Annotated in this window: 55 protein-coding genes (2 of these 55 running past the window's edge); 44 read left to right on the top strand and 11 right to left on the bottom strand. The window is 55.6% G+C overall.

Annotated elements, in window-relative coordinates:
* The 3 genes in view from ACA073_RS08070 to ACA073_RS08080 are tightly spaced (at most 55 nt apart) and all read left to right on the top strand, a layout consistent with a single transcriptional unit that may run on beyond the window.
* Positions 1-37 carry the end of an MFS transporter gene (locus tag ACA073_RS08070; RefSeq protein ID WP_497402821.1) on the top strand. Its footprint begins 1172 nt before the window's first position, so 37 of the gene's 1209 nt are visible here — the last part of the coding sequence; its start codon lies off the left edge, out of view; it ends in the stop codon at positions 35-37.
* Complete coding sequence (locus ACA073_RS08075) at positions 34-156, top strand: hypothetical protein (protein ID WP_263596738.1); 123 nt, start codon at positions 34-36, stop codon at positions 154-156. The genes ACA073_RS08070 and ACA073_RS08075 overlap by 4 nt, the downstream gene beginning before the upstream one ends.
* 55 nt (positions 157-211) lie before the next feature.
* Positions 212-763 carry a glutathione peroxidase gene (locus ACA073_RS08080; protein ID WP_497402822.1) on the top strand — a complete coding sequence of 184 codons (552 nt, stop codon included), beginning with the start codon at positions 212-214 and terminating at the stop codon, positions 761-763.
* Between the two features lie 253 nt (positions 764-1016).
* On the opposite strand, the gene ACA073_RS08085 is transcribed toward ACA073_RS08080, so the two are convergent.
* The 3 genes from ACA073_RS08085 to ACA073_RS08095 all read right to left on the bottom strand — a co-directional run bounded on the left by ACA073_RS08085 (position 1017) and on the right by ACA073_RS08095 (position 3415).
* A complete protein-coding gene (locus tag ACA073_RS08085) occupies positions 1017-2288 on the bottom strand; it encodes an OmpP1/FadL family transporter (protein WP_497402823.1) in 1272 nt (423 codons plus the stop codon).
* Between the two features lie 145 nt (positions 2289-2433).
* Complete coding sequence (locus ACA073_RS08090) at positions 2434-2916, bottom strand: hypothetical protein (protein WP_008033583.1); 483 nt, start codon at positions 2914-2916, stop codon at positions 2434-2436.
* Positions 2917-3190: 274 nt separating this feature from the next.
* Positions 3191-3415: a hypothetical protein gene (locus ACA073_RS08095; protein ID WP_008031832.1), complete on the bottom strand. Its 225-nt coding sequence runs from the start codon at positions 3413-3415 to the stop codon at positions 3191-3193.
* Between the two features lie 986 nt (positions 3416-4401).
* On the opposite strand from ACA073_RS08095, the gene ACA073_RS08100 reads away from it, so the two are divergent.
* Positions 4402-4725, top strand: coding sequence for a sel1 repeat family protein (locus ACA073_RS08100; RefSeq protein WP_497402824.1), 324 nt, complete (start codon positions 4402-4404; stop codon positions 4723-4725).
* A 175-nt stretch (positions 4726-4900) separates the two neighbouring features.
* Positions 4901-6265: a DNA recombination protein RmuC gene (locus tag ACA073_RS08105; RefSeq protein WP_497404007.1), complete on the top strand. Its 1365-nt coding sequence runs from the start codon at positions 4901-4903 to the stop codon at positions 6263-6265.
* Positions 6266-6416: 151 nt separating this feature from the next.
* On the opposite strand, the gene ACA073_RS08110 is transcribed toward ACA073_RS08105, so the two are convergent.
* Entirely contained in the window at positions 6417-9887 is a 3471-nt protein-coding gene (locus ACA073_RS08110; protein WP_497402825.1) for a hybrid sensor histidine kinase/response regulator, read from the bottom strand.
* A gap of 242 nt (positions 9888-10129) precedes the next feature.
* Entirely contained in the window at positions 10130-10669 is a 540-nt protein-coding gene (locus tag ACA073_RS08115) for a TetR/AcrR family transcriptional regulator (RefSeq protein ID WP_497402826.1), read from the bottom strand.
* A gap of 91 nt (positions 10670-10760) precedes the next feature.
* Here ACA073_RS08115 and ACA073_RS08120 point away from each other — a divergent pair, with 91 nt between their 5' ends.
* The 4 genes from ACA073_RS08120 to ACA073_RS08135 all read left to right on the top strand — a co-directional run bounded on the left by ACA073_RS08120 (position 10761) and on the right by ACA073_RS08135 (position 15552).
* On the top strand, positions 10761-11963 hold the full coding sequence (locus tag ACA073_RS08120) for an MFS transporter (RefSeq protein WP_497402827.1): 1203 nt from the start codon (positions 10761-10763) through the stop codon (positions 11961-11963).
* 44 nt (positions 11964-12007) lie between these two features.
* Entirely contained in the window at positions 12008-12319 is a 312-nt protein-coding gene (locus tag ACA073_RS08125; protein WP_497402828.1) for a cupin domain-containing protein, read from the top strand.
* Positions 12320-12425: 106 nt separating this feature from the next.
* A complete protein-coding gene (locus tag ACA073_RS08130) occupies positions 12426-13577 on the top strand; it encodes a TDT family transporter (RefSeq protein ID WP_497402829.1) in 1152 nt (383 codons plus the stop codon).
* Between the two features lie 100 nt (positions 13578-13677).
* Positions 13678-15552: an MFS transporter gene (locus ACA073_RS08135; RefSeq protein WP_497402830.1), complete on the top strand. Its 1875-nt coding sequence runs from the start codon at positions 13678-13680 to the stop codon at positions 15550-15552.
* Positions 15553-15677: 125 nt separating this feature from the next.
* On the opposite strand, the gene ACA073_RS08140 is transcribed toward ACA073_RS08135, so the two are convergent.
* The 5 genes from ACA073_RS08140 to ACA073_RS08160 form a co-directional block, all read right to left on the bottom strand.
* Positions 15678-16604, bottom strand: a complete 927-nt coding sequence (locus ACA073_RS08140) for a GGDEF domain-containing protein (RefSeq protein WP_497402831.1) — start codon at positions 16602-16604, stop codon at positions 15678-15680.
* A 373-nt stretch (positions 16605-16977) separates the two neighbouring features.
* Positions 16978-17718, bottom strand: a complete 741-nt coding sequence (locus tag ACA073_RS08145; protein ID WP_008031809.1) for a YciK family oxidoreductase — start codon at positions 17716-17718, stop codon at positions 16978-16980.
* Positions 17719-17908: 190 nt separating this feature from the next.
* Positions 17909-18580 carry an N-acetylmuramic acid 6-phosphate phosphatase MupP gene (gene mupP / locus ACA073_RS08150; protein WP_214381707.1) on the bottom strand — a complete coding sequence of 224 codons (672 nt, stop codon included), beginning with the start codon at positions 18578-18580 and terminating at the stop codon, positions 17909-17911.
* Between the two features lie 4 nt (positions 18581-18584).
* Positions 18585-19283, bottom strand: a complete 699-nt coding sequence (gene ubiG, locus ACA073_RS08155; protein ID WP_497402832.1) for a bifunctional 2-polyprenyl-6-hydroxyphenol methylase/3-demethylubiquinol 3-O-methyltransferase UbiG — start codon at positions 19281-19283, stop codon at positions 18585-18587.
* Between the two features lie 57 nt (positions 19284-19340).
* Positions 19341-20675 (bottom strand): TRZ/ATZ family hydrolase, encoded by a 1335-nt coding sequence (locus ACA073_RS08160; RefSeq protein ID WP_497402833.1) that lies wholly within the window; start codon positions 20673-20675, stop codon positions 19341-19343.
* 107 nt (positions 20676-20782) lie between these two features.
* Between ACA073_RS08160 and mtnA the strand changes: the two genes are divergently transcribed.
* The 12 genes from mtnA to ACA073_RS08220 all read left to right on the top strand — a co-directional run bounded on the left by mtnA (position 20783) and on the right by ACA073_RS08220 (position 35471).
* Positions 20783-21859, top strand: a complete 1077-nt coding sequence (gene mtnA / locus ACA073_RS08165; RefSeq protein ID WP_497402834.1) for an S-methyl-5-thioribose-1-phosphate isomerase — start codon at positions 20783-20785, stop codon at positions 21857-21859.
* A 436-nt stretch (positions 21860-22295) separates the two neighbouring features.
* Positions 22296-24950, top strand: coding sequence for a DNA gyrase subunit A (gyrA, locus tag ACA073_RS08170; RefSeq protein ID WP_497402835.1), 2655 nt, complete (start codon positions 22296-22298; stop codon positions 24948-24950).
* A gap of 228 nt (positions 24951-25178) precedes the next feature.
* Positions 25179-26264, top strand: coding sequence for a 3-phosphoserine/phosphohydroxythreonine transaminase (serC, locus tag ACA073_RS08175; RefSeq protein ID WP_497402836.1), 1086 nt, complete (start codon positions 25179-25181; stop codon positions 26262-26264).
* Positions 26264-27358, top strand: coding sequence for a prephenate dehydratase (gene pheA, locus ACA073_RS08180; protein ID WP_007899727.1), 1095 nt, complete (start codon positions 26264-26266; stop codon positions 27356-27358). Before serC ends, pheA begins: the two co-directional genes overlap by 1 nt.
* Positions 27359-27368: 10 nt before the next feature.
* Positions 27369-28481 carry a histidinol-phosphate transaminase gene (gene hisC / locus ACA073_RS08185; RefSeq protein WP_497402837.1) on the top strand — a complete coding sequence of 371 codons (1113 nt, stop codon included), beginning with the start codon at positions 27369-27371 and terminating at the stop codon, positions 28479-28481.
* 28 nt (positions 28482-28509) lie between these two features.
* A complete protein-coding gene (locus ACA073_RS08190; RefSeq protein WP_497404009.1) occupies positions 28510-30717 on the top strand; it encodes a bifunctional prephenate dehydrogenase/3-phosphoshikimate 1-carboxyvinyltransferase in 2208 nt (735 codons plus the stop codon).
* Positions 30714-31403, top strand: a complete 690-nt coding sequence (gene cmk / locus ACA073_RS08195; RefSeq protein ID WP_084322379.1) for a (d)CMP kinase — start codon at positions 30714-30716, stop codon at positions 31401-31403. Before ACA073_RS08190 ends, cmk begins: the two co-directional genes overlap by 4 nt.
* Positions 31404-31523: 120 nt before the next feature.
* Positions 31524-33218: a 30S ribosomal protein S1 gene (gene rpsA, locus ACA073_RS08200; protein WP_461951209.1), complete on the top strand. Its 1695-nt coding sequence runs from the start codon at positions 31524-31526 to the stop codon at positions 33216-33218.
* 137 nt (positions 33219-33355) lie between these two features.
* Positions 33356-33637: a hypothetical protein gene (locus ACA073_RS08205; protein ID WP_497402838.1), complete on the top strand. Its 282-nt coding sequence runs from the start codon at positions 33356-33358 to the stop codon at positions 33635-33637.
* Positions 33638-33783: 146 nt separating this feature from the next.
* Positions 33784-34086 carry an integration host factor subunit beta gene (ihfB, locus tag ACA073_RS08210; protein ID WP_497404011.1) on the top strand — a complete coding sequence of 101 codons (303 nt, stop codon included), beginning with the start codon at positions 33784-33786 and terminating at the stop codon, positions 34084-34086.
* A gap of 26 nt (positions 34087-34112) precedes the next feature.
* Positions 34113-34337 (top strand): lipopolysaccharide assembly protein LapA domain-containing protein, encoded by a 225-nt coding sequence (locus ACA073_RS08215; protein WP_497402839.1) that lies wholly within the window; start codon positions 34113-34115, stop codon positions 34335-34337.
* 45 nt (positions 34338-34382) lie between these two features.
* A complete protein-coding gene (locus ACA073_RS08220) occupies positions 34383-35471 on the top strand; it encodes a Wzz/FepE/Etk N-terminal domain-containing protein (protein ID WP_497402840.1) in 1089 nt (362 codons plus the stop codon).
* Between the two features lie 37 nt (positions 35472-35508).
* On the opposite strand, the gene ACA073_RS08225 is transcribed toward ACA073_RS08220, so the two are convergent.
* Entirely contained in the window at positions 35509-35853 is a 345-nt protein-coding gene (locus ACA073_RS08225; protein WP_497402841.1) for a hypothetical protein, read from the bottom strand.
* A 176-nt stretch (positions 35854-36029) separates the two neighbouring features.
* Between ACA073_RS08225 and rfaH the strand changes: the two genes are divergently transcribed.
* The 23 genes from rfaH to ACA073_RS08340 all read left to right on the top strand — a co-directional run.
* Positions 36030-36569, top strand: coding sequence for a transcription/translation regulatory transformer protein RfaH (gene rfaH / locus ACA073_RS08230; protein ID WP_497402842.1), 540 nt, complete (start codon positions 36030-36032; stop codon positions 36567-36569).
* A 297-nt stretch (positions 36570-36866) separates the two neighbouring features.
* Complete coding sequence (gene wbpA, locus ACA073_RS08235) at positions 36867-38180, top strand: UDP-N-acetyl-D-glucosamine 6-dehydrogenase (RefSeq protein ID WP_497402843.1); 1314 nt, start codon at positions 36867-36869, stop codon at positions 38178-38180.
* 19 nt (positions 38181-38199) lie between these two features.
* Positions 38200-39150: a UDP-N-acetyl-2-amino-2-deoxy-D-glucuronate oxidase gene (gene wbpB / locus ACA073_RS08240; RefSeq protein ID WP_497402844.1), complete on the top strand. Its 951-nt coding sequence runs from the start codon at positions 38200-38202 to the stop codon at positions 39148-39150.
* A gap of 7 nt (positions 39151-39157) precedes the next feature.
* On the top strand, positions 39158-39739 hold the full coding sequence (locus ACA073_RS08245) for an acyltransferase (RefSeq protein ID WP_497402845.1): 582 nt from the start codon (positions 39158-39160) through the stop codon (positions 39737-39739).
* Positions 39736-40866 carry a DegT/DnrJ/EryC1/StrS family aminotransferase gene (locus ACA073_RS08250; protein ID WP_497402846.1) on the top strand — a complete coding sequence of 377 codons (1131 nt, stop codon included), beginning with the start codon at positions 39736-39738 and terminating at the stop codon, positions 40864-40866. Before ACA073_RS08245 ends, ACA073_RS08250 begins: the two co-directional genes overlap by 4 nt.
* A complete protein-coding gene (locus ACA073_RS08255; protein WP_497402847.1) occupies positions 40863-42155 on the top strand; it encodes a lipopolysaccharide biosynthesis protein in 1293 nt (430 codons plus the stop codon). The genes ACA073_RS08250 and ACA073_RS08255 overlap by 4 nt, the downstream gene beginning before the upstream one ends.
* Positions 42152-42673, top strand: a complete 522-nt coding sequence (locus ACA073_RS08260; protein WP_497402848.1) for an acyltransferase — start codon at positions 42152-42154, stop codon at positions 42671-42673. The genes ACA073_RS08255 and ACA073_RS08260 overlap by 4 nt, the downstream gene beginning before the upstream one ends.
* Positions 42674-42721: 48 nt before the next feature.
* Complete coding sequence (gene hisF, locus ACA073_RS08265) at positions 42722-43471, top strand: imidazole glycerol phosphate synthase subunit HisF (RefSeq protein ID WP_497402849.1); 750 nt, start codon at positions 42722-42724, stop codon at positions 43469-43471.
* Positions 43468-44076, top strand: a complete 609-nt coding sequence (gene hisH / locus ACA073_RS08270; protein ID WP_497402850.1) for an imidazole glycerol phosphate synthase subunit HisH — start codon at positions 43468-43470, stop codon at positions 44074-44076. Before hisF ends, hisH (ACA073_RS08270) begins: the two co-directional genes overlap by 4 nt.
* 7 nt (positions 44077-44083) lie before the next feature.
* Complete coding sequence (locus ACA073_RS08275; RefSeq protein ID WP_497402851.1) at positions 44084-45301, top strand: N-acetyl sugar amidotransferase; 1218 nt, start codon at positions 44084-44086, stop codon at positions 45299-45301.
* A 26-nt stretch (positions 45302-45327) separates the two neighbouring features.
* Positions 45328-46305: an NAD-dependent 4,6-dehydratase LegB gene (locus ACA073_RS08280; protein WP_497402852.1), complete on the top strand. Its 978-nt coding sequence runs from the start codon at positions 45328-45330 to the stop codon at positions 46303-46305.
* Positions 46306-46314: 9 nt separating this feature from the next.
* Complete coding sequence (locus ACA073_RS08285; protein ID WP_497402853.1) at positions 46315-47466, top strand: LegC family aminotransferase; 1152 nt, start codon at positions 46315-46317, stop codon at positions 47464-47466.
* A complete protein-coding gene (neuC, locus tag ACA073_RS08290) occupies positions 47463-48617 on the top strand; it encodes a UDP-N-acetylglucosamine 2-epimerase (protein ID WP_497402854.1) in 1155 nt (384 codons plus the stop codon). Before ACA073_RS08285 ends, neuC begins: the two co-directional genes overlap by 4 nt.
* A gap of 3 nt (positions 48618-48620) precedes the next feature.
* Complete coding sequence (gene neuB, locus ACA073_RS08295; protein WP_497402855.1) at positions 48621-49709, top strand: N-acetylneuraminate synthase; 1089 nt, start codon at positions 48621-48623, stop codon at positions 49707-49709.
* Positions 49706-50368, top strand: a complete 663-nt coding sequence (locus ACA073_RS08300) for an acetyltransferase (protein ID WP_497402856.1) — start codon at positions 49706-49708, stop codon at positions 50366-50368. The genes neuB and ACA073_RS08300 overlap by 4 nt, the downstream gene beginning before the upstream one ends.
* 10 nt (positions 50369-50378) lie before the next feature.
* The gene (locus ACA073_RS08305; RefSeq protein WP_497402857.1) at positions 50379-51434 is read left to right on the top strand and encodes a nucleotidyltransferase family protein; all 1056 of its coding nucleotides are present in this window, start codon (positions 50379-50381) and stop codon (positions 51432-51434) included.
* The gene (locus ACA073_RS08310) at positions 51427-52137 is read left to right on the top strand and encodes an acylneuraminate cytidylyltransferase family protein (RefSeq protein WP_497402858.1); all 711 of its coding nucleotides are present in this window, start codon (positions 51427-51429) and stop codon (positions 52135-52137) included. Before ACA073_RS08305 ends, ACA073_RS08310 begins: the two co-directional genes overlap by 8 nt.
* Positions 52134-53414, top strand: coding sequence for a hypothetical protein (locus tag ACA073_RS08315; protein ID WP_497402859.1), 1281 nt, complete (start codon positions 52134-52136; stop codon positions 53412-53414). Before ACA073_RS08310 ends, ACA073_RS08315 begins: the two co-directional genes overlap by 4 nt.
* Positions 53407-54033, top strand: a complete 627-nt coding sequence (gene hisH, locus ACA073_RS08320; RefSeq protein WP_497402860.1) for an imidazole glycerol phosphate synthase subunit HisH — start codon at positions 53407-53409, stop codon at positions 54031-54033. Before ACA073_RS08315 ends, hisH (ACA073_RS08320) begins: the two co-directional genes overlap by 8 nt.
* Position 54034: 1 nt before the next feature.
* Entirely contained in the window at positions 54035-54805 is a 771-nt protein-coding gene (locus ACA073_RS08325) for an AglZ/HisF2 family acetamidino modification protein (protein ID WP_497402861.1), read from the top strand.
* Entirely contained in the window at positions 54798-55925 is a 1128-nt protein-coding gene (locus tag ACA073_RS08330; protein ID WP_497402862.1) for an N-acetyl sugar amidotransferase, read from the top strand. The genes ACA073_RS08325 and ACA073_RS08330 overlap by 8 nt, the downstream gene beginning before the upstream one ends.
* Positions 55926-56050: 125 nt before the next feature.
* Positions 56051-57106, top strand: coding sequence for a hypothetical protein (locus tag ACA073_RS08335; RefSeq protein ID WP_497402863.1), 1056 nt, complete (start codon positions 56051-56053; stop codon positions 57104-57106).
* 127 nt (positions 57107-57233) lie between these two features.
* A protein-coding gene (locus ACA073_RS08340) for a glycosyltransferase family protein (RefSeq protein ID WP_497402864.1) crosses the window boundary here: on the top strand, positions 57234-57671 show its beginning. It continues 705 nt past the right edge of the window; the window shows 438 of its 1143 coding nt (coding positions 1-438); it begins with the start codon at positions 57234-57236; its stop codon lies beyond the right edge, outside the window.

Consider the following 57671-nt stretch of genomic DNA (forward strand, 5'->3'; position numbering starts at 1 on the left):
GGTGGCGCGCCTGCAAACCCGGATGAGTGCGACATGAACAGCCTCTGGCCACGAATCGCCGTGGCAGCGGGTGGCGTCTTGTTGCTGGCCCTGGCGTGGTGGGGCTGGCATCAGGGCGGGCTGGCGTTGATGCAATTGGGCATGGGCGCTTGCTAGCACGATGTGAGGGCGAGTAAGTTCGTTGCAGACGACTTCTCAAGGAGGCATGGACATGCTGATGCGCTGGCTTGCCGTTCCCGCGTTACTGGTGGCGTTTACCGGATTGTCACAAGCCACGGAGTGCCCGGAGCTTTTGCAAGGCTCGTTGCCCAAGCTGCGTGCCAAGGAAACGATCGACCTGTGCCAGCGCTTCGCCGGTAAACCGCTGGTGGTGGTCAATACCGCGAGCTTTTGCGGTTTCGCCCCGCAATTCAAAAGCCTGGAGGCGCTGAATCAGCGTTACAAGGGGCAGGGTCTGGAGGTGATCGGTGTGCCTTCCAATGACTTCAAGCAGGAATCCAAGGACGGCGAGGAAACCGCCAAGGTTTGCTACGTGGATTACGGCGTGACCTTCACCATGACCGAGTCGCAGAAAGTGCGCGGTGATGATGCGACTCATCTGTTCCAGGTCCTCGCTGAGCAGAGCGATGAGCCGAAGTGGAACTTCTACAAATACGTGGTCGATCGCAAGGGCAAGGTGATCGCCAATTTTTCCAGCCTGACCACGCCTGATGACCCCGAGTTTATCGAGGCGGTGGAAAAAGCACTGGCCTCGCAACCCTGATCGATAGTCGAGTCCTGAAATAGGTTTACACCGCATTTCATTTTGTAGGAGCGAGCTTGCTCCGGGCGGCGTTCCGACGAAAAACCCAAGGTCGCCACGGGGCATCTGGTTTTACGCATTATCGTTCACGACCATCGCGAGCAAGCTCGCTCCTACAGTGTTTTCGAGACTCACTAAAAAAGCCCCGCTTCTGTACAAGAGAGCGGGGCTTTTTTGATTCAAGCGGCGAGTGGTTCAGACTCGCCGCGAATCATCAGAAGCGGTAAGTCGCACCGACACCGAAACCGTTCGCCGAGTTTTCGTACTTGGCGCTGTAGGTTTGGCGGCCGTTGTCGTCGTTGATCTTGACCGACTCTTCGACCAGGTACGAATACGCGACATCGATGGTCAGATCGTCGGTCGGGCTCCAGCCAGCGCCCAGGCTGAAAACCTTGCGATCGCCAGTCGGGATGCGTGGGGAACGATTTTCGTTGTTGGTCGGAGCCTGATCCACCGAGAAACCGGTGCGCAGAACCCACTGCTTGTTCAACTGGTAGGCAGCGCCGATGGCGTGAGCCCAGGTGTCGTGCCAGTTCTGTGGCTCGCCGATGGTGCCAAACCGGTTGGCCAGGGCGGCAGGAACGCCACTGTTCTCAACGCTGATTTCTTTCAGGCGGCTCCAGCGAGTCCAGGTGCTGCCTGCGTACAGAGTCCACTGGTCGTCCAGCTGGTGAGTGACCGAGAAATCGACCGACTCAGGGGTGGTGATGTCCAGCGACGCGTCGTACTTCTGGTTTGGGTTTTGACCCAGGCCGGCGAGCACGCTGTAGTTGACCTTGGTATCACCCTCGAGCGTGTACTTCACTTTCGAGTGGTAGGTCAGGCCGACGCGAGTGCTGTCGGTGGCTTGAACCAGGATGCCGACGTTGTAACCCAGTGCGGTGTCGTCACCCTTGATTTTGACTTGACCGTCCGGAGCGAGCGGACTTGGCGAAATGTTAAGGCTCGATTCCAGCTTGCCGTCAATGCGGTTGATGGTCGGACCGAAACCGATCGATACCTTGTCGTTGAAGGCGTAGCTGACGGTTGGCTGCAGGGTGACGATTTTGACTTCACTTTTGCTACCGAAATAACGGCCGGCAAAATTGTTCTCGTAGTCGGTCACCAGGCCGAATGGCGCGTATACACCGATACCGAATGCCCAATGGTCGTCGATTGGCTTGACGTAGTAGCCCATTGGAACGGCGATAAAGGGAACCATATCGCCGTCATTGCTGCCACCACGGCTGCCGCGGGCGTCGCTGATATCGGTATGTGCATCGAGAAATGCAGCACCGCCGGTGACTTGTTCGCGCTTGAGGCGCGCCATGCCGGCAGGGTTGCCAAAAACTGTGCTTGCATCATCGGCAGAAGAAGATCGCCCGGCAAAACCTGTACCCATCCCGCTGATGCTTTGTTCGTTGATGGCATAGCCACTTGCAAAGATCTGGGTGGATGCCAAGGCAGCGGCGAGAGTAAGGGTGGTGTTGAATATTACTTTTTTCATTATTAGAGTTCCTGATGATCACCGGGGCGGAAATTACCAACATTTTCGTCCCGGCGCCATAGGCTGTATGGCTTGATTTAGAGCGGTTTTGTAGGACAATCCAACCAAATTCGCGACGTGTTGCGCGGTCTTCCGAAAAGGCGGATCAGCAGGCGACCTGATTCAGCGGTGAAACACAGGTTTGCCAGGCATAGGTGAAGTCTCTCAGGCGTCCTTGGGGCTGGAAGGTCTGGCGCCAGATGCGGGCCATTCCCAGCAGGTCGTCTGCTTCGGGGAGCGGAGTGTTCTGTTCTTCGACCAGCAGCCAGGCGATGGCTGTGGCATAACGCAGGTTGACGGTCAGTTCGAGGTGCGGGCCACTCAGAAAAGCATGTTGGCTGGCCAGACCGCGGACCAGGCTGGCGCGTTCCGGATCAAGTGCCAGGTAATGATCCCAGAGTGCCTGGTGGCGGGGTTCGGCGATTCGGTACAAGCCGTGTCCACGGCGGTCATGCAGGGCGGAACCAAGGGCTGACTGACTGGCGGCGATGCCCAGCAGCAGGGATTCGGCGGTTGCGCTATGGCGTCCCAGGTAAATCAATGTCGGACGGATCACATAACGGCACAGTTCGCTGGCAGCGATACCCATAAAACCCTCGAACATGAAGTGGTCGGCGAGTCCTGAAGGTAGCGTTGGCAGCGGGTGGATCGAATCAGGCTCGCCGGAAGCGGAACAAGCCGCTTGAGTTGAAGTGTAGTGTCATATTCGCGCTGTAAAGGACTGTTTTTAAAATATTTCCGGCAGCCAGTTATAACCGTTATATCGGTTAGTGCTTACGCGGTGGTAGAAAAAAGAGAAATATCAGGCAATAAAAAGCCCCGCTTTTCAGCGAGGCTTCTGGGGTTTTCAGCCTTCTGGCGTATCAGGCAACCAGTGCCTGACGGGTACGCTCGATCACGGCCTGCAGCGGCTCGGCGCTGGAGTATTGATCGGGGTACAGACGTTCGCTGTGACGAGCGATGCCGTGTTCGTTGACCAGGGTGAAGCTGAAGCAGCCTTTGCGAGCGGCCATGATCAGGCAGTTCATTGGTGCAAAAGCGTTGGTTAGGGTGCGGATGGCATCCTGAGTGTGGATTTGAGTAGTCATTAATGGGTGTTCCTACAAGCGACACGGATAAGAACCGTGCAAAGTTAAAACGTTCCAGTGACGACGACCACCATTGGTCGAACGAAGAACCCGACTGGAACAAAGCAGCCAGTTTGAAGCGCTGATTAAATTGGCGCGCTTGGGCTGGCAGGTAGGTACTTAGGAGGGCAGGCAACACATCAAGGGCAAAGGTTCTGGGCCCGGGGTGAAGATCCTGATCAATTTGCAGGCTGGTTCGGTCAGAGTAAGTGAGCTTCGCAACACCCTTTGCTTTCGATTCAAAGGCAGTGTTGACGCAAGGTTTACCTGGAAACCATCGAGGTGGTCGATCCCGCTTGTTCGGTTGAAGCTTCCTGTTGGAAGGCAGACCGGGGGGATTTGTTCGACCAGAATTGACTTTCAGCTTGGTACTAACGCCGCGGATACTATCGGATTGAACTGCAGAAGGGAAGTGTGTTAGCCAAAAACATTTTCTGAACGCCGTCGCTCAGCTGCTAATTGGGGGGCTTCATCCGCCGTTTTGCCCTGCAATAGCACAAAATCCGACGGTCGGTCGGCCACGTTCATCGGACCAGAGTCTGCGTGGACCAAGGGTTTGCCAGGGTTTATCCCCAGACCGGGTAGCAAAATGCGCCGAAAAAGCGCATCGATATAACTGCCTCGAAGGGACTTGTGCACATAAGTTGCGCGAGTTGTCACCCCACTGTCATCTAGCCTTCAAGCGCAGTGGATGCCTGTAACCAAAATTTAAGTCAATGAAAAGCATCGCTTTTTTTTACTGGTGAAAAAATCGTCAGTTTGACTGCGAGCCCCATTCCACAGGGCTTTGCGAGAGTTCAGGGGCGGTTGTCCACTGAGTTATCCACAGCTTCTGTGGATTGTCCCGAGCGCTTGCTCTAGGACGGGTGTGCCGGTTTTTTTTAGACTTTACCTGTAAGAAAAAAAGAGTAGAGTGGCGCGCCTTCCGATCTGCCCCACAGTGTTTTATGAAGTTTCGCTCAGTACCCGTTTCCGTAACCTCTACACCTCCCCAAGTGACCCCGCCCAAGCGCTTTTCGATGCGTGTGGCCGAGTGGCTGCTGGACAGCCCGCGCCTGGGCGAAAACAGCAACGTCAAACACTTCGCCGGACGTTTGCTCAAGCAGCCGGCCCGCGAAGGTGTCGTGGCCGCGCAAAGCCGTCTCGGCCAGTTGATGTGCCGCGAATGCGGGAATGCCCGGGATCGTCGTATCGGCCAGGACCTTTTGCGTCAGGCCGCGCGCGCAGGGGATCGACGCGCCCAACGGGAACTGGGTCTGATCGAAGACTGAGCTGTCCAAGACCTGACACCTTGGTTAACCTTCAAGTTTTATCGAATGGGCAGGAATGGCAATGGCGATGGACTTGACCAGCATATTGCTCGGTCTGGCAGGGGCTGCACTGCCGTTGTTGGCATTGGCCTGGCAACTTCAGCGCCGGGCGAGCGCCACGCAGTCGGATGTTGCGCTGCTGGAAGAGCGTCTGGCCATGGCCCATCTGGCCCAGGATGGATTGAACGCCCAACTCGAAGCCTGTCGCGACGAAATCGCTGATCTGGGGCAGGCCAATGGCGCCAAACAGGCTGACCTCGCTGCGGTTCGTCGTGAAGTCGAACTGCTGCAGATCGAACGCGATGACGCCCGCGACGCCGCCCATGCCTGGAACATCGAGCGCGCCGGTAAAGAGGCTGAGTTGCGTCGTCTGGATGCCCAGGCCGCTTCCCTCAACGCCGAGCTGCGCGAGCAACAGGAAAGCCATCAGCAACGCCTCAACGACCTGCAAGGCTCGCGAGACGAATTGCGTGCCCAGTTCGCCGAACTGGCGGGCAAGATCTTCGACGAGCGCGAGCAGCGTTTTGCCGAAACCAGTCAGCAGCGTCTGGGACAGTTGCTCGATCCTTTGAAGGAACGCATCCAGTCGTTTGAAAAGCGCGTCGAGGAAAGTTATCAGGCCGAGGCGCGCGAGCGCTTCTCGCTGGCCAAGGAGCTGGAGCGTCTGCAACAGCTGAACCTGCGCCTGAGCGACGAAGCCACCAACCTGACCCGCGCCTTGAAAGGCCAGAAAACCCAGGGCAACTGGGGCGAGCTGATTCTTGAGCGGGTGCTTGAACACGCCGGCCTCGAGAAGGGCCGCGAGTATCAGACCCAGGTCAACCTCAAAGGCCCGGACGGTGAACGGTTCCAGCCAGACGTGATCATTTATTTGCCCGGCGACAAGCAGGTGGTGGTCGACTCCAAGGTCAGCCTGACGGCTTATCAGCAATACGTGGCGGCGGAAGACGATACCATCGGCCAGATCGCCATCAAACAGCACGTGCTGTCGCTACGCACTCACGTCAAAGGCCTGGCCGGCAAGGATTACAAGCGTCTCGACGGCTTGCACAGCCTGGATTTCGTCTTGCTGTTCGTGCCCATCGAAGCGGCATTTTCCGCGGCGTTGCAGGCGGAGCCGACCCTGTTTCAGGAGGCCTTCGACCGCAACATCGTGATCGTCAGCCCGACCACGTTGCTGGCCACCCTGCGTGTCATCGACAGCCTGTGGAAGCAGGAGCGCCAGAGTCAGAACGCCCGGGAAATCGCCGAGCGGGCAGGGTGGCTGTACGACAAGTTCGTGCTGTTCATTCAGGACCTGGATGAAGTCGGCAATCGCCTGCAGCAACTGGACAAGGCCTACAGCTCGGCGCGTAACAAGTTGACAGAGGGTCGCGGCAATCTGGTCAGCCGCAGTGAGCAGCTCAAGTTGCTGGGCGCGCGGGCGAGCAAGAGCTTGCCGGCGGACCTGCTGGAGCGGGCGATGACCGATGTGGATGGGTTGGCGGAATTACCGGAGTAGCCGAAAAGCGAAAAGCGAAAAGCTAAAAGCTTCGCGAGCAAGCCCGCTCCCACATTTGACCGCATTCTACTGAAGGAACTCGGTCAAATGTGGGAGCGGGCTTGCTCGCGAAGACGGCAGTGGCGGCCCCACAAGATTCAAGCCTGCCGTACTACAACGGCAAATGCCGACTCAACAACGCCCGCAACGCCGCCGGTTTCACCGGTTTGGCCAGGTAATCCAGCCCCGCCGCATGCACTCGGGCGATCGTTTCCGGGTGTCCATCGGCGCTGATCACCACGCCTGGCACCGGCTCGCCCAGGCGGGTTCGTAACCAGGCCATCAAGTCCGTCCCGGTCTCGCCATCGTCGAGGTGGTAATCCACCAACGCCAATTGCGGACGCATGCCATTGCTCAGCAGCGCCGCGCATTCGTCGCGGTTTCGCGCCGTCCAGACCTGACAACCCCAGCGGGTCAGCAGGCTGTTCATGCCGATCAGGATGCTGTCTTCGTTGTCGATGCACAGTACCTGCGCGCCGCTCAGAAGTTTGCCGTTGAGTTCGGTGACGTTGGCCGGCGCCGCGATTTGCGCCTTGGCCAACGGCACGCTGACGCTGAACACGCTGCCGCGACCCGGCCAGGAGCGCACTTGCAGGGTGTGGCCCAGAACGCGACACAGTCCGTCTGCAATCGCCAGGCCCAGGCCCAGGCCTTTCTCGGCACGGGTCTGGTGGCTGTCCAGGCGTTTGAATTCTTCGAAAATCACTTTCAGTTTATCTTTCGGGATCCCCGGCCCACGGTCCCAGACTTCCAGGCACAGTTCACCCTTGTGCCGACGAACCCCCAACAGCACCGGCCCCTTGGCGTAGCGGAAGGCGTTGGTCAGGAAGTTCTGCAGGATCCGTCGCAACAGTTTGATGTCGCTGTCGACCCGCAGCGTACTGCCTCGAACCCTGAATTTGAGCCCTTGGTCTCGGGCCAGCACCTTGAATTCTGCGCCAAGAATGTCGAACAGCTCGTTGAGCACGAATGGTTTCGGGGCCGGGTTGATCTTGCCGTTTTCCAGGCGGGAAATGTCCAGCAGATCGCTGATCAGGTCTTCGGCCGAGCGCAGTGACGAGTCCAGGTGATGAACCAGTTTCTGCGCTTCGCCGGACAAGCCATCGTCCTGATGGGACAGGGCCGCGGAAAACAGCCGCGCGGCGTTCAACGGCTGCATCAGATCGTGGCTGACCGCCGCGAGAAAACGGGTTTTCGACTGGTTGGCCGACTCGGCGGTGCCCTTGGCTTCGGTCAGGGCCACGTTGAGTTGCGACAGCTCGTGGGTGCGCTCGGTGACTCGCCGCTCCAGGCGTTCGTTGGCTTCGGTCAGCGCCTGTTCGGCTTCGCGGAACGCGGTGATGTCGGTAAAACTCATGACGAAACCGCCGCCCGGCATCGGGTTGCCGATCAACTCGATCACACGGCCATTGGGGAACAGTCGTTCAGAGGTGTGGGCGCGGCCCTGACGCATCCAGTGCAGGCGTCGGGCGACGTGCACTTCGGCTTCGCCGGGACCGCACAGACCGCGCTCGGCGTTGTAGCGAATGATGTCGGCAATCGGCCGCCCAACGCTGATCAAGCCGTCCGGGTAGTTGAACAGCTCCAGATAACGCCGGTTCCACGCCACCAGTCGCAACGATTGGTCGACCACGCTGATGCCTTGCGTAATGTTCTCGATCGCGCCTTGCAGCAGCGCGCGATTGAACTGCAGCACTTCAGAGGCTTCGTCGGCGATACGGACGACATCCTCGAGTTGCATTTCCCGACCTTCGATGGCGGCCTTTACCACCGCGCGTGTCGAAGAGGCGCCAAGCACACCGGCCAGCAAGCGTTCGGTGTGGGCGATCCATTCACCGTCGGCGTTCTGATTCGGGTTGAAGCCTTTGCCCTGGCGGTAGGCGAAACGGATAAAACTCTGACGGGCGCGTTCTTCCCCGACAAACCGTGCCGCCAGTTGCAGCAGATCGTCGATCTGCACCGACAGCATCGAGCGGGCGCTGGGGCGGGCACTGATTTCCTGGCCAATGAATCGACCGGCCTGCCAGTGTTCCGAAACCCGTGTGCGTGACAGCACCGATACCCAGGCGAACAGCGTGAAGTTGGCCGCGAGGGACAGCACCACGCCTTGGGTCAGCGGGGTGAGCGGCAGGTTCAGCGGGTTGCTGTGCAGCCACGCCAGGCCGGGGAAACTGCTCAACGACAAACCGAGGCTGTGGGCGGCAATCGGCAGAATCAGCGTGTAAAACCACAGGAATGTCCCGGCGGCGAGGCCGGCGAAGACGCCGCGGCGGTTGGCCTGTTTCCAGTACAGCGCGCCGAGCATGGCCGGTGCCAGTTGGGTCACGGCGGCGAAGGCGATCTGGCCGATGGTCGCCAGGCTCGCGGTGGAGCCCAGAAGGCGATAGCTGACGTAGGCCAACAGCAAAATCACCACGATGCTGACGCGACGCACCGAGAGCATCCACTGACGGAACACTTCGAACGGCCGCTCGGCGTTGTTGCGGCGCAGCAACCACGGCAACAGCATGTCGTTGGAGACCATGGTCGACAGCGCCACACTGGCGACAATCACCATGCCGGTCGCCGCCGAAGCGCCACCGATAAAGGCCAGCATCGCCAGCGCGGGGTGGGCTTGCGCCAGTGGCAGGCTGATGACAAACGAGTCCGGCAACACCGAACTGGGCAGCAGCATCTGACCGGCCAAAGCAATCGGGACGACGAACAATGCCGCCAACGCCAGGTACGCCGGGAAGACCCACTTGGCCAGGCGCAAATCCTGTGGGTCGATGTTTTCCACCACGGTCACGTGAAACTGTCGGGGCAGGCAAATGATCGCCATCATCGCCACACCGGTTTGCACCACCATCGACGGCCAGTTGATGGTTTCCTTCCAGTACTCTTCGAGGCGCGGTGCGAGCATCGCCTGATTGAACAGGTCGTCGAAACCGTCGTACAGGCCGTAGGTCACAAACGCGCCGACCGCAAGAAACGCGAACAGCTTGACCAGTGACTCGAACGCAATCGCCAGCACCATGCCGCGGTGGTGTTCGGTGGCGTCGAGGTTGCGGGTACCGAACACAATGGTAAACAACGCGAGCACCAGCGACACGATCAACGCCGTGTCCTGGGCGCGAGTACCCATGGCGTCGGCACCGGCACCGATCAGCAGGTTCACGCCGAGCACAATGCCTTTGAGCTGCAGCGCGATGTAAGGCAGGACGCCGACCAGACAGATCAACGCCACGACAATCGCCAGTGACTGGGATTTGCCATAACGGGCGGCGATGAAGTCGGCAATGGAGGTGATGTTCTCCTGCTTGCTGATCATCACCATTTTTTGCAGGACCCACGGCGCGCAGACGAGCAGCAGGATCGGCCCGAGGTAGATCGGGAGGAACGACCAGAGTTGTTCGGCGGCCTGGCCGACGGCGCCGAAGAATGTCCAACTGGTGCAATAGACCGCCAGCGACAGGCTGTACACCCAGGCGCGCATCCGCGGTGGCAACGGCGCACTGCGCCGGTCACCGTAGAAGGCGATGGCGAACATGACGGCCATATAGGCCAGGGCGACGGCGGCGATCAGCCCGCTGGACAGCGACATGGGAACTCCAGACAAAAGACACCACCCGGGACTTCCGCCCGGACAGACAGTCTCGCATGACCGTCTGCGTTAGTCAGTGTCGACCAAGGTCGTGGCGTGGCGGGGTGTCGCAGGGGGAGTGACAGTCAGATTTTTGGTGTTTGTGCTGGCCTCTTCGCGAGCAAGCCCGCTCCCACATTCGACCGCGTTCTTATGGGAGAAACCGGTTAAATGTGGGAGCGGGCTTGCTCGCGAAGGCGGCCTCACTGACTAAACGCAATCTCTATCAACCGATGCAATTCCTCCACCGCCAAAGGCGCTGGCGAGAACAGAATGCGAAACACCGTAGGCGCTGCCACCAGATTAATCAGTCGATCAACACTCGGTTTCTGCTGATCAGGATAACGATCCAGAATCGTCTGCAACTGCCCGCCAATGAGAGTCGCGCAAAAACCTGGCGTCGGGCTCGATTGCACATCACGGAGCATGTTGCGCCCGGGTTCGGAACTCATTTCGTCCAGATACTGTTCCGCCCACGCGTGCACATCCCCGCGCAGGCTGCCGGTGTTGGCCGGCTCACTGTCAGGCTGCATGCGTGCGAGGGCGACATCTGCCAGCAACACCGACAGATCCCCCCAGCGCCGGTAAATGGTCGACGGCGTAACCCCGGCGCGTGTGGCGATTTGCGGGACGGTCACGGTGGCGCGGTCCTGTTCTTCCAGGAGCGCGCGGACCGCCGAATGAATCGACTCTTGCACCCGGGCACTGCGGCCACCGGGGCGTAAACCTTCTTTAATAGCCATGGCGCGGACCTTAACACAAAGAATTTGCTTTAAGAGCTGGCGAGTAGCACACTCTGCAAAAGCAAAAAGTTAGCTTTTGTGGAGTGTACGCATGTCGAATTCAGCTTCCAACCGTTCAAGCCTGTGGTTTCTGGCGATCACTTTACTGAGTTTTCTCGCCGCTTCCACGGCGCCGACGCCGTTGTATCACTTGTATCAGGAGCAGCTGCAATTCTCGGCAGCGACCCTGACCGTGATTTTCGGCGTGTACGCCATCAGTTTGCTGGTGGCGCTGCTGACGGTCGGTTCGCTTTCGGATCATCTGGGGCGCAAGCCGGTTATTTTCACGGCCGTCATACTGAACCTGCTGGCGATGTTGCTGTTTATCAATGCTGACAGTGTGGCGTGGTTGATCAGTGCGCGAGTACTTCAGGGGTTTGCGACCGGGATGGCCACCGCCGTATTGAGTGCCGCGCTGCTGGACACCGATCGGCAGCAGGGGCCGCTGGTCAACAGCGTTGCACCGTTGCTCGGCATGGCGATTGGCGCCATGGGTTGCGGCTTGCGGGCCGAGTTTGCGCCGCTGCCGTTGCAGTTGACCTATTGGGTGCTGCTCGCGCTGTTTGTGATGCAGGCGCTGTACGTCTGGCGCCTGCCGGAAAGCGTCAGCCCGCAACCGGGGGCATGGGCCTCGTTGCGTCCGACCCTGCATGTACCGACCCAGGCACGCTCCACCTTGTGGCGGGTGTTGCCGTTGAACATCTCGACTTGGGCGCTCGGCGGTTTTTATGCCTCGCTCGCTCCCTCGCTGTTACGCACGGCCACCGGCTCAACCTCGAATCTGATGGGGGGAGCGGCAGTAGCGGCATTGACAGTGACCGGCGCGCTGATGATCTTCACCCTGCGTAACCAGCCCGCCGCCAAAGCGCTGATGTTCGGCGGCACATTCCTGCCAACGGGCGTCGTGTTGCTTTTACTGGGCGTGCACAGCGCCAGCCTGCCATTGTTTTTCCTTGGCACACTGGTGGCCGGTTGCGGATTTGGCGCCGGTTTCCTGGGGGCGGTGCGCAGTCTGGTCCCACTGGCGCTGCCCCATGAGCGGGCAGGGTTGATGTCGGCATATTATGTGCTGAGTTACCTGGCGTTCTGTTTGCCGTCGTTGCTGGCGGGGAGTCTGACGCGCACCTTCGGTCTGGTGGCAACTACCGACGGCTATGGCGCGGTGCTGATCATCCTGTCGGTTGGTGCGTTGCTGGGGTTGATGCGCCATTTGATGCGCCAGCAGTCCATCAAAGTCTGTAGCGCCGATGTTTAATGACCGCTAGCCTTGGCATCGCCTTTCATCCCGACGGACCGCCCATGAAAATCATCCGCAGCCAATCCTTTACCGCTGACCGTGCCTGGGGCGCGCTCGACATCGCCAACATGAATGGCATCACCACCCGTTTGCACTGGACCGATCAGCCCTATAAATGGCACATCAATGACGGCCAGGAAGTGTTCGTCGTGCTCGATGGCCAGGTGCGGATGCACTACCGCGAAGAGGGTCGAGAGAAAGAGGTGGTGTTGGGTGTAGGCGATATCTTTTACGCCTCCGTGGGCACCGAGCATGTGGCGCATCCGCTGGGTGTGGCGAGGATATTGGTGATCGAATCGGAAGGCAGCGTCTGATGCTATATCTGCAAAACAGATAACAGTTAGAGATATTACCCGTTATATCGATATTCGATTCGGATCTACCATGGACTCCACCTCAACAGAGGACAGGAGTTCGACCATGACATGCCCTAATACCGCCAGACCCGGCATCAAACCCTTCAGTCATTTGCAGCATCCACGCGAGGTGATCCGTCAGTTCACCCCGAACTGGTTTGCCGCGACCATGGGCACCGGCGTATTGGCGTTGGCGCTGGCGCAGTTGCCGGTCGCGAGCCCCGGTTTACACGCGATGGCTGAAGTCCTTTGGCTGTTCAATATCGTTCTGTTCGCTTTATTCACGGCGCTGTACGCGGCACGTTGGGTGCTGTTCTTCGACGAAGCGCGACGAATTTTCGGCCATTCCACGGTATCGATGTTTTTCGGCACGATCCCCATGGGTTTGGCGACGATCATCAACGGATTTCTGTTGTTCGGTCTGCCGCGCTGGGGCGAAGGCGTGATTCATGTTGCCGAAGTGCTGTGGTGGCTGGATGTGGCGATGTCGCTGGCGTGTGGTGTACTGATTCCTTACATGATGTTCACCCGTCAGGAACACAGCATCGATCAGATGACCGCCGTCTGGCTGCTGCCGGTGGTGGCTGCGGAAGTGGCGGCGGCCAGCGGTGGCCTGCTGGCGCCGCACCTGGCCGATGCCCATTCGCAACTGGTGGTTTTGGTCACCAGCTACGTGCTCTGGGCATTTTCCCTACCGGTAGCGTTCAGCATTCTGACGATCCTGTTGCTGCGCATGGCGCTGCACAAGCTGCCCCACGAAAACATGGCCGCTTCGAGCTGGCTGGCGCTCGGCCCGATTGGCACCGGGGCGCTGGGCATGTTGCTGCTGGGCGCCGATGCGCCGGCGATTTTTGCCGCCAATGGTTTGCCGGGCATCGGTGCGATCGCCGCCGGATTGGGGTTGGTGGCCGGGATCACGTTGTGGGGCTTTGGTCTATGGTGGATGTTGATCGCGTTGTTGATCACCGGTCGTTACCTGCGCGCTGGCATACCCTTCAATCTCGGCTGGTGGGGTTTCACCTTTCCGCTGGGCGTCTATTCTCTGGCAACGATGAAACTGGCCAGCACCTTGAATCTGACGTTTTTCAGTGCCTTTGGCTGTGTGCTGGTGGCGATGCTGGCGGTGATGTGGCTGATCGTCGCCAAACGCACGGTGCAGGGTGCATGGCGGGGCGAGTTGTTTGTCTCGCCGTGCATTGCAGGATTGAAGAAATAACCGGCAAAGATTAGGTAAGGTGTGGCCTGGATTGACGTGCGACATTCCAACAATAGTATCCACGCCATCATCAGGCTTTCCAACTTCAGGAACATGGAAGATGAGTCACCCCTCACAGTTCAGTTTGCTTCGCACTCGGCGTTTCCTGCCGTTTTTCGTGACCCAGTCCCTCGGGGCGTTCAACGACAATGTCTTCAAGCAGTCGCTGATCCTCGCCATTCTGTACAAGTTGACCCTCTCGGGTGATCGTTCGATCTGGGTCAATCTGTGTGCGCTGCTGTTTATCCTGCCGTTCTTTCTGTTTTCGGCGCTGGCCGGGCAGTTTGGCGAAAAGTTCGCCAAGGACGCGCTGATTCGTCTGATCAAACTTGGGGAAATCGCCATCATGGCGGTCGGCGCGGTCGGGTTTGTCTTCGATCACCTGTCGCTGATGCTGCTGGCGCTGTTCGCCATGGGGACACACTCGGCGCTGTTCGGGCCGGTGAAATACTCGATCCTGCCCCAGGCCTTGCACGAAGAAGAACTGGTGGGCGGCAACGGTCTGGTGGAAATGGGCACCTTCCTGGCGATCCTCGCCGGGACCATCGGCGCCGGGGTCATGATGTCGTCCGCGCATTACGCGCCCATCGTGTCCACGGCGATCATCGGCATTGCAGTGCTTGGTTATCTGGCCAGTCGCAGCATTCCACGGGCGGCGGCCTCATCGCCGGAAATGCGCCTGAACTGGAACATCTTCAGTCAATCCTGGGCCACTTTGAAACTGGGCCTGGGGCAAACCCCGGCGGTGTCGCGCTCGATTGTCGGCAACTCATGGTTCTGGTTTGTCGGGGCGATTTACCTGACGCAAATCCCGGCCTATGCCAAGGAATGGATGCACGGCGACGAAACCGTGGTGACGCTGATTCTTACCGTGTTCTCGGTGGGTATCGCACTGGGTTCACTGCTTTGCGAAAAACTGTCCGGACGCAAAGTCGAGATCGGTCTGGTGCCGTTCGGCTCGTTTGGGCTGACCGTGTTCGGCTTGCTGCTGTGGTGGCATTCCGGCGGAATTCCCGACAGTGTCAACGGCCATGGCTGGATCGAGATTCTCGGCTTTGGTCACACCTGGCTGGTGTTGATCGACATTCTCGGTCTCGGGGTTTTCGGCGGTTTCTACATTGTGCCGCTGTACGCCCTGATCCAGTCACGCACTCCGGAGAACGAGCGGGCGCGGGTGATTGCCGCCAACAACATTCTCAACGCGCTGTTCATGGTGGTCTCGGCGATTGTTTCGATCGTGTTGCTGAGCCTGGCCAAGTTGTCGATCCCGCAGTTGTTCCTGGTGGTGTCGCTGCTGAACATCGGCGTCAACGCCTACATTTTCAAAATCGTCCCCGAGTTCAGCATGCGCTTCATGATCTGGCTGCTCAGCCATTCCATGTACCGCGTGGAGCATCGCAACCTGGAGGCGATTCCGGATGAAGGCGCGGCGCTGCTGGTGTGCAATCACGTGTCTTTCGTCGACGCGTTGCTGATCGGCGGCGCTGTGCGTCGGCCGATTCGCTTTGTGATGTATTACAAGATCTACAACCTGCCGGTGCTGAACTTCATCTTCCGCACGGCCGGTACGATTCCGATCGCGGGACGTCAGGAAGACATTCAGATTTACGAAAAGGCCTTCACGCGCATCGCCCAATACCTGAAGGACGGTGAGCTGGTGTGCATCTTCCCTGAAGGCAAATTGACCGCCGATGGCGAGATCAACGAGTTCAAGGGCGGGCTGACGCGGATTCTCGAAGAGACGCCGGTGCCAGTGATTCCGTTGGCCTTGCAGGGGCTGTGGGGGAGTTTCTTCAGTCGCGATCCCGACAAAGGCGTATTCCGTCGGTTGTGGTCGCGGGTGACCCTGGTGGCGGGGTCGGCGGTGGCGGTCGAGGTGGCAGAGCCGGCCAGGTTGCAAGGGTTGGTCGGGGAGTTGCGTGGCGCTGTGCGCTGACTCCCGTAGGAGCGAGCTTGCTCGCGATGGACTCAAGAGCGCCGTGTTATAGCCAGTAAATACGCGTTATCGTTAACGACCATCGCGAGCAAGCTCGCTCCTACAATTCCCCCGCCGGCGAGCCTTCAGCCCGCCATTGCCAAGCGGTTGCGTCCTTCGCGCTTGGCCACATACAGCGCGCTGTCGGCCCGTCGCAACAGGCTTTCGACTGACTCGCCGGGCAGCAGGGTCGAACAGCCGAGGCTGACGGTCAGCCCGATACGTTTGCCGTCGGCCAGATAATCCTTGGCCTGCGCGGCAAACCGCAGCCGCTCGCCGACCATGGCCGCCGCCTCGCGGCCGGTGTTGGACAGCAGAATCAGGAACTCTTCGCCACCGAAGCGGAACACCATGTCGACGTTTCGCAGCTGGCTTTTGATCGAAGCTGCAACGGCTTTGAGCACATCATCGCCGGCGCTGTGGCCGTGGTTATCGTTGATCTGTTTGAAGTGGTCGATGTCCAGCATCAGCAGCGACAAGGGTTGCAGATGCCGACGCGACATGTCGATTTCCCGTTGCAGCGTCTGGTCCATGGCAATGCGGTTGCCGGTGTCCGTGAGGGGGTCGCGCAAGGCACTTTGGGTGGCGGCGCGGTAGAGCAGGGCATTGCGCATCGGGTACAGCAATGCGGACAGCAGCGACTCAAGGTTGCCCTGTTCCTGCTCGCTGAAACGCTGATTGCGGCGGAATACCAGTTCGCCCAGGTGCTCGCCTTCATGGCTGAGGGTGTAGCTGATCGAGTGGTGACCGCGCAGACCGAATTCCAGGCGCAAGTCGCTGGCCTTGTGCTGGTAGCTCAAGGCATCGAGCGGCACGAGTCGTTGAATTTCACGGAAGAAGAGCCCGAGAATGCGTTGTGGCTCAAGACTGGTTTGCAGTTGCAGGCTCAGTTGCTGGCGCAATTGCGCAAGACTGATCGGCCTCTTCATAAGGGGGGGCTGTTGACCAAAGCCCAGGCGTTGCAATTTGGCGCTATCGAAGTCAATTGCGTTGGTCTGGGAAGGTGATTTCATATGGCGTGCGCCCCTAAGCAGTAAGGCTGTCTTACAGGCTGGGTGAGAGCGGCTTTGGGCTGCGCGTCATACTGGTCCATCAGTCCCGTAGGACATTTGGCGCAAGTCTAATCTGCTTTGTCGAAGATTAGTAACCTAATGACGCGAGCGTCGGCCCATCTGCTTTCACACAGCGTGTCTAAGCAGATGTAGAGCGAAAGTCGTGCCATTCGGTTCATTCGGATTAAAAGGTTTGTAAATCAATATTTTGGGCAATGTTCGGACGGTTTTTGCCTCGTCCAGTGACATTTGTTTGACTGGGGTAAACGGTAGTTATGATGTTTTTTGAGTGCCGTGACGGAAATTCGCCACGGCACAAATGCGACGCACGGCGTTACTGGGCGTTGAACGCCTGGCCGTTGATGCCGGTGCTGTCCGGACCCATCAAGTAGAGGTAGACCGGCATGATCTCCTCGGGAGTCGGGTTGTTCAGCGGGTTTTCACCGGGGTAAGCCTGGGCGCGCATGCTGGTGCGGGTGGCACCGGGGTTGATGCTGTTGGAGCGCACCGGGGCCACGGTGTCGACTTCGTCGGCCAGGGTTTGCATCAGGCCTTCGGTGGCGAATTTCGAGACGCCGTAAGCGCCCCAGTACGCACGGCCCTTGCGCCCGACGCTGCTGGAGGTGAACACCACCGAAGCGTCCTGCGACAGCTTCAGCAGCGGCAACAGCGTGCTGGTGAGCATGAACATGGCGTTGACGTTGACTTGCATGACACGCATGAAGTTCTCGCCGGACAGTTGCTCGATCGGCGTGCGCGGACCAATGATCGATGCGTTGTGCAGCAAGCCGTCGAGGTGGCCGAATTCGGTTTCGATCATCGCCGCCAGCTCATCGTATTGATGGGGCAGGGCGGTTTCCAGATTGAACGGGATCACGGCCGGTTGTGGATGGCCGGCGGCCTCGATTTCGTCATAGACCTGAGTCAGGTTGGCTTCGGTCTTGCCCAGCAACAATACGGTGGCGCCATGGGCGGCATAGGTTTTCGCAGCGGCAGCGCCGATACCGCGACCAGCGCCGGTGACCAGAATGACCCGGTCCTTGAGCAATTCAGGGCGGGCGGAATAATCAAACATAAAAAACCTCAACACAATTCAACAATAAGGCGGACACCGGACCTGTGGCGAGGGAGCTTGCTCCCGCTGGGCTGCGGAGCGGCCCCTCTACCTGCCGCCGCATTCTGTCAGGCATCCTGCGTTTTTAGGTTTTACGACTGCTTCGCAGCCGAACGGGAGCAAGCTCCCTCGCCACAAAAAGTGGTTCGGCTCAGCAGCTGCAGAGGGCGCTATCCAAAACCTTGCGCAACTCCAGCGGATGATCAACCACCACATCCGCCCCCCAATGCCGCGGGTTATCGTCCGGATGAATATAGCCATAGGTCACGGCGGCCGTCCGGGTGCCGGCGTCGCGGCCAGACTCGATGTCACGCAGGTCATCACCCACAAACAGCACGCTGGCCGGATCCAGGTCGAGCATCTTGCACGCCAGGATCAATGGCTCCGGGTCCGGTTTGCTGTTCTTCACGTGATCCGGGCAGATCAACAGTGCCGATCGCTCGGCCAGCCCCAGTTGCTGCATGATCGGCTCGGCAAACCGCAACGGCTTGTTCGTGACCACGCCCCAGATCAGGTTGGCTTTCTCGATGTCGGCCAGCACTTCGGCCATGCCGTCGAACAACTTGCTGTGAACGGCGCAACCCGCGAGATAACGCTCAAGGAACTCCAAACGAAGTTCTTCGAAGCCCGGAGATTCCGGGTCCATGGAGAAGGTCACAGCAACCATCGCCTTGGCGCCGCCGGAGATCTCGTCGCGGATGTGCTTGTCATTCACCGGCGGCAAGCCACGGTCGGCACGCATCGCCTGGCAGATCGCAATGAAGTCCGGCGCGGTGTCGAGCAGGGTGCCGTCCATGTCGAAAAGAACTGCTCTGATACGCATCGGCTTACTCCTCGCGCAGGGTCTGGATCATGTAGTTGACGTCCACGTCGGAGGCCAGTTTGTAGTGCTTGGTCAGCGGGTTGTAGGTCAGGCCGATGATGTCCTTGACGGTCAGGCCAGCCATGCGGCTCCAGGCACCCAGCTCGGAAGGGCGGATGAATTTCTTGAAGTCGTGAGTGCCGCGCGGCAGCAGCTTCATGATGTATTCGGCGCCAACGATGGCGAACAGGTACGCCTTCGGGTTGCGGTTGATGGTCGAGAAGAACACCTGGCCACCCGGTTTGACCATTTTGAAGCAGGCGCGGATCACGGACGATGGGTCCGGCACGTGCTCAAGCATTTCCAGGCAAGTGACCACGTCGAACTGCTCTGGCATTTCTTCGGCCAGGGCTTCGGCGGTGATCTGGCGGTATTCGACGCTCACGCCGGATTCCAGCTGATGCAGTTGAGCGACGGCCAGCGGCGCTTCGCCCATGTCGATGCCCGTCACGGTCGCGCCGCGTTGGGCCATGGATTCGCTGAGGATGCCACCGCCGCAACCGACGTCGAGAACCTTCTTGCCAGCCAGATGGACGCGCTCGTCAATCCAGTTGACCCGCAGCGGGTTGATGTCGTGCAGCGGTTTGAACTCGCTTTCGCGGTCCCACCAGCGATGGGCCAAGGCTTCGAATTTGGCGATTTCGGCGTAGTCGACGTTACTCATGGTTCATCCTCTAAAACTTGAAAAATCCTGTTGCCCCGCCGGTTGGCTCCGGGGTGCTTACGATTCGTTGTGGCCGCTGATGCGCTGGCCCCAGGCTTTGGCTGTGGCGCAAAGCTGTTCTTCATCCAGGCGGGTCAGGCGACGGTCGTCGAGCAGTTGCTTGCCACCCACCCAAAGGTGTTTCACACAGTCGCGACCGGTGGCGTATATAAGCTGCGAAACCGGGTCGTAGACCGGTTGCTGTGCCAGGCCGGAAAGGTCGAACGCGACCATGTCCGCGGCTTTGCCGATTTCCAGCGAGCCGACCTCCGCCTCGATCCCCAGCGCCCGGGCGCCGTTGAGCGTGGCCATGCGCAGGGCGCGATGGGCGTCCAGTGCGGTGGCCGAGCCGGCGACGGCTTTGGCCAGCAGGGCGGCGGTGCGGGTTTCACCGAGCAGGTCGAGGTCATTGTTGCTGGCCGCGCCATCGGTGCCGACGGCCACGTTGACGCCCGCCTGCCACAAACGCTCCACCGGGCAGAAACCGCTGGCCAGTTTCAGGTTCGACTCCGGGCAATGAATCACATTAGTGTTGCTTTCTACCAGCAGCGCCAGGTCTTCATCGCTGATCTGAGTCATGTGGACCGCTTGGAAGCGCGGTCCCAACAGGCCAAGGCGCGCCAGTCGGGCCAGAGGGCGTTCGCCGCGCTGCTCGACCGCCTGCTGCACTTCGAAGGCGGTTTCGTGGACGTGCATGTGGATCGACGCGTCCAGCTCTTCGGCGATCACCCGGATTTTCTCCAGGTTTTCGTCGCCCACGGTGTAAGGCGCGTGGGGGCCGAAGGTGACTTTGATGCGCTCGTGGTGCTTGAGATCGTTGAACAGTTCGACGCCCTGACGAATGGCCTCGTCCGCCGTGCTGGCGCCCGGGATCGGGAAGTCGAGGATCGGAATCGCGATTTGCGCGCGAATGCCGCTGTTATGCACGCGTTCGCTGGCAACCTTCGGGAAGAAATACATGTCAGAGAAGCAGGTGATACCACCTTTGATCTGTTCGGCGATGGCAAGGTCGGTGCCGTCGCGTACAAAGGTTTCATCGACCCACTTGGCTTCGGCCGGCCAAATGTGGTTTTCCAGCCAGGTCATCAGCGGCAGATCGTCTGCCAGGCCGCGGAACAGCGTCATCGCCGCATGCCCGTGAGCATTGATCAGGCCGGGGCTGAGCAGCATGTCCGGCAGTTCGCGAACTTCGGTCGCGTCAAGCTTCAGCGCAGCCGCGCGCGGGCCGATAAAGACAATGCGCCCGTCGCGGATGCCCAGGCCATGCTCTTTGAGGACAACCCCAGCGGGTTCGACGGGTACCAGCCAGGTCGGCAGCAATAACAGGTCGAGCGCAGCGGCAGTGTTCGGCATCGAGAGTCGGTTCCAGTGCTTTTGTAAAGGATGGCGAAGTATACCCGAGCGTCTTCGCGGGGGGATCGCTATAATCGGCCGCTTTGTTACTGAGTACGGGGTGTGGAATGCGCGATCGACTGTTGGCTGCGGAGAAGGTGAAGGCCATCGATTGGTGTGATGGTGCCCTGTACTTGCTGGATCAGCGTATTTTGCCGTTCGAGGAAACCTGGATTGCCTACACCAGCGCTGCTGGCGTGGCCGAGGCCATTCGTTCGATGGTGGTGCGTGGCGCGCCGGCGATTGGCATCAGTGCCGCGTATGCCATGGTGCTGGCAGCCCGCGCCCGGATTGCCGAGGGCGGTGACTGGCAAGCAGCGTGGGAAGAGGATTACGCATTGCTGGCCGATTCCCGTCCAACGGCGGTGAATCTGTTCTGGGCCTTGAGTCGCATGCGTGACCGCCTTGATCGTCTCAAGGGCGATGCCGACCCTGTGGCGGCGCTGGAGGCGGAGGCCATCGCCATTCATGAAAGTGATCGCGAAGCCAACCTGACCATGGCGCAGTTGGGTGTGGACCTGATCCGCAAGCATCAGGGCAACGCGCAGGCGATCCTGACCCACTGCAACACCGGCGCGCTGGCAACCGGCGGTTTCGGTACGGCGCTGGGCGTCATTCGCGGGGCGTTCATCGAAGGCATGGTCGAGCGCGTTTATGCCGACGAAACCCGTCCATGGTTGCAAGGTTCGCGACTGACCGCGTGGGAGCTGGCCAACGAAGGCATCCCCGTGACGCTCAATGCCGACTCCGCCGCCGCCCATATCATGAAGACCAAAGGCATTACCTGGGTCATCGTCGGCGCCGACCGGATCACCGCCAATGGCGATGTGGCCAACAAGATCGGTACTTATCAACTGGCGGTGAACGCCATGCACCACGGCGTGCGCTTCATGGTGGTGGCGCCGAGTTCCACCATCGACATGAACCTGGCCAGTGGCGACGACATTCCGATTGAAGAGCGTGACGGTCGCGAGTTGCTGGAAGTGGGCGGCAAGCGGGTCGGGGCGGATGTCGATGCGTTCAACCCGGTGTTCGATGTGACGCCGGCGGATTTGATCGACGCGATCGTCACGGAAAAAGGCATCGTTGAGCGTCCGGATACGGCGAAGATGGCGCAGTTGATGTGCCGTAAGCGGTTGCATTAAAGATACTTGGCGCCTGCTAGATAGCCTTCGCGAGCAAGCCCGCTCCCACCTTCGACCGTATCTGGCTGGAGAGCTCGGTCAACTGTGGGAGAGGGCTTGCTCGCGAAGAGGCCCTGAAAGTCAATCCAAAAGGCCGATTCAGACTCGAATTCTCCATTCAACGCGGCTCTAAGCCTCTCTCGTCCCCTATCAGCCTGCCACCAGTCAACTAACTACACTCCATGCGCATCTGGGGGATAGGTGCGTGGCGGCTCTTGTGATAACATTCGGCGGTTTCCAAGGTAGCCCGATGTGGCTGCCTTCACTGCGCAGATCCATGGCATAACTCGTTGATTTGTCGTAAGTCGGTGCATTGGCACTCAGCCTGCACCGGCGAGCTTCGTTCGTCCCATATGGATGTGACGAAGTTTCACCAGAAAAAGGAATCAGGCTTCTCATGGGCGAACTGGCCAAAGAAATCCTCCCGGTCAATATCGAAGACGAGCTGAAGCAGTCCTACCTCGACTACGCGATGAGCGTAATTGTCGGGCGGGCACTGCCGGATGCGCGCGATGGCTTGAAGCCCGTGCACCGGCGTGTGCTGTTCGCGATGAGCGAGCTGGGCAACGACTTCAACAAGCCGTACAAGAAATCTGCCCGTGTTGTCGGTGACGTGATCGGTAAGTATCACCCGCACGGTGATACCGCGGTGTACGACACCATCGTTCGGATGGCGCAGCCATTCTCGCTGCGCTACCTGCTGGTAGACGGTCAGGGCAACTTCGGTTCGGTGGACGGCGACAACGCCGCGGCCATGCGATACACCGAAGTGCGCATGACCAAGCTGGCGCACGAGCTGCTGGCTGACCTGCACAAAGAAACCGTGGACTGGGTGCCGAACTACGACGGCACCGAAATGATCCCGGCGGTCATGCCGACCCGTATTCCCAACCTGCTGGTCAACGGCTCCAGCGGTATCGCCGTGGGCATGGCGACCAACATCCCGCCGCACAACCTCGGTGAAGTCATCGACGGTTGCCTGGCCCTCATCGACAACCCCGAGTTGACCATCGATGAGCTGATGCAATACATCCCCGGCCCGGACTTCCCGACCGCCGCGATCATCAACGGTCGCGCCGGCATCATCGAAGCCTACCGCACCGGTCGCGGCCGCATTTACATGCGCGCCCGCTCGATGATCGAAGACATCGACAAGGTCGGTGGCCGTCAGCAGATCGTCATCACCGAACTTCCTTACCAGCTGAACAAGGCCCGTCTGATCGAGAAGATCGCCGAGCTGGTCAAAGAGAAGAAGCTTGAAGGCATCACCGAACTGCGCGACGAGTCCGACAAGGACGGTATGCGCGTTGTGATCGAGCTGCGTCGTGGCGAAGTGCCTGAGGTGATCCTCAACAACCTCTACGCCCAGACCCAGCTGCAAGCGGTATTCGGTATCAACATCGTTGCGCTGATCGACGGCCGTCCGCGGATCCTCAACCTCAAGGACCTGCTGGAAGCCTTCGTTCGTCACCGTCGCGAAGTCGTTACCCGTCGTACCGTGTTCGAACTGCGTAAAGCCCGCGAACGTGGCCACATTCTGGAAGGCCAGGCGGTTGCCCTGTCGAACATCGACCCGGTGATCGCGCTGATCAAGGCCTCGCCAACCCCGTCGGAAGCCAAGGAAGCGCTGATCAGCACGCCGTGGGAATCTTCCGCCGTGGTCGCGATGGTCGAGCGTGCCGGTGCCGATTCGTGCCGTCCGGAAAACCTCGATCCGCAATACGGTCTGCGCGAAGGCAAGTACTTCCTGTCGCCGGAACAGGCGCAAGCCATTCTGGAGCTGCGTCTGCACCGTCTGACCGGTCTGGAACACGAAAAGCTGCTGGCCGAGTATCAAGAGATCCTCAACCAGATCGGCGAGCTGATCCGCATCCTCAACAGCGCCACGCGCCTGATGGAAGTGATCCGCGAAGAGCTGGAAGTGATCCGCGCCGAATACGGCGATGTGCGTCGCACCGAGATTCTCGATGCCCGTCTCGACCTGACCCTGGGTGACATGATCCCGGAAGAAGAGCGCGTCGTGACCATTTCCCACGGTGGCTACGCCAAGACCCAGCCATTGGCTGCGTACCAGGCCCAGCGTCGTGGCGGTAAAGGCAAATCGGCTACCGGCGTCAAGGATGAGGACTACATCGCTCACCTGCTGGTCGCCAACAGCCACACCACGCTGTTGCTGTTCTCCAGCAAAGGCAAAGTGTACTGGCTGAAAACCTACGAAATCCCGGAAGCGTCCCGCGCTGCCCGTGGTCGTCCGTTGGTCAACCTGCTGCCGCTGGACAGTGATGAATACATCACCACCATGCTGCCGGTCGAGGAATACACCGAAGGTCACTTCATCTTCATGGCCACTGCCAAAGGCACCGTGAAGAAGACCCCGCTGGAATCCTTCAGCCGTCAGCGCAGCGTCGGTTTGATCGCGCTGGAACTGGATGAAGGTGACGTCCTGATTTCTGCCGCCATTACCGATGGCGATCGCGAAGTCATGCTGTTCTCCGACGGTGGCAAGGTGACTCGCTTCAAGGAAACCGACGTTCGCGCCATGGGCCGTACCGCTCGCGGTGTCCGCGGTATGCGTCTGCCGGAAGGCCAGAAGCTGATTTCCATGCTGATCCCGGAAGAAGGCAGCCAGATCCTCACTGCTTCGGCCCGTGGTTTCGGCAAGCGTACGGCGATCACCGAGTTCCCTGAGTACAAGCGTGGCGGTCAGGGCGTTATCGCCATGGTCAGCAACGACCGTAACGGCCGTCTGGTCGGCGCGGTTCAGGTGCTCGACGGCGAGGAAATCATGCTGATTTCCGACCAGGGCACTTTGGTTCGTACCCGTGTCGACGAAGTCTCCAGTCTGGGTCGTAACACCCAGGGCGTGACCCTGATCAAGCTGGCCAGCGATGAAACGCTGGTAGGCCTGGAGCGGGTTCAGGAGCCATCGGAAGTCGAAGGTGAAGAGCTGGAAGGTGAAGAAGGTGCGGTGTTTGACGGCGAAGTCGTGATCGACGACGTTGCTGAAGACCAGCAGCTCGACGCCGCCGCTGACGAAGAACCGCAAGAGTAAGCGGGCAAACAGGGGGCGGATGAAAATTCGCCCCCTTGTTGTTTGTCCGAACGGAAATATCGACACCCACGAAGATCAAATGTGGGAGCGGGCTTGCTCGCGAAAGCGGAGTATCAGGCGACATATTTGCTGAATGTCAGCCCGTCTTCGCGAGCAAGCCCGCTCCCACATTGGCCGATGTGTTGAATCAAGATTTTATGTGGTCACTAAATCAGAGCGAGATTGGATGTGAGCAAGAGAGCCTATAACTTCTGTGCCGGTCCTGCGGCACTTCCCGAAGCTGTCCTGCAGCGCGCCCAGGGTGAACTCCTTGATTGGCACGGCAAGGGCCTCTCGGTCATGGAAATGAGCCATCGCAGTGATGAGTTCGTGTCCATCGCGACCAAGGCCGAGCAGGATCTGCGTGATCTGCTGAATATCCCGTCGAACTATAAAGTGCTGTTTCTGCAAGGTGGCGCGAGCCAGCAATTTGCTCAGATTCCTCTGAACCTGTTGCCGGAAAGCGGCACTGCCGACTATATCGACACCGGTATCTGGTCGCAAAAAGCCATCGAAGAAGCCTCGCGCTATGGTCACGTCAATGTGGCTGCCACCGCCAAGCCTTACGACTATTTCGCGATTCCCGGTCAGAACGAATGGAAGCTGTCGAAAGACGCGGCCTACGTTCACTACGCACCGAACGAAACCATCGGCGGCCTGGAATTCCAGTGGATTCCGGAAACCGGTGATGTTCCGCTGGTCGCCGACATGTCCTCGGACATTCTCTCGCGCCCGATCGATGTTTCGCGCTTCGGCATGATCTACGCCGGCGCCCAGAAAAACATCGGCCCGAGCGGCATCGTCGTCAACATCGTTCGCGAAGACTTGCTGGGCCATGCTCGCTCGCTGTGCCCGACCATGCTCAACTACAAGGTCGCGGCCGATAACGACTCGATGTACAACACTCCGCCAACCCTGGCCTGGTACCTGTCCGGCCTGGTGTTCGAGTGGCTGAAGGAGCAGGGCGGTGTCGAAGCCATCGGCAAGCTCAACGAAGTGAAACAGCGCACGCTGTACGACTTCATCGATGCCAGCGGCCTCTACAGCAACCCGATCAACAAGTCCGATCGCTCGTGGATGAACGTGCCGTTCCGTCTGGCTGACGACCGTCTGGACAAGCCATTCCTGGCCGGTGCTGACGAGCGTGGCCTGCTGAACCTCAAGGGTCACCGTTCCGTGGGCGGCATGCGCGCCTCCATCTATAACGCCGTCGACATCGTTGCGGTCAACGCACTGATTTCGTACATGGCAGAGTTCGAGAAGGAACACGGCTAATGTCTGAGCAAGAACTCAAGGCACTGCGCCTGCGCATTGATGCCCTGGACGAAAAAGTCCTGGAGCTGATCAGTGAGCGCGCACGCTGCGCCCAGGAAGTTGCGCGAGTAAAGATGGCCTCGCTGGCCGAAGGCGAAGTGCCGGTGTTCTATCGTCCTGAACGCGAAGCTCAGGTGCTCAAACGCGTGATGGAGCGCAACCAGGGCCCGCTGGGCAACGAAGAGATGGCGCGGTTGTTCCGCGAAATCATGTCGTCGTGCCTGGCCCTCGAGCAGCCGCTTAAAGTGGCTTACCTCGGCCCTGAAGGCACCTTCACCCAAGCGGCGGCCATGAAACACTTCGGTCACGCCGTGATCAGCAAGCCGATGGCGGCGATCGACGAAGTGTTCCGCGAAGTGGCGGCCGGTGCGGTGAACTTTGGCGTGGTTCCGGTGGAAAACTCCACCGAGGGCGCGGTCAACCATACCCTCGACAGCTTCCTTGAACACGACATGGTCATCTGTGGCGAAGTCGAGTTGCGGATCCACCATCACCTGCTGGTCGGTGAAAACACCAAGACCGACAGCATCAGCCGCATTTATTCCCACGCCCAGTCGCTGGCCCAGTGCCGCAAATGGCTGGATGCACACTACCCGAATGTCGAGCGCGTGGCGGTTTCGAGCAACGCCGAAGCGGCGAAGCGGGTCAAGGGTGAGTGGAACTCGGCGGCAATTGCCGGTGACATGGCCGCAGGTTTGTACGGGCTGACCCGTCTGGCCGAGAAAATCGAGGATCGCCCGGACAACTCCACGCGATTCCTGATGATCGGTAGCCAGGAAGTGCCGCCGACCGGCGACGACAAGACCTCGATCATCGTGTCGATGAGCAACAAGCCTGGTGCGCTTCACGAGTTGCTGGTGCCGTTCCACGACAATGGCATCGACCTGACGCGAATCGAGACGCGTCCTTCGCGCAGCGGTAAATGGACCTACGTGTTCTTCATCGATTTCGTCGGCCACCACCGCGATCCGCTGGTAAAAGGTGTGCTGGAAAAAATCAGTCAGGAAGCAGTGGCACTTAAAGTGTTGGGTTCCTACCCGAAAGCCGTTCTCTAAGGGGTAGCAAATGAGTGGCAACTTCCTCGCTCTGGCACAGCCGGGCGTGCAACAACTTTCGCCTTACGTGCCGGGCAAGCCCGTGGACGAACTGGCACGCGAGCTGAATATCGATCCGGCCAGCATCGTCAAACTGGCGAGCAACGAAAACCCGTTGGGCGCCAGTCCGAAGGCGCTGGCGGCGATTCGTGAAGAGCTGGCCGAACTGACCCGTTATCCGGATGGCAACGGTTTTGCGCTCAAGACCCTGCTGGCCGATCAATGCCGCGTCGAGCTGAATCAGGTGACGCTGGGCAATGGCTCCAACGACATTCTGGAACTGGTCGCTCGCGCTTACCTGGCGCCGGGCCTGAGCGCGGTGTTCAGCGAGCATGCGTTTGCGGTCTATCCGATCGTCACTCAAGCCGTCGGCGCTACGGCCAAAGTGATTCCGGCCAAAGACTGGGGCCATGATCTGTCGGCCATGCTGGCTGCAATCGACGCCGATACCCGCGTGGTCTTCATCGCCAACCCGAACAACCCGACCGGGACCTGGTTTAGCGCCGAAGCGCTCGACGAATTCCTGCAGGACGTTCCGGAACACGTGCTGGTGGTGCTGGACGAGGCCTACATCGAGTACGCCGAAGGCAGCGACTTGCCGGATGGCCTCGACTTTTTGGCCGCGTACCCGAACCTGCTGGTCTCGCGCACCTTCTCCAAGGCCTACGGTCTGGCGGCGCTGCGGGTCGGTTATGGCTTGTCCACCGCTGTAGTTGCCGATGTGCTGAATCGCGTGCGTCAGCCGTTCAACGTCAACAGCCTGGCTCTGGCCGCTGCCTGCGCCGCGTTACAGGACACCGAGTACCTGGCTGAAAGCCGTCGCCTGAACGAAGCCGGCATGCAGCAGCTCGAAGCGGGTTTCCGTGAGCTGGGGCTGAGCTGGATTCCGTCCAAGGGCAACTTCATCTGCGTCGATCTCGGTCGTGTTGCTTTGCCGGTCTTCCAGGGCTTGCTTCGCGAAGGCGTGATCGTGCGTCCGGTGGCCAACTACGGCATGCCGAACCACCTGCGCATCACCATCGGCCTGCCGACGGAAAACAGCCGCTTCCTTGAGGCGCTGACCAAGGTTCTGGCTCGTGGTTGATGTCACTGCTCTGCAATCTGCTGAACCTATGATCGGTCGCCTGGTGGTGGTCGGTCTGGGGTTGATCGGCGGTTCGTTCGCCAAGGGTTTGCGTGAAAGCGGCCTGTGCCGCGAAGTGGTCGGTGTCGATCTCGACCCGCAGTCGCGCAAGCTCGCGGTTGAGTTGGGTGTAGTCGATCGCTGCGAAGAAGACCTGACGGTCGCTTGTCAGGGCGCGGACGTGATTCAGCTGGCCGTGCCGATCCTTGCCATGGAAAAAATGCTCGGCCGCTTGGCCGGCATGGACCTTGGGAAAGCGATTCTCACCGACGTCGGCAGCGCCAAGGGCAACGTCGTGCGCGCCGCGACCGAAGCGTTTGGCGGCATGCCAGCGCGTTTCGTGCCGGGCCATCCGATTGCCGGTTCCGAACAGAGCGGGGTGGAGGCTTCCAATGCCGAGCTGTTCCGTCGCCATAAAGTGATTCTTACACCGCTGGATCAAACCGATCCGGCTGCGCTGGCAGTGGTCGACCGTTTGTGGCGCGAATTGGGCGCCGATGTCGAGCACATGCAGGTCGAGCGCCACGACGAAGTGTTGGCGGCGACCAGCCATTTACCGCACTTGCTGGCGTTCGGATTGGTCGATTCACTGGCCAAGCGCAATGAAAACCTTGAGATCTTCCGTTACGCTGCCGGCGGTTTTCGCGATTTCACAAGAATCGCGGGGAGCGACCCGGTCATGTGGCACGACATCTTCCTCGCCAACCGCGAAGCTGTCCTGCGCACACTCGATACATTTCGCAGCGACCTCGACGCCTTGCGCGACGCGGTCGATGCAGGGGATGGGCATCAATTGCTGGGCGTGTTCACACGCGCCCGGGTTGCCCGCGAGCATTTCAGTAAAATCCTGGCCCGCCGGGCCTATGTGGACGCTATGAACTCCAACGACCTGATTTTCCTGGCACAACCTGGTGGCCGCCTGACTGGGCGGATTCGTGTACCGGGCGATAAATCGATTTCCCACCGTTCGATCATGCTCGGCTCCCTGGCTGAAGGCGTCACCGAAGTCGAAGGCTTCCTCGAAGGCGAAGATGCTCTGGCGACCTTGCAGGCCTTCCGTGACATGGGTGTCGTGATCGAAGGTCCGCACCATGGGCGCGTGACCATCCACGGCGTCGGCCTGCATGGCCTGAAGCCTGCACCGGGCCCGATCTATCTGGGTAACTCCGGCACCTCGATGCGTCTGCTGTCCGGCTTGTTGGCTGCGCAGAACTTCGACAGCACCCTGACGGGTGACGCCTCGCTGTCCAAGCGTCCAATGAATCGCGTGGCCAATCCGCTGCGTGAAATGGGCGCCGTGATCGAGACCGCTGCAGAAGGCCGTCCGCCGATGACCATTCGTGGCGGCAACAAGCTCAAGGGCCTGACCTACACCATGCCAATGGCCAGCGCCCAGGTTAAATCCTGCCTGCTGCTGGCGGGTCTGTACGCCGATGGCAAGACCACCGTCACCGAGCCTGCGCCAACCCGCGACCACACCGAGCGCATGCTGCGAGGCTTCGGCTACCCGGTCAGCGTCAACGGCGCAACGGCGTCGGTTGAGTCCGGGCACAAGCTGACCGCGACCCACATTGAAGTACCGGGCGATATTTCGTCTTCCGCGTTCTTCCTGGTGGCGGCGTCGATCGCCGAAGGTTCGGAGCTGGTGCTCGAACACGTCGGCATCAATCCGACCCGTACCGGCGTAATCGACATCCTGCGTCTGATGGGGGCTGACATCACCCTGGAAAACCAGCGCGAAGTCGGCGGCGAGCCGGTAGCGGACCTGCGCGTACGTGCCGCTAAACTCAAGGGCATCGAGATTCCCGAAGCGCTGGTGCCGCTGGCCATCGACGAATTCCCGGTGCTGTTCGTGGCGGCGGCGTGTGCCGAAGGGCGCACCATCCTGCGCGGTGCAGAAGAGCTGCGAGTCAAAGAGTCGGACCGAATCCAGGTCATGGCCGATGGCTTGCTGGCACTGGGCGTCAAATGCGAACCGACCCCGGATGGCATCATCATCGACGGCGGCCAGATCGGCGGCGGCGAAGTGCACGGTCACGGCGATCACCGGATTGCCATGGCCTTCAGCGTTGCTTCGCTGCGCGCCACTGCACCGATCCGCATCCATGATTGCGCCAACGTCGCGACTTCGTTCCCGAACTTCCTGGCGCTGTGCGCTCAGGTCGGTATCCGTGTTGCACAAGAGGCTCAGTCGTGAATATCAAGCCACCGGTCATTACCATCGACGGCCCGAGCGGATCGGGCAAAGGCACTATCGCCGGGATTCTGGCCAAGCGCCTGGGCTGGTGCCTGCTGGATTCCGGTGCGCTGTACCGTCTGCTGGCATTTGCCGCGCGCAACCACGGCGTGGATCTGACTAATGAAGAGTCGCTGAAACTGCTCGCGGCTCATCTGGACGTGCAGTTCGTCGGAGCGACCGAAGGTCATCCGCAGCGCATCATCCTCGAAGGTGACGATGTCACTGATGATTTGCGCAACGAGCAAGTGGGCGCGTGGGCCTCGCAAGTGGCCGCCTTGCCGGCCGTGCGCGACGCTCTGCTGCAGCGTCAGCGGGCATTTCAGGAAGCGCCGGGCCTGGTCGCCGATGGCCGCGACATGGGCACCGTGGTTTTCCCCGACGCGCCGCTGAAGATATTCCTCACAGCCAGTGCCGAGGAGCGTGCGCGCCGTCGATACTTGCAGTTGAAGGGCAAAGTCGATGGTGTTAGTCTGTCGAGTCTGCTAGATGAGATACGTGTCCGCGACGAGCGTGACACCCAGCGAGCGGTAGCCCCGCTCAAACCGGCGGCTGACGCCATCCAGCTGGATTCCACGGAATTATCCATCGATCAGGTGCTGGAACGCATCATGAGCGAGATCGCCATTCGCGATATCGCCGGGTGACCAAGAAGCTTCGCAGGGGACCAGTCATAGTCCTGTGGCGCTTCTTTTAATTGAAACTAACCCACATCGTCTGGGATGTGGAGATGGGCGTATTCTTCGCCCTCATCAACAGGAATTAAAATGAGCGAAAGCTTTGCGGAACTCTTTGAAGAAAGCCTAAAAACCCTGAACCTTCAGGCAGGCTCCATCATCACCGGTGTTATCGTTGATATCGATTACCAGGCTCGCTGGGTAACCGTTCACGCTGGCCTGAAGTCTGAAGCACTCATCCCGCTTGAGCAGTTCTACAACGACGCTGGCGAGCTGAACATCAACGTTGGTGACGAAGTTCACGTAGCGCTGGATTCGGTTGAAGACGGCTTTGGTGAAACCAAGCTGTCCCGTGAAAAAGCCAAGCGCGCTGAATGCTGGATTGTTCTGGAAGCTGCCTTCGCAGCCGAGGAAGTGGTCAAGGGCGTTATCAACGGTAAGGTTAAAGGCGGCTTCACTGTCGACGTTAACGGCATCCGTGCGTTCCTGCCAGGTTCCCTGGTTGACGTCCGTCCTGTGCGCGATACTACGCACCTGGAAGGCAAAGAGCTGGAATTCAAGGTCATCAAACTCGACCAGAAACGCAACAACGTTGTCGTTTCCCGTCGCAGCGTCCTCGAAGCCGAGAACTCCGCCGAGCGTGAAGCTCTGTTGGAATCCCTGCAGGAAGGTCAACAAGTCAAAGGTATCGTCAAAAACCTCACCGATTACGGCGCATTCGTCGATCTGGGTGGCGTCGATGGCCTGTTGCACATTACCGACATGGCTTGGAAGCGTATCAAGCATCCTTCCGAAATCGTCAACGTTGGCGACGAGATCGATGTCAAGGTTCTGAAGTACGATCGCGAACGCAATCGTGTTTCCCTGGGCCTCAAGCAACTGGGCGAAGATCCATGGGTTGCTATCAAAGCCCGTTACCCAGAAAGCACTCGCGTTACCGCTCGTGTAACCAACCTGACCGACTACGGCTGCTTCGCTGAGCTGGAAGAAGGCGTTGAAGGTCTGGTACACGTTTCCGAAATGGACTGGACCAACAAGAACATCCACCCTTCGAAAGTCGTACAAGTCGGCGACGAAGTGGAAGTTATGGTTCTGGACATCGACGAAGAGCGTCGTCGTATCTCCCTCGGCATCAAGCAGTGCAAATCTAACCCATGGGAAGATTTCTCTGGCCAGTTCAACAAGGGCGATAAAATCTCCGGCACCATCAAGTCGATCACCGATTTCGGTATCTTCATTGGTCTGGACGGCGGCATCGACGGTCTGGTTCACCTGTCCGACATCTCCTGGAACGAAGTGGGCGAAGAAGCCGTTCGCCGCTTCAAGAAGGGCGACGAGCTGGACACCGTTATCCTGTCGGTTGACCCAGAGCGCGAGCGCATCTCCCTGGGTATCAAGCAACTGGAAAGCGATCCGTTCTCCGAGTACGTTCAAGAGAACGACAAAGGCGCAATCGTTAAAGGCATCGTGAAAGAAGTTGACGCTAAAGGCGCCATCATCACTCTGGCCGACGATATCGAAGCGACTCTGAAAGCCTCCGAAATCAGCCGTGACCGCGTTGAAGACGCGCGTAACGTTCTGAAAGAAGGCGAAGAAGTAGAAGCCAAGATCATCAGCGTTGACCGTAAGAGCCGTGTAATCCAGCTCTCCATCAAGTCGAAAGACGTTGAAGAAGAGAAAGAAGCAATCCAAAGCCTGCGCGACAAGCCAGCTTCGGATGCTCCTGCTGCTGGTCCTACCACTCTGGGCGACCTGTTGCGTGCACAAATGGAAAAGCAGAACTAAGTTCTGTCAGACCATAGAAAAAGGGCGACTTCGGTCGCCCTTTTTTGTGCCTGCGATTTGGCGGGTCGTATGGCAAATGCGTTGAAACCAATCGTGGTAATAAGCTGTCACTTTCTTTAACAGGATCAATCGCTTATTTGCAGCTAGTCTTTAGGCGTAAGCGCACGACAGTCGGGCATGGCGCTCGGAATGCCAGCGCAAAGATCCACGCGGTGCGTGGAGTGAGTGATATCGAGGTGGATTGTTCCGGGCTGTGGTCGGGATGGGAGAAATGTAAAAAGCGCGCCGCCAAAGAATGCAAGGACGCAGGCTGCAAGGTGGTGACGAGAGCCGACAAAGCCAAAGACGAAGATAAATATCCTTTTGGCTTCAACCCTGCAGGCTGTCTGGCGCGCACCATGTTGGTGATCTGCAGGTGAGTACTTCAAGGCGCAGTTTATGCGGGCCTTTAACTGGGAGGTTGTTGAGGAGCTGATTTGTCAAAACTCGGGCTGTTCAAATTTCTTCGGGCATGCTAAAACCTTTGAAGCGCTTTTCCTAGATGCTTGAAAAAGAAGGGAAAAATATGACGAAGTCGGAGTTGATCGAACGAATTGTCACCCATCAAGGCCTGCTCTCATCGAAGGATGTGGAACTGGCAATCAAGACTATGCTTGAACAGATGTCCCAGTGTTTGGCTACCGGGGATCGGATTGAGATACGTGGGTTTGGGAGTTTCTCGCTGCACTATCGTGCGCCGCGGGTGGGACGTAATCCGAAAACCGGTCAGTCGGTGAGCCTGGATGGGAAGTTTGTTCCGCATTTCAAACCAGGGAAGGAGTTGCGGGATCGGGTGAACGAAGATGAGGAAGCTCATGATGAGCTTTAGCGTCTTTGTTGGACTGGAGGTCTCCTTTGCGTAATTTCAAGCGTACGATCCTTGCTACGTTGTTCTTGTTCGCTGGGCTTATCGTTGTTCTGTTTTTGCTTGAAAATCGGCAAGCTGTATCTTTGTATTTCTTGGGTTGGGCTGCTCCCGAGCTACCAGTATCGGCTCTTGTAGTGCTGGCACTATTGCTAGGTATGCTAATCAGTCCGTTATTGGTGTGGTTTGCAAGGGCTCGCGGTCGTCACGGTTAAGTGTCTGACTCTTCGGCTAGACTGATTGAAGACAAGAGTGCTTATATGTTGAAAACTCGTTCTGATTTGCGAAGCGAAGACGAAATTGATCTTGTTGTCCTTGTCAAGGATTTGTGGTCGCAGAAGTTTGTAATCATCGCTGTGGCAATGTTGGTGGCGGCGTTGGCTTATGCATACGCTTACGTATCCATAGCCGAACCGACTTATGAGGCAAAACTTTATATTCTGCCACCTACTCAATACGGAATAGCCGGGTTTAACGCAGGGCGAAGTGAGCGTGAGTCTGGCTTTAAGCCCTTTACGGTTAATGATGTATACACTGCATTCAAATGGAATCTGGAGGGAGACTCCTTCCGTCAAGAGTTTTTTAAAGATTTATATCTGCCGTCTTTGTCTGAAGCTTCGCGGGCCGAGCCTACAGATCAACTTTATAAAGATTTCTCACAGGCGATCATAATCGGCGCAGATAAGGTAAATCCTGCTCGCTACTCTGTCACTTTCCAAAATCAGGACTCGGAAAAAGCTGCGAAATGGGTTAAAGCTTATGTGGCGCGCGCCAATGAAGTGTCCAAAGCAGAAATGATTTTGAGCGTCACGCAGGAGGCCTCAGTCCGAGCGCATGATATTGAGAAAAGAGTCGAAAGATTGCGCGAAGTTGCCCGACTCGCGCGCGAGGACCGGATTTATCAGCTGCGTGAGGCGTTGCGTATTGCTGAATCCATTGGATTGACGAGTCCCCAGGAGCCCCCAAGTACGCTGTTAGCAGTGGAGGGAGGCGGAGATGAAGCATTGGCTTATCGTCGTGGTAGCAAGGCACTGAAGGCGGAGATTGATGTGTTGCTGGGTCGAGCGTCCGATGATGCATTCATCTCGGATTTGCGAAAACTACAATCCCGGCATGATTATTTAAATACACTGACTATTGATCCTGGGAGTGTGTCGGTTAGTCGTCAGGATGGTAATATCGAAGCGTCGACTGATCCAATAAAAACCAAAAAGAAATTTATAGTGCTGGCGGGCATTTTAGCTGGTTTGATACTAGGTGTGCTGATTGCGCTTATTCGAATTTTCTTCCTCCGGCCTATAGTCGTGCAAGAGTTGATGGTGCGGGAAGGCGAGCGCGGACCGGTATAGTGCCTTGACTGTACTGAAGGCTGTAACAATGTTCTATTCAATGAATGCCCCACTGGATGCGCATATTTTTTTGTGCCAACAGCTGGGCATTTTTTTTTGCCTGGATTTTTAGGCTGTGTATTTTCAATTGTTTTATACCAACGACACTGGGTGGTTGAAAACTGCCATGGTGTCTTTTTACCGGGTGCGGACTGCATTGAGAAGGTGTGATGGGAGGTGCTTGTCTTCGCCAGTAAACGGCTCGTCCTGGCGGGGGTTGGGCTTCGTATCCGCCTTGAAGAACGGTCTGTCGGAAATGCAACTCAGCCTTTTCAGGCCGCAGGAGAAAAGTGGTTTGATGGGGGGCAAATATCTGAAAGCCATCCTCGGCGATAGCAGGCATAATATGAGCTTTGCAGGTTCAGGGTGCAGACGAATTGATCCTGTTCCCGCACATGGCGCATCAGGAGGATGCATGCAGCAGAACACGACCTTGGTTTGCCGATGGGCAGGAAAGGTATCCACTGCCATGATTGCCTCGCCTGAGCTTGTTTTGGGAGTCTTAGGGTGGGCCACCGAATGAATGGAGAGAAGGATTGTGCTCATTCTGCCTCTACTGCCAGCGTCCAACTGTATCAAGCCCGGAGTTGGTATCTGGTGCAATGTAAGCCCAGGCAGGACAAGCGTGCAGAGGAGCATCTGACTCGTCAGGGTTACGTTTGCGTCCGCCCTACCTTTATTCAGCAGACGCTTGTCGGAGGGCGCCTGCATAAGAGTATCGATTCGCTTTTTCCTGGATATTTGTTCATTCAGCTCAGTGCAGAGTGTAGCTGGGCTCCTTTGCGTTCAACGCGCGGAGTCAGTCACATCGTTGGTTTTGGCGGGAAACCGGTTGCCGTCGCCGATGAGCTGGTTTGGCAATCGCAGCAAAGGGCAGATGGGCTCGAAATACCTTTGTTCATGGCTGGAGAAACTGTTCGGGTCGTTGGCGGTGGCTTTGCCGAGATGGACGCCATCTTTAAGGAGATGGACGGCGAAAGGAGGGTTATTTTGTTGATCAGTATGCTTAACCGACAGCAGTGCGTCAGTGTGCCTCTGGCAACTGTTGCCAGGCACTAGAGAAATAGCGACGACCTTCGCCACGGTCGCCACGATGGTTGTGATGTTCGTTTTGAGGAAGCAGACGCTAAATCCTGGGGCGGTAGCGTGCCTGAACAAAGGTTGCGTTGTTGAGGTGCTCCGCGGTTGATCTCGCTATGCGTTCGTATGCGAATCTACCGTCTCGGAGCGTGCACTGGATCCAGTGGAGGCCGTGCGAGATTGGATCTTCGTCAATTCTGGCGAACGTAGGGCGGTTATGCTGACTCAAGTGTGTTTGATTGCTAACTAAGATGAAAATTAAAGGAGTTGTGTTTGATGTCAGGCTTAAAGCAGGCGAGCGTCGCTAAGTTCAAGAAAAAAGAGGCCATCATCGGTATTGTGGGCCTCGGCTACGTGGGTCTGCCTTTGATGCTGCGTTACAACGCAATCGGATTCAAAGTTCTGGGTATCGATATTGATGCTTTCAAGGTCGACGCATTGAATTCGGGAAAAAGCTACATTGAGCATATTCCTGGCGAAAAAATTGCACTCGCTTGCGAAAGTGGCTTTGAGGCCACTACTGATTTCAAGCGAGTTACCGAGTGCGATGCCCTCATCCTGTGTGTGCCTACGCCGCTTAATAAATATCGTGAACCTGACATGAGTTTTGTGGTGAATACCACTGACGCGATCAAGCCCTTTTTGCGCGCAGGTCAGATTGTCTCTCTGGAAAGCACTACCTATCCAGGGACAACTGAAGAAGAGCTTCTCCCTCGCATCCAGGAAGGTGGATTGTGTGCAGGTGAAGATATTTTTCTCGTTTACTCTCCCGAGCGAGAGGATCCAGGCAATCCCAATTTCGAAACCCGTACGATTCCTAAAGTGATCGGTGGTCATACTCCGGCCTGTCTTGAAGTAGGCGTGGCCCTGTATGAGCATGCTATCGACAGAATAGTGTCGGTGAGTTCCACCAAGGCGGCGGAAATGACCAAGCTTCTGGAGAATATCCATCGCGCGGTGAACATCGGCCTTGTTAACGAAATGAAGGTCGTCGCGGATCGAATGGGGATAGATATCTTCGAAGTTGTTGATGCTGCTGCCACCAAACCTTTCGGCTTTACTGCGTATTACCCAGGTCCCGGACTCGGTGGCCATTGCATACCAATCGATCCGTTCTATCTCACCTGGAAGGCGCGAGAGTACGGTTTGCATACCCGCTTTATCGAGTTGTCCGGCGAGGTCAACAAGGCTATGCCGGAGTACGTCATGGGTAAACTCATGGACGGTCTGAACGATGGTGGAAAGGCACTAAAAGGCAGCAAGGTTCTGGTTCTTGGTATCGCATACAAGAAGAACGTTGATGACATGCGGGAGTCGCCTTCGGTTGAGATCATGGAACTGATCGAAGCTAAAGGTGGTGTCGTCGCCTATAGTGATCCGCACGTTCCGGTTTTTCCTAAAATGCGTGAACACCATTTCGATCTCGAGAGCGTAGAGCTGTCTGCGAGTAATTTGGCTTCTTTCGACGCGATAGTATTGGCCACGGATCATGACAAATTTGATTATGAACTGATTCGTCAGCATTCAAAGTTGTTGGTCGATACACGCGGCAAGTATCGTGCTGCAGAAGCCCATATCATTAAAGCCTAAATCCGACGGAGTTATATTCTTGAAACGTTTTGCCCTGATCGGTGCGGCCGGTTATATAGCACCACGCCATATGCGCGCTATCAAGGATACCGGTAACGAATTGGTGTCCGCCTACGACATTAATGACTCCGTCGGTATCATCGACAGCATTTCACCGCAAAGTGAGTTTTTTACCGAGTTTGAAAGATTTTACGAGCACGCTTGGCAGCTGAAGTGCGAAGCTGCCAGTGCGTTGCAATACGTATCGATCTGTTCGCCAAATTATTTACATGCCTCTCATATCGCTGCCGGACTACGGCTGGGGTGCGATGTTATTTGTGAAAAACCATTGGTTCCCACAGTAGCGATCCTGGAAAATCTCGCGCTGATCGAAAAAGAAACCGGGAAGCGGGTCTATAATATTCTTCAACTTCGTCACCATCAGGCTATCCTGGCGCTGAAAAACAAAGTTGCGCATGAAGCTAGCGAGCACAAATATGATGTTGAGCTGACATACATCACTTCTCGGGGGAAGTGGTATATGGAAAGCTGGAAGGGCGATCCTCGTAAATCTTTTGGTGTAGCCACGAACATAGGCGTGCACTTCTATGACATGCTTCATTTTATCTTCGGCAAACTTCAACGCAATGTAGTGCATTTCACCAGCGAATATAAAGCTGCCGGATATCTGGAGTACGAGAAGGCTCGCGTGCGCTGGTTCCTCTCAATTGATGCCAACGATCTGCCTGACGCAGTGAAAGGTAAAAAGCCAACGTACCGTTCGATTACGGTCAACGGTGAGGAGATGGAGTTTTCGGAAGGTTTCACCGACCTCCATACCATCAGCTACCAGGAAATACTGGCCGGCCGTGGGTACGGGCTGGAAGATGCCCGCCACTGCGTTGAAACAGTAGAAGTCATTCGCTCTTCTGAAATCAGCAGCGCCCGTGACAATGAAGGCCATCCCTTTCTCGCAACCCTGAGCCGATGAGACCGCTATGAGCTACCAGGTGCATCCTTCCGCAATTGTTGACGAGGGCGCGCAGATCGGGAGTGGATCGCGCGTATGGCATTTTGTACATGTTTGCGCCGATGCTCGCATCGGCAGTGACTGTTCGTTAGGTCAAAATGTATTTGTGGGTAACCGCGTAGTTATCGGAAATAACGTGAAAATACAGAACAACGTCTCTGTGTATGACAACGTTATTCTTGAAGATGACGTTTTCTGTGGCCCAAGCATGGTGTTCACCAACGTCTATAATCCGCGCAGCGCTGTGTCACGCAAAGACGAGTATCGTGACACCCTTGTCAGGAAAGGAGCGACACTGGGGGCAAACTGCACAGTCGTTTGCGGTGTGAAAATCGGTGAGTACGCCTTTATAGCCGCGGGCGCCGTGGTCAATCGTGATGTCAAGCCATACTCCCTTGTCGCTGGTGTCCCGGCGAAGCAGATTGGCTGGATGAGTCAGCAGGGTGAGCGTATTCCGCTTCAACTCGCGGGGGAAGGTGAGTACACCTGTCCGCACACAGCGCAGCGATATAAGTTAGTGGGTGATGATTTGGAGTGTCTTGGCGCATGAATATTCCTTTTATCGATTTAAAGACTCAGTATGAGACTTTAAAGTCGGAGATTCAGCATCGTATAAATAATGTACTTGAGCACGGTCAGTATATTATGGGGCCTGAAGTTGCGGAGCTTGAATCGCGGCTTGCCGCTTATACCGGCGCCAAGCACTGCATTACAGTTTCAAGTGGTACTGATGCATTACTCATAAGCCTGATGGCTCTTGGAGTGGGGCCGGATGACGAGGTCATCACAACCCCGTTTACTTTTGCGGCGACTGCAGAAGTCATTGTGCTCTTGGGCGCGAAACCAGTATTTGTCGACATAGATCCATCCACGTGCAACATCGATGCAGGCAAGTTAGAAGCGGCGATAACTTCCAAAACCCGGGCAATCATGCCGGTGAGTCTATATGGTCAGCCATCGGATATGGATGAGATCAATGCGATCGCCGTCCGCCATGGGAATATTCCCGTAATCGAAGACGCGGCGCAGAGTTTTGGAGCCGATTACAAAGGTCGCAAAAGCTGTAACTTATCGTCTATTGGCTGTACCAGCTTCTTTCCAAGCAAACCTTTGGGGTGTTATGGAGACGGAGGTGCAATTTTCACATCGGATGATGCCATTGCCCAAGCGTGTCGAGAAATTCGCGTGCATGGCCAGAGCAAACGGTATTGGCATACCCGTGTCGGGTTGGGTGGACGTATGGACACGCTGCAGTGTGCCATCGTTCTTGCGAAGCTTGAGCGTTTTGACTGGGAAGTTTCGCAGCGCATAGAAATTGGCGCTAGCTATAACCGGATGATGGATGACCTGGGCGTGAAAAGGGTTCTGCAAAAAGCTGATCGCACCAGCATGTTCGCCCAATATACGGTGATGGTGGATGATCGTGAATATCTACAGGAAGCTTTGCGCAAGCAAGGAATACCGACGGCAGTTCACTATCCGGTCCCGCTGAACGAGCAACCTGTTTACCGCCGCTTTGGTTCTGCGCTGGACACTCCGGTTTCCAGTGCTATCGCCACTCAAGTCATGAGTCTTCCCATGAGTGCAGATGCCTCTCCAATTCTCGCGCATGTAGCTTCAGGTTTTCACAATGCATTGAAAAATGCATTGGACGCGCCAGTAAGTGAGAGTGAATGAATATAAGATTGTTCGGCAATGCTGGTATTTTCCTAGGCGCAAATATCGTTAACGCCGGCATACCTTTTCTACTGCTGCCATTTTTGACGCGCGCTCTGACCCCTTCGGATTATGGTGTCGTTGCCATGTTCGGTGTCATGGTGAATCTCTTTGGAACCCTGACTGGTTTGAGCGTCCACGGTGCGATAGGCGTGCGTTATTTTGAGTTGGAGAGGGCTGCATTAGCGCGTTATGTAGGCGCGTGTGTCAGTATTCTATTCGTCAGCACGGCTGTAGTGCTTTCACTGGTCGGGGTGTTTGGCTCGTGGCTGGAGGGGCCAAGCAATTTACCCTATGAGTGGCTTCTCGTAGCGGTTTTGGTTTCAGGACTGCAATTCCTGATAAATATCAAACTCACGTTCTGGCAAGTCGGTGGAGCCGCGAAGCAGTACGGGATTTTCCAAGTGTCGCAAGGTCTGATGAATGCAGGGTTCTCTCTGCTTTTCATCTTCGGTTTTTTGATGACATGGGAAGGGAGAGCCCTGGGGCAGGTTGTAGCTACAGCGATTTTTGGAGGCTTGGCTTTATTTTTGCTCTTTTTAAATAAAGAGATTAGCCGCCCCCGGGCTGAAGACAAACAGGTTGCAGATGCCCTCCAATTTGGTGTGCCCCTTATCCCACATGTCATTGGTGGTTTGGTGATGGTGGTGGCAGACCGTTTCATTGTTGGCAATATGTTAGGTGTGCAGGCCGTGGGTATCTACACGCTTGCATTGCAGTTTGGCATGGTCATGGGTCTGGTTGCTGACGCTTTCGTCAAGGTCTATGGGCCATGGTTGTATGCCAAGTTAAAACAGAATACTGACGACGCGCGGTTAGAGGTGGTCGGGGTAACTTACATTGTGTGGTTCGCTTTTCTAATAATGGCCATTGTGGCGAACTTTTTTTGCCAACTATTTTTTCTTGATGTCGTGGGTGAAGAGTTTGCGGCAGCGCAGGAAATTATTGTCTGGTTTTTCTTGGGACAGACTTTCAAAGGGATGTACTTCTCGGTTGCAGGATTCTTTTTCTTTTCTTCGCGCACGAGTAGCGTCTCTTTAATAACAGTCTGCACAGGCGTATTTTCTATCATCGCAACCATAGCTTTTGTCAAGCTTTTTGGGCTGAAAGGGGCTGCGATGGCATATGCCTTGTCCGAGGGGATATTGTTTTTATTCGCGTGGTTGCTTTCCCGGCGTATTCATACAATGCCGTGGTTTGAGGTGCTTCCGTCCCTTACATTGGTTGTTCGACGAGGTTTTGCGAAATGAGGCTTTCTCTTTTACGAATTATTTCAAGAGGGCTGATTTTCATTCGCTCCTTGGGTTGGAAGATCACGTACGCCACATACCGTGATAAGTATCGATTGAATGAGTCCTTCAGGTTCAATGGCTTTCAAATCCAGTTTTACGGTGAAGGCCGGATTGAGGTTGGCGCGGACAGTTACATCGGTGATCTGTCCTCCGTCCAGGCAGCAAGCGGCTGTGTCGTGAAAATTGGCACAGGTTGCCAGATCTCCCATAATGTAAGAATTTACACACACTCGAAGGTCGCTGATGCGGATTTTTCTCAACCCCATGTGCCAGTGAAGCAGGGGGATGTGGTAATCGGTGATTTTTGCTGGGTGGGGGCGAATGTATTTATCAATCCTGATGTGACGATAGGAAGAAATTCGGTAGTCGGTGCGAACTCTGTTGTCACCAAAGATATTCCGTCAGATGAAATCTGGGGCGGAGTGCCGGCAAGGCTGATCAGAAGAAAAAAGTCTCATGAAATACGCAAGCTTTGAATAACTTTAAAAATTTTTAAATCATTAGTAAATTTTTGAGAGTGATTTATGCGAATAATTGCAAAGCTGGATGTCAAGCCGCCGCAGGTTGTGAAGCCGGTTCACTTTGAAGGATTGCGCAAAATAGGAAATCCTGGTGATCTCGCCTCTAAGTACTATGAGCAAGGCGCGGATGAAATTTCCTATATAGATATAGTAGCTAGTCTATATAGGCGCGAGATTTTGTATAACTTCATTTCTGAAACGGCAAAGCGGATTCTCGTCCCCTTCGCGGTAGGCGGTGGAGTACGCAGCACCGAGGACTTCTCAAAACTTTTCCACCATGGCGCGGATAAGGTCATCATTAACACTGGGGCTCACGAGAACCCTTCAATAATTGATGGTGCCGCAAAAATTTTTGGTGGGCAGTCGGTTGTCGTCAATATCGAGGCCAAATCTCTGCCCGACGGCAGCTGGACCTGCTATACCGACTGCGGCCGAATTCCTACTGGCCGAAATGTCGTCGAGTGGGCCAAAGAGGTGGAATCCCGTGGAGCGGGCGAAATTTTCCTGCAGTCAGTTGATTGTGATGGACGCCAGCGCGGATTCGATATCGATTTGATTAAAGCTGTAGTGGATTCAGTGAATATTCCAGTTGTTGCGGCCAGTGGTGCCGGGACGCTGGCAGACATCCTCGAAGTGGCGCAACTGGGTGGGCCGAGCGGAATTGCGTTGGCTTCAGTGCTCCATTATGAAAAAACCACGATTAGCGATGTTAAACGATTCTTGATTGAACACGGTGTGGAGGTGGCGTTATGAGTCAGCAGATTGGAGTGGTTGACTACGGCGCTGCGGGTAACGTGTTCAGTATCGTCAGGGCACTTGAGTGTGCAGGCGCTAGCACAAAGGTGATCAAGCATCCTCAGGATCTGGTGGGTGTTGATAAGTTGGTGATTCCCGGAGTCGGCAGCTTTGTCGATGGAATGCGAGAGCTTACGGCTTCTGGTATGTCAGAGGCGATTGTCAAGTACTCGGAAGCGGGTCGCCCTTTACTTGGTATTTGCCTGGGCATGCAAGTGCTCAGTAAGGTGGGTTTCGAATACGGTGAGACCGCTGGGCTTGGACTGATGCTTGGCGAAGTCAGACAGATGCAGTGCAAAGGCGTTGTGCCTCATATGGGTTTCAATACTTTGTCGGTCATCGATGACTCTCCTTTGTTGAAGGGCGTCACCGATAAGGATCTATTCTATTTTATGCATTCGTTCGAAGTACAAAAGTATACCGATGTCATTGCACTGACGACGTATGCAGAGCATCAGTTCGTCTCTGGTGTGCAGCGTGAGAATATTTTTGGCTTGCAGTTCCATCCGGAAAAAAGTCGCCAAGCCGGTATTCTTGTTTTTGAAAACTTCTTAGCTCTGTGAGTCCGGGATGAAAAATCAAGAGTCGTTTGGACGCTACGGTCTTCCGTTAAAAATCCAATTCTGCAAAAAATGCGCAATGAACAATCAGCGGCCGTCTTCGACTGTTGAGTTCAAGAATCAGCCTGGCGAGATCAAGAAGGCGATTTTCTTCGACGAGCATGGTGTTTGCGATGCCTGCAACTTCGCAGAGAAGAAGAAAAGTATTGACTGGATTGAGCGCGAGCGCGAATTACGGGAACTTTGTGATCGCCACCGTCGAAATGACGGTCGTTACGACGTTGTAGTGCCGGGGAGTGGCGGCAAGGACAGTGTCATGGCTGCTCATGTCCTTAAGTTCAAATACAACATGAACCCTATCTTGGTGACCTGGCCGCCTGCCATTTACACAGAAATTGGCCGTCGTAATTTCGATGCCTGGATCAACGCGGGTTTTGCCAACTATACCTACCACCAAAACAAGAAGGTCCATCGCACCCTGACGCGCCTGGCCTTCGAAAAACTTTGCCATCCTTTTCAGCCATTTATTCTAGGACAGAAAAATCTGGCGCCGAAAATGTCCGCCCAGCTCGGAATACCGCTGGTGGTATTTGGGGAGAATGAGGCCGAGTATGGCAATGCGATCCTGGACAATGATAAACCTGAACGCGATCCGAAATATTACACTGCCGAAAATCAACTGAGTGAACTTTATCTTGGTGGAGTCAGCGCCAAACAGTTGATGGAAGAATACAAGTTTACCGCAGCTGATCTAGAGGCATATCTGCCGGTAGACCCGTATAAAATTCAGAGTGTTGGCACCGAAGTTCATTACTTGGGTTACTACATGAAATGGCACCCTCAGGAAACTTACTATTTCTCGGTGGAAAACTCCGACTTCATGCCGAATGATTTTAGGACCGAGGGCAGCTTCAGCAAATATAGCTCTCTGGATGACATGATCGATTGGTTGCACTACTACACGACTTATACAAAGTTTGGTATTGGTCGTGCAACTTACGACGCTGCTCAAGAAATTCGCAATGGAGATATCACCCGCGACGAGGGCATATCGCTGATCAAACGTTTCGACGGTGAGTTTCCGGAAATCTATCAGAAGCAGTGTCTTGAATATATGGGTATTACTGAACAGCGCTTCGCTGATGTCATTGAAGAATTCAGAACACCACATCTTTGGGAAGACACCGCGACAGGTTGGGCCTTGAGAAAACCCATCTGGAAGGCTTGATTTCATATTAAAAGAGGAGGTTGTTTGTGAAAGCTTTGATAACAGGCGCTGATGGATTTATCGGGTCGCACCTGACCGAACTGCTTGTACGTGAAGGGTATGAAGTTAAAGCACTCTCCCAGTATAATTCGTTTAATTACTGGGGATGGTTGGAAAGTGTCGACTGTTTGTCCAATATTGAAGTGCTCAGTGGCGATGTGCGTGATCCGCACTATTGCAAACACATCACTAAAGACGTCGATGTTGTATTCAATCTGGCAGCCTTGATCGCGATTCCTTACTCTTATGTCGCCCCCGACAGTTATGTCGATACCAATATCAAGGGCACTTTGAATATTTGTCAGGCGGCATTGGAAAATGGTGTGCAGCGGGTGATCCACACCTCTACTAGTGAAGTGTACGGCACCGCTCAGTACGTGCCGATCGATGAGAAACACCCGTTGCAGGCACAGTCACCTTATAGTGCGTCGAAAATAGGTGCGGACGCGATGGCGATGAGTTTTTACAACGCCTTCGACTTGCCCCTTACGATAGCGCGCCCATTTAATACCTACGGTCCACGCCAGTCCGCCCGGGCTGTAATCCCTACGATCATTACTCAGATCGCCAGTGGTAAAAAGCAGATTCAGTTGGGTGACACCTCGCCTACTCGCGACTTCAACTATGTCGCTGACACCTGCCGCGGATTCCTTGAGCTAGCTCGATGCAGTGAGGCTATTGGCGAAACGGTGAACATCGGGTCCAACTACGAAATCTCCATCGGCGATACCTTGAATCTCATACGTGAGTTGATGGGGAGTGACGTTGAATTCCTCACAGACGAACAACGTCTGCGACCAGGAAAGTCGGAAGTCTTCCGTCTGTGGTGTGATAACACCAAGATCAAAGGGCTTACGGGTTTCGAACCGCAATACAGCATTCGCCAGGGATTGCAGGAAACCATTGACTGGTTAACGCTCCCGGAGAATCTGGCCAAATACAAAGCCGACATCTACAACGTCTGAGGCACCTCTATGTTCGACTCTCTAATCCAGTTCGTGCGGGCTCAGTACCGCACGAATGATTTCATTCCGCTTCACGCTCCCGTTTTCCTGGGGCACGAGCGTGATTACGTGGTGGAAACCATCGAGTCGACCTTTGTTTCCAGCGTAGGGGCATTCGTCGATCGTTTCGAGCGCGATATGGCTGTTTATACCGGCAGCCCGCGGGCTATTGCGACGGTTAACGGAACAGCAGCGCTGCACGCGGCGCTGTTGTTGGCCGGTGTTAAACCCAGTGAGTTGGTGGTGACTCAGTCGTTGACCTTTGTCGCCACCTGTAACGCGATCGCGTATTGCGGCGCTGAACCGGTGTTTGTCGACGTTGATCGACACACCCTGGGCCTATCGCCGAAAGCACTCGAAATATGGTTGGAAGAGAACGCGCAATTAGGTGCTGATGGCCTCTGTCGCCTCAAGTCAACGGGCCAGGTTGTCAGGGCCTGCCTTCCCATGCACACGTTCGGCCATCCCGTTGAGCTAGATGACCTCGTTTCGTTATGCGCGCGCTGGGGACTGGTCTTGGTCGAAGATGCGGCGGAATCGTTGGGGAGTCTCTACAAAGGGCGGCACACCGGTTGTTTCGGTCGCCTGGGCACTTTGAGTTTCAATGGCAACAAGATTATTACCACCGGTGGCGGTGGCATGATCCTGGCTAATGAAGAGTTGGGCGTATTAGCCAAGCACCTGACGACTACTGCCAAGCAGCCTCACCCCTACGAATATTTCCACGATCAGCTAGGCTACAACTACCGATTGCCCAACCTTAATGCAGCGCTTGGCTGTGCCCAGCTTGAGCAATTGGAGAACTTCATTGATTCCAAGCGGGCACTTGCTGCCCGCTATGCGCAGGCCTTGGAGGGCAGTGATCTGCAATTCTTCACCGAGCCTGAAGGGTGCCGATCCAACTATTGGCTAAACGCCGTCATCTGCGAAAGCCGTGAACAACGTGACGCGTTGCTCAAAGCTACCAACGACAGCGGTGTAATGACTCGCCCAATCTGGAAGCTCATGAACCACCTGCCGCTTTATGCGCACTGTCCTCATGGCGACCTGACAAATGCTGAGTGGCTGGCGGCGCGTATTGTGAATCTTCCTAGCAGTGTTGTGCCGGAGTTGCCGGCGTGAACCAAAAAATCGCGGTGTTCACCGGCTCCAGGGCGGAGTACGGACTGCTCTACTGGCTGATGAAAGATCTTCAGTCGAGCACTCGTATCCAGCTGCAGGTCATCGTGAGTGGCATGCATTTGTCATCGGAGTTCGGCGAGACCTGGAAACAGGTCGTCGAAGATGGTTTCGATATCGATGCCAAGGTGGAGATGCTGCTGTCCTCGGATACCCCGGTCGGGATAGTAAAATCCATGGGGGTCGGTACTCTCGGGTTCGCCGACTCCCTGGCTCGGCTTCAGCCGGACATGCTGGTAGTGCTCGGCGACCGATTTGAGGCATTGGCAGTCGTCCAGGCTGCGTTGATCATGCGTATTCCTGTTGCTCACCTGCATGGCGGGGAAATAACAGAGGGTGCATACGACGATGCGATCCGTCATGCCATTACCAAGATGGCGTATCTGCATTTTGTTGCAACCGAACCCTACCGGCGCCGTGTGATCCAGATGGGTGAGTCACCTGACCGCGTTTTCAATGTTGGCGCTGTCGGTATAGATCATCTAAAGCGCGGCCCTAAAATGGACTTTGATCAGCTTCGCGAAAGCCTCGGTTTTGCGTTGCAGTCACCCTACTTGGTGGTGACTTACCACCCGGTGACGCTGCTGGACGAAAACCCGCAACGTAGCTTTACAGCTCTGCTTGATGCGCTGGACAAGTTTCCGGAACAACAAATCATCCTGACTTATCCAAATGCCGACAACGGTGGCAGGTCCATTATTCCGCTGCTTGAAGCCTACGCACAACGCCAGCCTGAACGGGTACTGGCGATTCCGTCACTGGGTTTCAGACGTTATCTGAGTGCTGTTTCCATGGCATCTGCCGTAGTCGGTAACTCCTCTAGCGGGATTATCGAGGTTCCGGCATTTGGAATTCCGACGGTAGATATAGGTGTGCGCCAGAAAGGGCGCCTGGCCGCGGATTCCGTTCTGAACTGCGAGCCGAATACCGCCTCGATCGAGCAAGCTCTTCGTAAGGCGTTATCAAAAGAATTTGCAGACTCTTGTAAGACCACGGTCAATCCTTACGGGCAGGGTAATGCCGCCGAGGCAATCATGAATGTCCTGGAACGTTACGACGGGACCTTCTACAAATCATTCCATGATCTGAGCTGACCTATGAAGCAGTCCGATAGAGATGCGGTTTACATTATTGCCGAAGCAGGCGTGAATCATAACGGTGACCGGGCGCTGGCTTTCGCTCTGGTAGACGCGGCGGCAGCCGCGGGTGCCAACGCCGTGAAGTTCCAGACATTCAATGCTAAACGTCTTGCGTCGAAGTCTGCCCCCAAAGCGGCTTACCAGAAAAAAAGTACGAATGAAGCCGAAAGCCAACTGGCGATGCTTCAGAAGTTGGAGCTACCGCGGGCATGGCACGCTGAATTGCAAAGCTACGCTCGCAAAAAGGGGATCGAATTTCTTTCGACGGCGTTCGACTCCGATAGTCTGGAATTTCTTTGCAGCCTGGAAATCCCTTTATTCAAGGTGCCTTCAGGTGAGCTGACTAACGGCCCGCTCTTGTGGCAGTTCGCGCGAACCGGTAAAAAACTGATTTTGTCTACAGGTATGGCGACGCTCGCGGAGGTAGAAACTGCGCTGGCCATCATCACCCACGCGCTGGAGTTCAGCGAAGAACCAACGGACATGGATGATGTCTGGCGTTGCTGGGGGAATCGCGAATCGCGACAAAGGCTACAGGGGCATGTGGTGTTGCTTCACTGCACGTCTCAATATCCGACTCCATGGGATGAAGTGAATCTCAGGGCGATGGATACTTTGGCGGGAGCTTTTGGACTTGACGTCGGATATTCCGACCATACAGAGGGCAGCCTGATTTCGATTGCCGCCGTTGCACGCGGAGCGCGGGTTATCGAAAAGCATTTCACTCTGGATCGCTCAATGCCAGGACCCGATCATTTGTCCTCGCTTGAACCGGATGAGCTTAAGTCGATGGTGGCCGATATTCGTGCCCTTCAGCGGGCGCTGGGTGATGGGGCCAAAGCGCCTCAAGTCAGCGAATGGGACACTCGCAAGGCAGCCCGCCAAACCGTCGTAGCGGCTTGCGATGTGGTGGAGGGAGCAGTCTTCGAACGGAAGCATTTAACCACTGCACGGAGTGGCTACGGTTTGTCGCCAGCAGCCTTGTGGGGGTTGGTTGGCCGTCGCGCCGGGCGAGCCTATGAGGCGGGTGAGAGCATCGAGCCTTGAGCAGCGACTGCAAGCCGCTGGTGATGATAGGGGCGGGTGGACATGCGAAGGTGTTATTGTCGCTGGTCCAGGCGAAGGGGCTAGAGCTGCTCGGCGTGTGCGATCCTGTGCTTTCCAGTCAGGGCATCAGTCATTGGCGGGGTATCCGGGTGTTGGGTGGTGATGAGGCGCTCGACGCTCTTGAACCCGATGCTGTAGGGCTGATCAATGGGGTAGGGCAGCTAGTGGGTGGCATGGGGCGGCGCAAAATCTTTGCGAGCCTGAAAGCGAAGGGTTTCCAGTTTCCCATTCTTGTACATCCGATGGCGTGTGTCGACTCTACGGCGATTCTGCATGAAGGCGTACAAATCATGGCCGGCGTGGTAATTCAGGCCGATGTGGTCATTGGCTTGAATTCGATCATCAACACCAGGGCTGGCATCGACCATGACTGCTGTCTGGGCGCGGATGTCCATGTGGCACCTGGCGCTACACTCTGTGGCGGCGTGGTGGTTCAGGATCGCGCCTTTATTGCTAGTGGTGCAACCGTCATCCAGGGGCTGACGGTTGGGGAGGACGCGGTCGTTGGGGCGGGGGCCGTGCTGGCTCGGGACCTCGCGGCTCGACAAATTTTGTTAGGTCCCGCGGCGCGCAAGAAAGCCGCTTCGCGTGACGACTAGGAGTATTTTTATGCAGCACTGGAAATCACTGCTCATAGGCCCGGAGACGTCTCTTGAAGACGCGGTGGTGACACTTGATCGCGTGGCCATGCGCATTGTTCTGGTTGTAGATACCGACGGACGCTTGCTGGGCACTTTGACTGATGGTGATGTAAGGCGCAGTTTGCTCAAGCACCTTCCGCTGGATATCAAAGTGAGTGAAGTCATGTGTGCTTCGCCGCAGACCGTCGAGCGAGGCTGGAGCAAGGAGCGCATCCTGTCGGTAATGGAAAAACACCAGTTGCTGCAGTTGCCTGTCATCGATGGCCAGCGGCGTGTCGTCGGCCTGGAAACCCTCCACGGTCTCTTGCACAAAAAACAATGTGACAATCCGGTTTTTCTGATGGCGGGCGGCTTTGGTTCGCGCCTGCGCCCGCTGACTCAGAACTGTCCGAAACCGTTGTTGAAGGTGGGGGACAAACCAATTCTCGAACTGATCCTCGAGAGCTTCATCAATGCTGGCTTTCATCGGTTCTTTGTCTCCACCCATTACATGCCGGAAATGATCCGCGAATATTTCGGGGACGGCAGTCGTTGGGGGGTCAGCATTCGCTATGTTCATGAAGAGGAACCGCTGGGGACCGGAGGGGCGTTAGGATTATTACCGCACGACGAGATTGATTTGCCGTTGTTCATGATGAACGGTGATCTGCTGACAACCCTCAATTTTCAGAACCTGCTGGAGTTCCATCAAGAACACTCAGGGGTGGCAACCATGTGCGTGAGAGAGTACGAGCACTGCGTGCCCTATGGTGTGATTCAGAGTGAGGGGCATCGAATCCGATCGATGGTCGAGAAGCCGATTCATCGGTTCTTTATCAACGCCGGGATTTACCTGCTGTCACCTGATCTGGTGAAAAGCGTGAGCCCTGGGACACACATCGACATGCCAACATTGCTGGGACAGCAAATTGAAAACGGCAAAGATGTAAATATGTTCCCCATACATGAGTACTGGCTCGATATAGGCCGAATGGAAGACTTCCAGCGTGCGCAATCCGACATAACGGGACTGTTCAATGGCTAAGCCGCACCACAATGTGGATATCCTCGCGGTTGTGCCGGCTCGGGCAGGCAGCAAGCGCCTGCCAGGAAAAAATCTGCTGGATTTAAACGGCAAACCGTTAATCCGCTGGACGCTCGAGGCGGCTCTGGAAAGCGAGATGATTGACCTGCTGATAGTCAGCAGTGATGACGATGCCATTCTGGCGGAAGGGGAACGACTCGGCGTTCGCACCGTGCGACGTCCGGAGTATTTGGCCAACGATACGGCAACCACATTCGATGTACTGGTTTACACACTGGAGCAGTTGGCCGAGGAGGGCATAAGGCCTGCACGGCTGATGCTCTTGCAGCCCACTTCGCCCTTGCGCGAGGCGCAGCATATCCGGGAAGCAGTGCGGTGCATGGATGACACCAAAGCCGACAGTGTCGTCAGTGTGTGTCCGTGCGAACATTCGCCGTTGTGGAGCAATACGTTGGGTCCCGAGGGGCGAATGGATGAGTTTTTGCGTCCTGAGCTACTCAATCAGCGTAGTCAGGATCTGCCCGTCTATTATCGACTGAACGGCGCCATTTACATGGCGAAAACAGAACAATTCTTGCAGATGCACGGTTTTTTTATGCCCAATAGCCGGGCACATATAATGCCAATAGATAAATCAGTGGATATTGATACTTATATGGACTTAAAGCAGTGTCAGTTTATCTTGGAATCTAAGGAAAAATGAAAGGGATCATCTCACGGCTCAAGGTCTTACTTTTTGTGATGCTGCACAGGAGTGGCTGGAAAAACCTCAAGAAGTCCGATGTGCTGGTGGTTCGGCACGATGCCGACTGTGGGTATCTGCATGCTGGTAAAGCCTATTCGCCAATAATCGACACAGTAGTAGAAAACTGTTTTTACAAAGAGTTGAGTGTCCAATCGATCGCAACGCCATTTAGTCGATTAACAGGGGAAAGAGCATTCAACTCTCCTGTTGCATTTAATCGTTCGTTCATGATCATTGCCTTACTAAAACGCTTTTTATCGATATTTATTGGCGAAGAAAAAAGTAACGAGTGGGGGCTGTGCAGAAAGACGGCGATTTGGCTTAAGATACTCAAGCTGGTTAAGCCGAGGCTCGTCATGGGAATACAACCAGATCTTGGACTTTGTAGAGCCTGCCGGGAGTTGAACATTCCCGTATACGATATTCAGCACGGAGTTATCAGCAGAGACGTTACGTGGTACGGCGAAATGTTGCCCAAAGAAGTCTCCGCCACAGACCTGCCAAGTGGTTTTTTGTGTTGGGATCACCAAAGCAGCCAGGTTTTACTGGACTGGGCCCCCAGCCGGGGAGCCACAGTGAGTGTAGTTGGACACCCTTGGTTTCAGCGATTCCAGTACCCGGACGATAAAGACCAATTGGTTCAGGAGGCGATCAGGGATGGCAGCATTTTCTCTGATGATAAGCCAGTTGTTCTGGTAGCTTTGCAATGGGGACTGCATCTTCATTATTACCCGGAATGCGACTTCAACAAGGTCATGTGCAAGGCATTAGAGTCTGTGATCAAGAGGACGCATGGGCGATATAACTGGCTGCTGCGTCTTCATCCTGTGCAGTTAAATGGGGTTGAAGGGAAGTTTTGTGAAGAGTATCTGTTCGGCCAGTTTGGAAATCTGGCCGGCGTTGAGTGGCGTAAAGCGAGTTCGATTCCGTTACCACTTCTGCTTTCTCAAGTAGATTTACACATCACCGACATGAGCTCAGTAGTAATCGAGGCGTCCTGGTTTGGATTGCCCTCGGCGCTGCTAAATCCCTACTTGAATAAAGGCGGGATTCTCGAAAGCATGTTCGAGTATGAGCGACATTCCGGGATCGCAACAGTAGTGGCTCAGGATGTCGATGCCATTGAGTTGTGGATCGACGAGAAACTCTCTTGCACCCGGACGACTTCAAGGTGCGATATTCCACGAAGCGGTATCCAGTCTCTGCTGGACAAGGCGATGGTGACGAATGAGTAAGCGCAAGATTTCTGTGATTGATTACGGCGCAGGAAATATCGCGTCGGTCGTCAACATGATCAAGCACATAGGTGGAGAGGCGGAGGTCATCTCAAGTGCTGGCGATCTGTCTCGAGCAGACAAATTGCTACTCCCGGGGGTAGGCGCTTTCGACCACGCTATGGATTGCCTGAAAAAAGGTGACTGGGTCGAGGAGTTGAACCGTGCGGTGCTTGAACGTCAGATTCCTACTCTGGGTATTTGCCTGGGTATGCAGCTGATGTGCAAGACAAGCGAGGAGGGGCAGGAGGCCGGACTGGGCTGGATCGATGCCAAGGTTTTGCGTTTTGACTTTGAGGGCGAAGCGGCGAGATTGAAGGTCCCCCACATGGGGTGGAATGCGGTACATGTCGTTGGCGAGGATGCCCTTTGTACCAGCCAGTCGATGGAACGACGGTTTTATTTCGTGCATTCCTACTATGTGGAATGCATGAATAAAAGTGATGAAATGTTTAAATGCAACTATGGTCAGGATTTTGTCGCGGGTTTTCATCGTGGGAACATCTGGGGCGTTCAGTTCCACCCCGAAAAAAGCCACCGGTTTGGTATGGAATTGTTCAAGCGATTTTTAGAGGTGTGACTTGTTAAGCCATCGAGTAATACCTGCTTTGCTACTACGAGACAACGGCTTGGTAAAAACGCAGCGCTTTGGGAACTCCAAATACGTGGGGGATCCGATCAATGCCATTCGTATCTTCAATGAAATGGAAGTCGACGAACTCGTTGTTCTTGATATTGATGCAACCCGCCTGAAACGCTCCCCAAACTATGCGTTGATCGAGGAGTTTGCGGCCGAATGTTTCATGCCCCTCGGCTATGGCGGCGGAATTAGCACTGTCGAACAGGCCCGGAACTTGTTTTCGCTTGGTGTGGAAAAGGTGATCCTGCAATCCGCGGCGCTCGATAATCCTGGAATAGTAACGGAGTTAGCTTCGCGATTCGGAAGTCAGAGCATCGTGGTTTCCATCGATGTGAAGCGCGACTGGCTTGGCAGGGTCAAGCTTTGGTCTTCGTCAAGCAAGCGCAAACTCTCTGCCGATTGGCTGGCAGTCATGAAGGAGCTGGCGTCAGCGGGTGCTGGTGAGGTCCTCTTGAATGCCGTCGATCGCGATGGCATGCAGAATGGCTATGATTTGGATGTGATAAAATCCGCCGCCTCGATTCTAGACGTTCCGTTGGTTGTACTGGGCGGAGCGGGTAATTTGCAGCATTTGCTTCAAGCCGTTCAGGCCGGTGCCTCTGCAGTGGCCGCAGGAAGTCTTTTCGTTTTACAAGGGCCTCACCGGGCGGTGCTGATCAGTTACCCCGGTTACTCAGCGCTTGAGTCGCTCTTTAGGAGTTCAAATGCGTAATAAACAGTATCAAGTTTGTACAAGGTGCGTGATGGATACCTCCGCGCCGGATATATCATTTGACACAGACGGTGTGTGTAATTTCTGTACCTATTTCGAGAATCAGGTCAGTAAAGTTGTATTTATTCCTGAGGAAGAGCGCGCTGTTCAGCGCGAAGCATTCATAGAAAAAGTCAAGCGTGCCGGTAAAGGCAAAAGATATGACTGCGTAATGGGGTTGTCGGGCGGGGTGGATAGCTCGTACGCGCTCGATCTGGCTGTGAAAGAAGGGTTGAGGCCGTTGGCTGTCCATATGGACAATAACTGGAACTCTGAACTTGCAGCCAGCAACATCAAAAATCTTGTTTCTGGTCTCAATGTTGATCTTTATACGCATGTTATTGAATGGCCTGAATACAAACGTTTGATGCAGGCTTTTTTCGATGCGGACGTCATTGATGTCGAGCTTCTATATGACAACGCCATGCTGGCTGTTAATTACGCCCAAGCTAAAAAATATGGAATAAAATACATCCTTTCTGGCAGCAATTCTGCAACTGAAGGCATGCCGATGCCTGAGGGGTGGAATTGGCGCAAGTGGGATAAGAAAAATATCCAGGCGCTCGGGAAATTAGGCGGAGTCAAACTAAAAACATTTCCGTCAGTCGGTACGGGCGATTATATTTTCAATCGCTTGGTTCGTGGTATTCAGTGGGTTTCCTATCTTGACTTCTATGATTACCAAAAGGATAAAGCACTGGATGAACTTGAAGCCGAGTATGGCTACAAGCGCTATCCGTATAAACATTATGAGTCCATATTTACCCGCTTCTATCAGGGATATCTGTTGCCTGAAAAATTCGGTGTAGACAAGCGGAAACTACATTTGGCTACTCTGGTAATGAGCGGTCAGATGGGGCGCGATGATGCATTGGCGAGGCTTCAAGAATCGCCTTATCCATCGGCTGAAGGCTTGGAGACCGACAAAAGATATTTTCTTAAGAAAATGGGCTGGAGTGAGTCCGTTTTAGAAGCCTACATCCAGCGTCCGGAAAAACGGCACGATGAATACCCGAGCGATAGGGCTTTGTGGGACGGAATGAGGAAAATCTACAACGGTTATTTCAGAAAGGCATCTTAAACATAGTTTCAGTTACAAGGGGGGCAATTCCATAGCCCCCGTTGCATCTGCCTTGCGAGCGTCATCAAATGGTTTGCAAGATAATTGGTGAGTGTTCTAGTTCCATAGCGCAGTGAGGAAGAGGTGTGAAACTTTACGTCCAAAAGTCAACGCTGCTTTTATTTGTTCTAACTGCGTTTGCGGCACTGTTCTATGTTTTTTTCGGTCAGTACATGTTGAGTGGTGATATCAACTTCAAGTTTTTTGCAGACTCTTTGACCTATGAGAAGTTGTATAAGGAGGCGACGTTTCAGTCTTTTTCTGAAATGATCTCATGGGATAGCAATTACATTGGGCCGCTGCTGATTCTTGATGCTTTGGGTGGCGATCGGGCGTTGGTTTTGTTTTTTAATATCACTCTGATGTTTATCTCCTTGTGGTTGATTAGGGGTAACGATCAGATCAATTGGGTTTTTTTTGTTTTTTTGTTTTTTCTTAGTCCGATTACTCTTTCAAGCTTGCTATCCATAAATAAAGAAATAGTCTCTCTGCTGAGCATGTCGCTGCTTGTTGCCTGGTTGTTCAGGGGCGCAGCTATCTATTTGATTCTTGCAGTTTTCACGTCTTTTCTTGTGCGTTGGCAATTATCGCTATTTGTATTGGTAGTGTTTTTCACCTTTTCATCACTCAATCCCCTGCGGCGTCACCGACTTTTATTTGTGATTCTTCTACTGTTAGCGATATCAGTCGCTTATTATTTTGTGGGGGAGCATTTCAGTAGCGTCAACAGTAACGCCGATAGAGGGGCGGCAGTCGATGAAGGGAGCGGGGCGTATACCCTTCTAAACGAAGCTCAGCGTAAAGGTTTTTATATTTTAGTATTCATACCTAAAGCGCTACATGCCATGTACGGTCTTATTTTTCGGATAGGAAATGTATTTGATCTGAGCGATGTGTACAATAATCTGGTTGTGACTCTTCATTGTCTGGTTGGATTTATTGTTTTTATCGCCATATTTCTTCGGCGGCAATTTCGGTTGCGTGATGATTTGGTTTACGTGTCGGTAATTTATTGCGCAATTTTTGTCCTGACGCCTATATATTCGCCTAGGTATTTCTACCCGGTATTCTTTTTGAGTTGTCTTGTATTGGCAAGGCGAACGCAAGGATCAAGACTGGCAATGGTGGAGAAGTCACCGTAGTTGCTTTCAATGGGTCAAATATTGCCCCGTTCATAAAGGATTTTTGGCGATTAGCCGAGGAAGGAACTTTTTAGATGGTTGGTTTTGAGTACTTCGACGCAGTTCTGGTAAGGGAAACTAGGTCTTTATGGGGATGAATGCTTTAAAAATAATGATGGTCAGCCATGTTAGTCCGGATTCGATTTATGGAGCTGGCTCAAGTTTGCGTCAACATATTGAGCTTATGGGGAATCACAAACTTTCACTTTTTTCCCCTGTCCACAGGGACGTTACCAGTGTCAGAAAAGAAGTGGAGGTGGTGAAGTTTTTTTGTCCCATCACTTACAATTATGACGTGAAGTTGTCTTTCTTTCGAGTGTTCATTCTTTCGTTATGTTCGCGTGTGGCTTTTTGGGTAAGCGCTCCCTGGATTTTATACACGTTGTTCCGGATGTCCCCGGACGTCATTCATCTAAATAGTCTGGTTTTGTCGGACTTCTTCTTACTGCTGCGGATTTATCGCATTTTCAAGAACGTTGCCCTAGTGTCGCATGTGCGAGAAATGCTGAATTCCAAGCTTCCTTTT

The organism is Pseudomonas sp. LBUM1670, from assembly GCF_059695695.1.

Bases quoted from the DNA above. Each gene is read 5' to 3' on its own strand.
- ACA073_RS08075 (WP_263596738.1), top strand. From the start codon at position 34: ATGAACAGCCTCTGGCCACGAATCGCCGTGGCAGCGGGTGGCGTCTTG.
- ACA073_RS08080 (WP_497402822.1), top strand. From the start codon at position 212: ATGCTGATGCGCTGGCTTGCCGTTCCCGCGTTACTGGTGGCGTTTACC.
- ACA073_RS08085 (WP_497402823.1), bottom strand. From the start codon at position 2,288: ATGAAAAAAGTAATATTCAACACCACCCTTACTCTCGCCGCTGCCTTG.
- ACA073_RS08090 (WP_008033583.1), bottom strand. From the start codon at position 2,916: ATGGGTATCGCTGCCAGCGAACTGTGCCGTTATGTGATCCGTCCGACA.
- ACA073_RS08095 (WP_008031832.1), bottom strand. From the start codon at position 3,415: ATGACTACTCAAATCCACACTCAGGATGCCATCCGCACCCTAACCAAC.
- ACA073_RS08100 (WP_497402824.1), top strand. From the start codon at position 4,402: ATGAAGTTTCGCTCAGTACCCGTTTCCGTAACCTCTACACCTCCCCAA.
- ACA073_RS08110 (WP_497402825.1), bottom strand. From the start codon at position 9,887: ATGTCGCTGTCCAGCGGGCTGATCGCCGCCGTCGCCCTGGCCTATATG.
- ACA073_RS08115 (WP_497402826.1), bottom strand. From the start codon at position 10,669: ATGGCTATTAAAGAAGGTTTACGCCCCGGTGGCCGCAGTGCCCGGGTG.
- ACA073_RS08120 (WP_497402827.1), top strand. From the start codon at position 10,761: ATGTCGAATTCAGCTTCCAACCGTTCAAGCCTGTGGTTTCTGGCGATC.
- ACA073_RS08125 (WP_497402828.1), top strand. From the start codon at position 12,008: ATGAAAATCATCCGCAGCCAATCCTTTACCGCTGACCGTGCCTGGGGC.
- ACA073_RS08130 (WP_497402829.1), top strand. From the start codon at position 12,426: ATGACATGCCCTAATACCGCCAGACCCGGCATCAAACCCTTCAGTCAT.
- ACA073_RS08135 (WP_497402830.1), top strand. From the start codon at position 13,678: ATGAGTCACCCCTCACAGTTCAGTTTGCTTCGCACTCGGCGTTTCCTG.
- ACA073_RS08140 (WP_497402831.1), bottom strand. From the start codon at position 16,604: ATGAAATCACCTTCCCAGACCAACGCAATTGACTTCGATAGCGCCAAA.
- ACA073_RS08145 (WP_008031809.1), bottom strand. From the start codon at position 17,718: ATGTTTGATTATTCCGCCCGCCCTGAATTGCTCAAGGACCGGGTCATT.
- mupP (WP_214381707.1), bottom strand. From the start codon at position 18,580: ATGCGTATCAGAGCAGTTCTTTTCGACATGGACGGCACCCTGCTCGAC.
- ubiG (WP_497402832.1), bottom strand. From the start codon at position 19,283: ATGAGTAACGTCGACTACGCCGAAATCGCCAAATTCGAAGCCTTGGCC.
- ACA073_RS08160 (WP_497402833.1), bottom strand. From the start codon at position 20,675: ATGCCGAACACTGCCGCTGCGCTCGACCTGTTATTGCTGCCGACCTGG.
- mtnA (WP_497402834.1), top strand. From the start codon at position 20,783: ATGCGCGATCGACTGTTGGCTGCGGAGAAGGTGAAGGCCATCGATTGG.
- gyrA (WP_497402835.1), top strand. From the start codon at position 22,296: ATGGGCGAACTGGCCAAAGAAATCCTCCCGGTCAATATCGAAGACGAG.
- pheA (WP_007899727.1), top strand. From the start codon at position 26,264: ATGTCTGAGCAAGAACTCAAGGCACTGCGCCTGCGCATTGATGCCCTG.
- hisC (WP_497402837.1), top strand. From the start codon at position 27,369: ATGAGTGGCAACTTCCTCGCTCTGGCACAGCCGGGCGTGCAACAACTT.
- ACA073_RS08190 (WP_497404009.1), top strand. From the start codon at position 28,510: ATGATCGGTCGCCTGGTGGTGGTCGGTCTGGGGTTGATCGGCGGTTCG.
- rpsA (WP_461951209.1), top strand. From the start codon at position 31,524: ATGAGCGAAAGCTTTGCGGAACTCTTTGAAGAAAGCCTAAAAACCCTG.
- ihfB (WP_497404011.1), top strand. From the start codon at position 33,784: ATGACGAAGTCGGAGTTGATCGAACGAATTGTCACCCATCAAGGCCTG.
- ACA073_RS08220 (WP_497402840.1), top strand. From the start codon at position 34,383: ATGTTGAAAACTCGTTCTGATTTGCGAAGCGAAGACGAAATTGATCTT.
- ACA073_RS08225 (WP_497402841.1), bottom strand. From the start codon at position 35,853: ATGCCTGCTATCGCCGAGGATGGCTTTCAGATATTTGCCCCCCATCAA.
- rfaH (WP_497402842.1), top strand. From the start codon at position 36,030: ATGAATGGAGAGAAGGATTGTGCTCATTCTGCCTCTACTGCCAGCGTC.
- wbpA (WP_497402843.1), top strand. From the start codon at position 36,867: ATGTCAGGCTTAAAGCAGGCGAGCGTCGCTAAGTTCAAGAAAAAAGAG.
- ACA073_RS08245 (WP_497402845.1), top strand. From the start codon at position 39,158: ATGAGCTACCAGGTGCATCCTTCCGCAATTGTTGACGAGGGCGCGCAG.
- ACA073_RS08250 (WP_497402846.1), top strand. From the start codon at position 39,736: ATGAATATTCCTTTTATCGATTTAAAGACTCAGTATGAGACTTTAAAG.
- ACA073_RS08255 (WP_497402847.1), top strand. From the start codon at position 40,863: ATGAATATAAGATTGTTCGGCAATGCTGGTATTTTCCTAGGCGCAAAT.
- ACA073_RS08260 (WP_497402848.1), top strand. From the start codon at position 42,152: ATGAGGCTTTCTCTTTTACGAATTATTTCAAGAGGGCTGATTTTCATT.
- hisF (WP_497402849.1), top strand. From the start codon at position 42,722: ATGCGAATAATTGCAAAGCTGGATGTCAAGCCGCCGCAGGTTGTGAAG.
- hisH (WP_497402850.1), top strand. From the start codon at position 43,468: ATGAGTCAGCAGATTGGAGTGGTTGACTACGGCGCTGCGGGTAACGTG.
- ACA073_RS08275 (WP_497402851.1), top strand. From the start codon at position 44,084: ATGAAAAATCAAGAGTCGTTTGGACGCTACGGTCTTCCGTTAAAAATC.
- ACA073_RS08285 (WP_497402853.1), top strand. From the start codon at position 46,315: ATGTTCGACTCTCTAATCCAGTTCGTGCGGGCTCAGTACCGCACGAAT.
- neuB (WP_497402855.1), top strand. From the start codon at position 48,621: ATGAAGCAGTCCGATAGAGATGCGGTTTACATTATTGCCGAAGCAGGC.
- ACA073_RS08305 (WP_497402857.1), top strand. From the start codon at position 50,379: ATGCAGCACTGGAAATCACTGCTCATAGGCCCGGAGACGTCTCTTGAA.
- ACA073_RS08310 (WP_497402858.1), top strand. From the start codon at position 51,427: ATGGCTAAGCCGCACCACAATGTGGATATCCTCGCGGTTGTGCCGGCT.
- ACA073_RS08315 (WP_497402859.1), top strand. From the start codon at position 52,134: ATGAAAGGGATCATCTCACGGCTCAAGGTCTTACTTTTTGTGATGCTG.
- hisH (WP_497402860.1), top strand. From the start codon at position 53,407: ATGAGTAAGCGCAAGATTTCTGTGATTGATTACGGCGCAGGAAATATC.
- ACA073_RS08330 (WP_497402862.1), top strand. From the start codon at position 54,798: ATGCGTAATAAACAGTATCAAGTTTGTACAAGGTGCGTGATGGATACC.